52 protein-coding genes (1 of these 52 only partly in view) are annotated in these 55,877 nt (G+C 65.0%); 26 read left to right on the forward strand and 26 right to left on the reverse strand.

The genetic code is table 11. The features are described from left to right. Positions 1 to 561 carry the 5' portion of a molybdopterin-dependent oxidoreductase gene (locus KW832_RS09385; RefSeq protein WP_094290564.1) on the reverse strand. Its footprint begins 36 nt before the window's first position, so only the first 561 of its 597 coding nucleotides appear in the window; it begins with the start codon at positions 559 to 561; its stop codon lies off the left edge, out of view. Positions 562 to 795: 234 nt separating this feature from the next. On the opposite strand from KW832_RS09385, the gene KW832_RS09390 reads away from it, so the two are divergent. Further along, complete coding sequence (locus tag KW832_RS09390; RefSeq protein ID WP_255577593.1) at positions 796 to 1,992, forward strand: MFS transporter; 1,197 nt, start codon at positions 796 to 798, stop codon at positions 1,990 to 1,992. 18 nt (positions 1,993 to 2,010) lie between these two features. Here KW832_RS09390 and arsB read toward each other — a convergent pair whose 3' ends face one another. The 4 genes from arsB to KW832_RS09410 all read right to left on the reverse strand — a co-directional run bounded on the left by arsB (position 2,011) and on the right by KW832_RS09410 (position 4,717). Beyond that, positions 2,011 to 3,033 carry an ACR3 family arsenite efflux transporter gene (arsB, locus tag KW832_RS09395; RefSeq protein ID WP_218299785.1) on the reverse strand — a complete coding sequence of 341 codons (1,023 nt, stop codon included), beginning with the start codon at positions 3,031 to 3,033 and terminating at the stop codon, positions 2,011 to 2,013. 273 nt (positions 3,034 to 3,306) lie between these two features. Next, a complete protein-coding gene (locus KW832_RS09400; protein WP_218299661.1) occupies positions 3,307 to 3,819 on the reverse strand; it encodes an arsenate reductase ArsC in 513 nt (170 codons plus the stop codon). A 13-nt stretch (positions 3,820 to 3,832) separates the two neighbouring features. Continuing rightward, positions 3,833 to 4,339, reverse strand: coding sequence for an ArsI/CadI family heavy metal resistance metalloenzyme (locus KW832_RS09405; protein WP_218299662.1), 507 nt, complete (start codon positions 4,337 to 4,339; stop codon positions 3,833 to 3,835). A gap of 51 nt (positions 4,340 to 4,390) precedes the next feature. Further along, on the reverse strand, positions 4,391 to 4,717 hold the full coding sequence (locus tag KW832_RS09410) for a helix-turn-helix transcriptional regulator (RefSeq protein WP_218299663.1): 327 nt from the start codon (positions 4,715 to 4,717) through the stop codon (positions 4,391 to 4,393). Positions 4,718 to 5,012: 295 nt separating this feature from the next. Between KW832_RS09410 and KW832_RS09415 the strand changes: the two genes are divergently transcribed. Further along, positions 5,013 to 6,068, forward strand: coding sequence for a methionine ABC transporter ATP-binding protein (locus KW832_RS09415; protein ID WP_218299664.1), 1,056 nt, complete (start codon positions 5,013 to 5,015; stop codon positions 6,066 to 6,068). A gap of 14 nt (positions 6,069 to 6,082) precedes the next feature. Continuing rightward, complete coding sequence (locus KW832_RS09420) at positions 6,083 to 6,748, forward strand: methionine ABC transporter permease (protein WP_055397552.1); 666 nt, start codon at positions 6,083 to 6,085, stop codon at positions 6,746 to 6,748. A gap of 159 nt (positions 6,749 to 6,907) precedes the next feature. Here KW832_RS09420 and KW832_RS09425 read toward each other — a convergent pair whose 3' ends face one another. The 3 genes from KW832_RS09425 to KW832_RS09435 all read right to left on the reverse strand — a co-directional run bounded on the left by KW832_RS09425 (position 6,908) and on the right by KW832_RS09435 (position 9,957). Further along, a complete protein-coding gene (locus tag KW832_RS09425) occupies positions 6,908 to 7,681 on the reverse strand; it encodes an N-acetyltransferase (protein WP_218299665.1) in 774 nt (257 codons plus the stop codon). A gap of 55 nt (positions 7,682 to 7,736) precedes the next feature. Beyond that, entirely contained in the window at positions 7,737 to 8,696 is a 960-nt protein-coding gene (locus KW832_RS09430) for a tripartite tricarboxylate transporter substrate binding protein (RefSeq protein WP_218299786.1), read from the reverse strand. Positions 8,697 to 8,865: 169 nt separating this feature from the next. Further along, positions 8,866 to 9,957 carry a tartrate dehydrogenase gene (locus KW832_RS09435; RefSeq protein WP_218299666.1) on the reverse strand — a complete coding sequence of 364 codons (1,092 nt, stop codon included), beginning with the start codon at positions 9,955 to 9,957 and terminating at the stop codon, positions 8,866 to 8,868. A 165-nt stretch (positions 9,958 to 10,122) separates the two neighbouring features. Here KW832_RS09435 and KW832_RS09440 point away from each other — a divergent pair, with 165 nt between their 5' ends. Together KW832_RS09440 and KW832_RS09445 are read left to right on the forward strand one after the other, a co-directional pair. Then, positions 10,123 to 11,106: a LysR substrate-binding domain-containing protein gene (locus tag KW832_RS09440; RefSeq protein WP_255577594.1), complete on the forward strand. Its 984-nt coding sequence runs from the start codon at positions 10,123 to 10,125 to the stop codon at positions 11,104 to 11,106. A 102-nt stretch (positions 11,107 to 11,208) separates the two neighbouring features. Beyond that, positions 11,209 to 11,796 carry a DUF1566 domain-containing protein gene (locus KW832_RS09445; protein ID WP_218299667.1) on the forward strand — a complete coding sequence of 196 codons (588 nt, stop codon included), beginning with the start codon at positions 11,209 to 11,211 and terminating at the stop codon, positions 11,794 to 11,796. A 39-nt stretch (positions 11,797 to 11,835) separates the two neighbouring features. Here the strand turns inward: KW832_RS09445 and KW832_RS09450 are convergent, their stop codons facing one another. From KW832_RS09450 to KW832_RS09460, 3 genes are all read right to left on the reverse strand, one after another. Then, on the reverse strand, positions 11,836 to 12,237 hold the full coding sequence (locus tag KW832_RS09450) for a carboxymuconolactone decarboxylase family protein (protein ID WP_121506623.1): 402 nt from the start codon (positions 12,235 to 12,237) through the stop codon (positions 11,836 to 11,838). Further along, on the reverse strand, positions 12,164 to 12,643 hold the full coding sequence (locus KW832_RS09455; RefSeq protein ID WP_218299668.1) for a MerR family transcriptional regulator: 480 nt from the start codon (positions 12,641 to 12,643) through the stop codon (positions 12,164 to 12,166). Before KW832_RS09455 ends, KW832_RS09450 begins: the two co-directional genes overlap by 74 nt. Before the next feature lie 149 nt (positions 12,644 to 12,792). Continuing rightward, complete coding sequence (locus KW832_RS09460; protein ID WP_218299669.1) at positions 12,793 to 13,683, reverse strand: LysR family transcriptional regulator; 891 nt, start codon at positions 13,681 to 13,683, stop codon at positions 12,793 to 12,795. Positions 13,684 to 13,779: 96 nt separating this feature from the next. On the opposite strand from KW832_RS09460, the gene KW832_RS09465 reads away from it, so the two are divergent. From KW832_RS09465 to KW832_RS09480, 4 genes are all read left to right on the forward strand, one after another. Further along, positions 13,780 to 14,250, forward strand: a complete 471-nt coding sequence (locus KW832_RS09465) for a cyclophilin-like fold protein (protein WP_255577595.1) — start codon at positions 13,780 to 13,782, stop codon at positions 14,248 to 14,250. A 254-nt stretch (positions 14,251 to 14,504) separates the two neighbouring features. After that, positions 14,505 to 15,500: an alpha/beta hydrolase gene (locus tag KW832_RS09470; RefSeq protein WP_255577645.1), complete on the forward strand. Its 996-nt coding sequence runs from the start codon at positions 14,505 to 14,507 to the stop codon at positions 15,498 to 15,500. A gap of 3 nt (positions 15,501 to 15,503) precedes the next feature. Further along, positions 15,504 to 16,745: an MFS transporter gene (locus KW832_RS09475; protein WP_370628661.1), complete on the forward strand. Its 1,242-nt coding sequence runs from the start codon at positions 15,504 to 15,506 to the stop codon at positions 16,743 to 16,745. Between the two features lie 214 nt (positions 16,746 to 16,959). Beyond that, positions 16,960 to 18,099 (forward strand): zinc-binding dehydrogenase, encoded by a 1,140-nt coding sequence (locus KW832_RS09480; RefSeq protein WP_121506619.1) that lies wholly within the window; start codon positions 16,960 to 16,962, stop codon positions 18,097 to 18,099. Between the two features lie 259 nt (positions 18,100 to 18,358). On the opposite strand, the gene KW832_RS09485 is transcribed toward KW832_RS09480, so the two are convergent. Then, the gene (locus KW832_RS09485; RefSeq protein WP_055397528.1) at positions 18,359 to 18,652 is read right to left on the reverse strand and encodes a hypothetical protein; all 294 of its coding nucleotides are present in this window, start codon (positions 18,650 to 18,652) and stop codon (positions 18,359 to 18,361) included. Between the two features lie 280 nt (positions 18,653 to 18,932). On the opposite strand from KW832_RS09485, the gene KW832_RS09490 reads away from it, so the two are divergent. The 4 genes from KW832_RS09490 (at position 18,933) to KW832_RS09505 (ending at position 24,332) form a co-directional block, all read left to right on the forward strand. Next, on the forward strand, positions 18,933 to 19,241 hold the full coding sequence (locus KW832_RS09490; protein ID WP_055397526.1) for a hypothetical protein: 309 nt from the start codon (positions 18,933 to 18,935) through the stop codon (positions 19,239 to 19,241). A 323-nt stretch (positions 19,242 to 19,564) separates the two neighbouring features. Continuing rightward, entirely contained in the window at positions 19,565 to 20,653 is a 1,089-nt protein-coding gene (locus tag KW832_RS09495; RefSeq protein ID WP_218299671.1) for a DUF6817 domain-containing protein, read from the forward strand. A gap of 231 nt (positions 20,654 to 20,884) precedes the next feature. Continuing rightward, positions 20,885 to 21,721, forward strand: coding sequence for a MetQ/NlpA family ABC transporter substrate-binding protein (locus KW832_RS09500; protein WP_121943104.1), 837 nt, complete (start codon positions 20,885 to 20,887; stop codon positions 21,719 to 21,721). Between the two features lie 301 nt (positions 21,722 to 22,022). Then, positions 22,023 to 24,332 carry a bifunctional diguanylate cyclase/phosphodiesterase gene (locus KW832_RS09505; RefSeq protein WP_218299672.1) on the forward strand — a complete coding sequence of 770 codons (2,310 nt, stop codon included), beginning with the start codon at positions 22,023 to 22,025 and terminating at the stop codon, positions 24,330 to 24,332. A gap of 302 nt (positions 24,333 to 24,634) precedes the next feature. Here KW832_RS09505 and KW832_RS09510 read toward each other — a convergent pair whose 3' ends face one another. After that, positions 24,635 to 25,282, reverse strand: coding sequence for an FMN-dependent NADH-azoreductase (locus tag KW832_RS09510; RefSeq protein WP_121419901.1), 648 nt, complete (start codon positions 25,280 to 25,282; stop codon positions 24,635 to 24,637). A 154-nt stretch (positions 25,283 to 25,436) separates the two neighbouring features. On the opposite strand from KW832_RS09510, the gene KW832_RS09515 reads away from it, so the two are divergent. Together KW832_RS09515 and KW832_RS09520 are read left to right on the forward strand one after the other, a co-directional pair. Continuing rightward, on the forward strand, positions 25,437 to 26,384 hold the full coding sequence (locus KW832_RS09515; RefSeq protein ID WP_055397516.1) for a LysR family transcriptional regulator: 948 nt from the start codon (positions 25,437 to 25,439) through the stop codon (positions 26,382 to 26,384). Between the two features lie 138 nt (positions 26,385 to 26,522). Then, entirely contained in the window at positions 26,523 to 27,392 is an 870-nt protein-coding gene (locus KW832_RS09520; protein WP_218299673.1) for an HDOD domain-containing protein, read from the forward strand. A 59-nt stretch (positions 27,393 to 27,451) separates the two neighbouring features. Here KW832_RS09520 and KW832_RS09525 read toward each other — a convergent pair whose 3' ends face one another. From KW832_RS09525 to KW832_RS25810, 5 genes are all read right to left on the reverse strand, one after another. Next, complete coding sequence (locus KW832_RS09525; RefSeq protein ID WP_218299674.1) at positions 27,452 to 28,618, reverse strand: ankyrin repeat domain-containing protein; 1,167 nt, start codon at positions 28,616 to 28,618, stop codon at positions 27,452 to 27,454. Next, positions 28,615 to 29,178 (reverse strand): sigma-70 family RNA polymerase sigma factor, encoded by a 564-nt coding sequence (locus KW832_RS09530; protein WP_218299675.1) that lies wholly within the window; start codon positions 29,176 to 29,178, stop codon positions 28,615 to 28,617. Before KW832_RS09530 ends, KW832_RS09525 begins: the two co-directional genes overlap by 4 nt. 89 nt (positions 29,179 to 29,267) lie before the next feature. Further along, positions 29,268 to 30,035, reverse strand: a complete 768-nt coding sequence (locus KW832_RS09535) for a hypothetical protein (protein WP_218299676.1) — start codon at positions 30,033 to 30,035, stop codon at positions 29,268 to 29,270. 152 nt (positions 30,036 to 30,187) lie between these two features. After that, positions 30,188 to 31,069 carry a hypothetical protein gene (locus tag KW832_RS09540; RefSeq protein ID WP_218299677.1) on the reverse strand — a complete coding sequence of 294 codons (882 nt, stop codon included), beginning with the start codon at positions 31,067 to 31,069 and terminating at the stop codon, positions 30,188 to 30,190. A gap of 145 nt (positions 31,070 to 31,214) precedes the next feature. Next, positions 31,215 to 32,867, reverse strand: coding sequence for a methyl-accepting chemotaxis protein (locus KW832_RS25810; protein WP_304505074.1), 1,653 nt, complete (start codon positions 32,865 to 32,867; stop codon positions 31,215 to 31,217). A 271-nt stretch (positions 32,868 to 33,138) separates the two neighbouring features. Here KW832_RS25810 and KW832_RS09550 point away from each other — a divergent pair, with 271 nt between their 5' ends. From KW832_RS09550 to KW832_RS09575, 6 genes are all read left to right on the forward strand, one after another. After that, the gene (locus tag KW832_RS09550) at positions 33,139 to 33,723 is read left to right on the forward strand and encodes an alpha/beta hydrolase (RefSeq protein WP_218299678.1); all 585 of its coding nucleotides are present in this window, start codon (positions 33,139 to 33,141) and stop codon (positions 33,721 to 33,723) included. Between the two features lie 231 nt (positions 33,724 to 33,954). After that, positions 33,955 to 34,959, forward strand: coding sequence for a sulfate ABC transporter substrate-binding protein (locus KW832_RS09555; RefSeq protein WP_029413810.1), 1,005 nt, complete (start codon positions 33,955 to 33,957; stop codon positions 34,957 to 34,959). A gap of 31 nt (positions 34,960 to 34,990) precedes the next feature. Continuing rightward, positions 34,991 to 35,860: a sulfate ABC transporter permease subunit CysT gene (gene cysT, locus KW832_RS09560; RefSeq protein ID WP_029413812.1), complete on the forward strand. Its 870-nt coding sequence runs from the start codon at positions 34,991 to 34,993 to the stop codon at positions 35,858 to 35,860. After that, positions 35,857 to 36,765: a sulfate ABC transporter permease subunit CysW gene (gene cysW / locus KW832_RS09565; protein WP_218299679.1), complete on the forward strand. Its 909-nt coding sequence runs from the start codon at positions 35,857 to 35,859 to the stop codon at positions 36,763 to 36,765. The genes cysT and cysW overlap by 4 nt, the downstream gene beginning before the upstream one ends. Before the next feature lie 12 nt (positions 36,766 to 36,777). After that, entirely contained in the window at positions 36,778 to 37,902 is a 1,125-nt protein-coding gene (locus KW832_RS09570; RefSeq protein WP_121419910.1) for a sulfate/molybdate ABC transporter ATP-binding protein, read from the forward strand. Between the two features lie 146 nt (positions 37,903 to 38,048). Further along, entirely contained in the window at positions 38,049 to 38,585 is a 537-nt protein-coding gene (locus KW832_RS09575) for a disulfide bond formation protein B (protein ID WP_199731376.1), read from the forward strand. A 135-nt stretch (positions 38,586 to 38,720) separates the two neighbouring features. On the opposite strand, the gene KW832_RS09580 is transcribed toward KW832_RS09575, so the two are convergent. From KW832_RS09580 to KW832_RS09590, 3 genes are read right to left on the reverse strand one after another with little or no spacing between them, the layout of a single operon-like run. Beyond that, positions 38,721 to 39,929 (reverse strand): GGDEF domain-containing protein, encoded by a 1,209-nt coding sequence (locus KW832_RS09580; RefSeq protein WP_218299680.1) that lies wholly within the window; start codon positions 39,927 to 39,929, stop codon positions 38,721 to 38,723. Position 39,930: 1 nt separating this feature from the next. After that, positions 39,931 to 40,593: a glutathione S-transferase gene (locus KW832_RS09585; protein WP_255577646.1), complete on the reverse strand. Its 663-nt coding sequence runs from the start codon at positions 40,591 to 40,593 to the stop codon at positions 39,931 to 39,933. A 47-nt stretch (positions 40,594 to 40,640) separates the two neighbouring features. After that, positions 40,641 to 41,642, reverse strand: a complete 1,002-nt coding sequence (locus KW832_RS09590; protein ID WP_055397492.1) for a rhodanese-related sulfurtransferase — start codon at positions 41,640 to 41,642, stop codon at positions 40,641 to 40,643. A gap of 92 nt (positions 41,643 to 41,734) precedes the next feature. On the opposite strand from KW832_RS09590, the gene KW832_RS09595 reads away from it, so the two are divergent. Beyond that, the gene (locus tag KW832_RS09595) at positions 41,735 to 43,339 is read left to right on the forward strand and encodes an HD family phosphohydrolase (RefSeq protein WP_218299682.1); all 1,605 of its coding nucleotides are present in this window, start codon (positions 41,735 to 41,737) and stop codon (positions 43,337 to 43,339) included. Positions 43,340 to 43,353: 14 nt separating this feature from the next. On the opposite strand, the gene KW832_RS09600 is transcribed toward KW832_RS09595, so the two are convergent. Then, a complete protein-coding gene (locus tag KW832_RS09600) occupies positions 43,354 to 44,055 on the reverse strand; it encodes a TetR/AcrR family transcriptional regulator (RefSeq protein WP_218299683.1) in 702 nt (233 codons plus the stop codon). Between the two features lie 165 nt (positions 44,056 to 44,220). Here KW832_RS09600 and KW832_RS09605 point away from each other — a divergent pair, with 165 nt between their 5' ends. Genes KW832_RS09605 through adeC form a run of 3 tightly spaced genes read left to right on the forward strand, consistent with a single transcriptional unit; the run spans position 44,221 to position 50,055 of the window. Continuing rightward, positions 44,221 to 45,465, forward strand: coding sequence for an efflux RND transporter periplasmic adaptor subunit (locus KW832_RS09605; RefSeq protein ID WP_218299684.1), 1,245 nt, complete (start codon positions 44,221 to 44,223; stop codon positions 45,463 to 45,465). Positions 45,466 to 45,485: 20 nt separating this feature from the next. Beyond that, positions 45,486 to 48,647, forward strand: a complete 3,162-nt coding sequence (locus KW832_RS09610; protein ID WP_218299685.1) for an efflux RND transporter permease subunit — start codon at positions 45,486 to 45,488, stop codon at positions 48,645 to 48,647. Between the two features lies 1 nt (position 48,648). After that, positions 48,649 to 50,055 (forward strand): AdeC/AdeK/OprM family multidrug efflux complex outer membrane factor, encoded by a 1,407-nt coding sequence (gene adeC / locus KW832_RS09615; protein ID WP_218299686.1) that lies wholly within the window; start codon positions 48,649 to 48,651, stop codon positions 50,053 to 50,055. A gap of 82 nt (positions 50,056 to 50,137) precedes the next feature. On the opposite strand, the gene KW832_RS09620 is transcribed toward adeC, so the two are convergent. Continuing rightward, positions 50,138 to 51,052, reverse strand: a complete 915-nt coding sequence (locus KW832_RS09620; protein ID WP_218299687.1) for a LysR family transcriptional regulator — start codon at positions 51,050 to 51,052, stop codon at positions 50,138 to 50,140. Between the two features lie 96 nt (positions 51,053 to 51,148). Here KW832_RS09620 and bla point away from each other — a divergent pair, with 96 nt between their 5' ends. Then, entirely contained in the window at positions 51,149 to 52,063 is a 915-nt protein-coding gene (bla, locus tag KW832_RS09625) for a class A beta-lactamase (protein ID WP_218299688.1), read from the forward strand. On the opposite strand, the gene argA is transcribed toward bla, so the two are convergent. From argA to KW832_RS09640, 3 genes are all read right to left on the reverse strand, one after another. Further along, on the reverse strand, positions 52,050 to 53,396 hold the full coding sequence (argA, locus tag KW832_RS09630) for an amino-acid N-acetyltransferase (RefSeq protein ID WP_055397476.1): 1,347 nt from the start codon (positions 53,394 to 53,396) through the stop codon (positions 52,050 to 52,052). The two genes, bla and argA, sit on opposite strands and share 14 nt — an antisense overlap. Before the next feature lie 83 nt (positions 53,397 to 53,479). Next, the gene (locus KW832_RS09635) at positions 53,480 to 55,510 is read right to left on the reverse strand and encodes an AAA family ATPase (RefSeq protein WP_255577598.1); all 2,031 of its coding nucleotides are present in this window, start codon (positions 55,508 to 55,510) and stop codon (positions 53,480 to 53,482) included. 19 nt (positions 55,511 to 55,529) lie between these two features. Then, positions 55,530 to 55,781: a hypothetical protein gene (locus KW832_RS09640; RefSeq protein WP_218299689.1), complete on the reverse strand. Its 252-nt coding sequence runs from the start codon at positions 55,779 to 55,781 to the stop codon at positions 55,530 to 55,532. Positions 55,782 to 55,877 lie beyond the last annotated feature (96 nt).

Consider the following 55,877-nt stretch of genomic DNA (forward strand, 5'->3'; position numbering starts at 1 on the left):
GGGGCACAGGCCAAAGCGTTCCTTCACTGGCTTGTCCTTGAAGGCGGGCAGCACGTCCGCGTCGTACACCGCCCACTGCGGGCCCAGGCCGCCCAGGGCCATGGGCTGGCCGTCGATGTGGGTGGCGACGATCATGCGGTAGGCCTGCACGTCGGCCATGCTGATGGTCACGTTGTAGCCGTCCACCGCGCGCAGCACCAGCTGCACGGGGCTACCTGCGGCCACACCGGCAGCGGCCAGCACGGTGGTGAGCAGGGGGCCTTTGAGCGTGTGGGGCTTGCTGTCGTATTCGAGCGTGGGCTTGATGGTGATGGCGGGCATGCGCTGCAGGGCGGCGGCGTCGAGCGCGTGGGCTTTGTCGAACTGGATGCCGTGTTTGCCCATCATCTGGTCGATGGTGGCATCGAGCGCGCCCCGGTTGGGCTGGGTGATGGCGCCGCTGATGGTGAGCAGGGCGGGGCTGGTGGATGCTTTGGCGGGTGGGGCGGCGTGGCTGCTGGTGGTGGCGGTCCACAGGCCTGCCAGGCCGACGCTGGCAGCCACAAAGTTTCTTTTGTTCATGCTCGGTTTCTCCTCGTGTGTTGTTTGCCTGGTTGATTGATCGATGGATGGGGCGCATCAATCCGGGGCGCATGGTAAGCGCAGGACTGGCGCTTGCCACCCAAAAAAGTGTCAGTACCTGTTTGCGTATGCCGCGTGTGCCGTGTGGCATGCGTGTCCTGTGGCCTTCAACCCCCAGGGTGCATGGCGCACCCTGCCAGCGCGCAGACGCGAGCCGCACCACAATCGGCGCCCATGACTTCTTCTTCGACGATGCTGCGGCTGATCAGCCTGGCGGCCTTTTGCAGCATGGCCTCCATGCGTGTGTGCGACCCGATGCTGGTGGCACTGTCCCTTGAGTACAAGATCACCACGGGCGATGCATCGGCCGTGATTGCGGCGTTTGCCGTTGCTTACGGCGTGCTGCAGCTGGTGTATGGCCCGCTGGGCGACCGGGTGGGCAAGGTGCGCGTGATCATCGGCGCCACAGCGGCCTGTGCGGTGTTCAGTGCCATGACGGCCCTGGCGCCCAGCTTCAGCCTGCTGGTGGTTGCGCGTGCAGCCATGGGGGCTGCGGCGGCCGGGATCATTCCGCTGTCGATGGCGTGGATTGGCGATGAGGTGGCCTACGAGCAGCGGCAAGAGACCCTGGCGCGGCTGATGGTGGCCACGGTGACCGGAATGATGGCGGGCCAGTGGTTTGGCGGCTTTGCCACCGAAACGCTGGGCTGGCGTGCGGCGCTGGGTGTGCTGGCCGTGCTGTTCTTCACGGCAGCCACGCTGCTGTTGCGCCATGCGCGCGCCAGCGGGGCGCTGCGCCCTGTGGTGGTGCCGGGCGCACCGGCGTTCTCGCTGGCCAACTACCTGGCGGGCACCCTGGCGCTGCTGCGCATCCCGCGTGTGCGCTGGGTGCTCACGGTGGTCACGATTGAGGGCGCACTCGCGTTTGGCACGCTGGCTTTTGTGCCTGCGCGCATGGTCGATGGGTTTGGCCTGTCGGCCTCTGCGGCGGGCGGCGTGATGGTGCTGTATGGCGTGGGCGGGCTGATCTACAGCGTGTTTGCGCGGCGCTGGCTGGCGGCGCTGGGCGAGCGGGGGCTCGCCGTGCTGGGCGCCAGTTTCATTGCCATCGGCCTGCTGTCGCTGGCCTGGGCGCCCGCCGTGGGTTGGGCCATGCTGGGCTGCTTCTTGGCGGGTATCGGCTTTTACATGCTGCACAACACGCTGCAGGTGCAGGCCACGCAGATGGCGCCCGAGGCGCGGGGCACGGCAGTGACGCTGTTTGCGTGCCTGCTGTTTCTGGGGCAGTCCACGGGTGTGCTGCTGGTGGCATTCAGTGTGGACCGGGGCTGGTTGCCGCCAGTGTTCACGGTGGCGGCGGTGGGGGTGTTTGTGCTGGGGATGCTGATCTCGCGCCGGGTGCAGGCGCGTGGGGTGGTGGCAGGCGCGTGATCACCCCGTCAGTGGTTGTCAGCCCCGCGCCTCGTACCAACCCTTGCTGCGGTTGACCACGGCCACCACCGCCAGCATCACGGGCACCTCGATCAGCACGCCCACCACCGTGGCCAGTGCTGCGCCGGAGTGAAAGCCAAACAGGCTGATCGCCGTGGCCACGGCCAGCTCGAAGAAGTTGGACGCGCCGATCAGGGCCGAGGGGCAGGCAATGTTGTGCTTTTCGCCCACGGCGCGGTTCAGGCCATAGGCCAGGGCGGAGTTGAACAGCACCTGGATCAGGATGGGCACGGCCAGCAGGGCGATGACCAGCGGCTGCTGCAGGATGGCTTCGCCCTGAAAGGCGAACAGCAGCACCAGCGTGGCCAGCAGCGCGGCGATGGACCAGGGGCCGGTGCGCGCCACGGCGGCGTCGAAGGCGGCCTGACCCTTGCGCAGCAGCCGCTTGCGCAGCCATTGCGCGATCACCACGGGGATCAGGATGTACAGCACCACCGAGGTGAGCAGCGTGTCCCACGGCACGGTGATGGCCGAAAGACCCAGCAAAAAGGCCACCAGCGGCGCAAACGCCACGATCATGATGCTGTCGTTCAGCGCCACCTGCGACAGCGTGAACAGCGGGTCGCCCCCGGTGAGGCGGCTCCATACAAACACCATGGCCGTGCAGGGCGCGGCGGCCAGCAAAATGAGCCCGGCGATGTAGCTGTCGATCTGGTCGGCAGGCAGGTACGGCGCAAACCAGTGGCGGATGAACAGCCAGCCCAGCAGCGCCATCGAAAACGGCTTGACCAGCCAGTTGACGAACAGCGTCACGCCAATGCCGCGCACATGCTGGCGCACCTCGGCCAGCGCGCCAAAGTCCACCTTCAGCAGCATGGGGATGATCATCACCCAGATGAGCAGGCCCACCGGCAGGTTGACGCGTGCCACCTCCAGCGCGCCCACGGCGCGCGCCGCGCCGGGCAGCCACTGGCCCAGCGCAATGCCCACCACGATGCACAGCAGCACCCAGATGGTGAGGTAGCGCTCGAACACCGCCATGCCGGCGGCCGGGGAGGGGGGCAGCGCACTGACAGCAGCACGTTGTAAAGGGCTTGGTGGCAGGGTCATTTCAGTGGTCCATTCAGTTATCCATTGCGCTGCGCGCCACCCGCGATGCATGCAACTGGCGCGCTCTAAACCAGCGCCCCCGCGCAAGGGCCGCCAAGCCGCACGTGCGGCGCATTGCTTGCGTGCGCTGGGGGCGTCCCCCTCCCGGCTCGCGCAGCGAGGCGAGAGAGGGGGAAGGCGCGAAGCGACTCAGGGGGTGTTTCATCATTGCTTGGGCAGGTTGCGGGCCGTGGCTTGCAGCGCGGTGGCGGCGAGCTTGTCGTCGGGCAGGTTCACCAGCAGTTCCAGGCGCTGCTTGATGGCGTGCAGGGTTTTGCGGAAGGCCTCAGCCTTGTCGGCGTCCGAGCCATCGCCCGCTGACGGGTCGGCATAGCCCCAGTGCGCCGTGGCCGGGTGGCCGGGCCAGAAGGGGCAGACCTCGCCCGCTGCGTTGTCGCACACGGTGATGATCAGGTCCATGTGCGGTGCGCCAGGGGCGGCGAATTCGTCCCAGCTTTTGCTGCGCAGCCCTTCGGTGGGGATGCCCGCGTGGGCCAGCGCCTGCAGGCCCAGCGGGTGGGGCTGCTGGTTGTCGCGCGGGCTGCTGCCGGCTGAATAGGCCTTGAAGCGGCCTTGGCCCATGGCGTTGAGCAAGGCCTCGGCCAGGATGCTGCGGGCGGAGTTGTGCGTGCACAAAAAGAGCACGTTCAAAGGAGGACGTTGTGGGGTGGCGTTCATCGTGGCTCCAGGCTCAGCAGCACTTGTTGGGGTTGTTGGCGGTGGGCCCGCAGCAGGCAGCCTGGCCGGGCGCGGGGGCGGGGGCGGACGGTGCGCCCGTGGGGCAGCAGGCGGCCTGGGCTGCCTGGGGTTGCTGCGCAGCGGCTTCGTTGAACACGGGGATGTTGCTCAGCGTGTGGAAGTGTTCCCAGGCCACGCCCTGCGGGTCGGTGATCCAGTGCTTGTCGCTGCGGGCATAGCAGCAGGTGGTGGCGCCTTCGTCCAGCAGGGCCATGTCGGCACCCTGGGCGCGGGCCTTGAGCTCGGCCAGTTCGTCGGCCTCGTCCACCTGGAAGCCCAGGTGGTCCACGCCGGGCTTGTCGCCCCGGGTGGAGATGGCGAAGTTCACGCGCGGGTCTTCGAGCATCCATTTGGCGTAGTCGGTCTCGACACGTGCAGGCTCGGCCGCGAACAGCCTGGAATAGAACGCGATGCTCTTGGCAAGGTCATCGACATGCATGTGGACGTGGAATCGCTTCATGGTGGTTTCCTTTCGGCTGTGGGTCGTGGGGTGGAAGTTGTTGGGGGGCGATCAGCACTGGCAGGCGGCGGTGGCCTCGTCGGTCAGGCAGGCAGCGCCCTGGCAGCAGTTCTCGGTCAGGTAGGCCAGCAGGTCGGTCATGGTGGCAAACGAGGCTCGGTAGATCAGGTTGCGGCCCTGGCGCTCCTGGCTCACCAGGCCCGCGTGGGTCAGCTCCTTGAGGTGGAACGACAGCGTGTTGGGCGCAATGCCCAGCTGCTCGGACAGCCCGCCGGGCGTGAGCCCTTCCTGGCCCGCCACCACCAGGGCGCGGAACACCCGCAGGCGCACCTCCTGGGCCAGGGCGGCGAGGGATCGGATGACATCGGTTTCTTGCATGGTTCGATAATACAACAAAAGTGGAAATATAGAAATGTGGCCTGGAGAAGTTTCTGGAGTCGTCAGGAAAATTCAAGGAAAAATGACAGTCTGCGCTCTATGGTATTGCTCTGATAGCTATGAAATTCATAGTTATTGAAGTCTGTGTACCACAGTCTTCATAACTCGGCGATCTAATCACCCGATTTTTTAATCGTTTGTGAACTTACGATTCACCGATACAGTCGCCCATCCTTTTCCAGACCCGCGCCGCAGCGGCCACTCACCGTGAGGCCGCTGCCGCGCACTGCTTTCCATGATCGATTTACGGGGTATCACCCAAACCTACCAGGGCCCACAAGGCCCCGTCGAAGCCCTGCGTGGCATCGACCTCAGCATCCAGCCGGGCGAAGTGTTCGGCGTCATCGGCAAGAGCGGCGCGGGCAAAAGCTCGCTGGTGCGCGTCATCAACCTGCTCAACCGGCCCACCACGGGCCAGGTCATCGTGGGCGGCCGTGACCTGACCCAGCTGAACGACGCGCAACTGCGCGAGGCCCGGCGCGAGATCGGCATGGTCTTCCAGCACTTCAACCTGCTGTCGTCGCGCACCGTGTTCGACAACGCCGCATTACCGCTGGAACTGGCGGGCATGGACAAGGCAGCGATTCGCGAGCGCGTGAACCCGCTGCTGGAGCTGGTGGGCCTGGCCCACTTGGCCGACCGCTACCCCGCGCAGATCAGCGGCGGGCAAAAGCAGCGCGTGGGCATTGCGCGCGCGCTGGCGAGCCGCCCCAAGGTATTGCTGAGCGACGAAGCCACCTCGGCGCTGGACCCGGAGACGACCCGCTCCATCCTCGACCTGCTGCGCCAGGTCAACCGCGAGCTGGGCCTCACCGTGGTGCTCATCACCCACCAGATGCAGGTCATCAAGCAGGTGGCCGACCGCGTGGCCGTGATCGAGGCGGGCCGTATCGTGGAGCAGGGCCGCGTGCTCGATGTCTTCACGCGCCCGCAGCAGGCCATCACCAAGAGCCTGATCGACGAAATCCTGCCGCAAGAGCTGCCTGCGAGCGTGCTTGACCATGTGCGCAAGCTCACCCGCCAGCTGGCCACCACGGCGCCCGGCCACGCGGGGCGGCTGCTGCGGCTGTCGTACTCGGGCGACAGCGCCTACCAGCCCATTCTGTCGCAGCTGATCCGCGAGTTTGGTGTGGACATGAGCATCCTGCATGGCCAGGTGGACGATATCCAGGACGAGACCTTCGGCTCGCTGGCCGTGTACGCCAGCGGCGAGCCCATGCAGGTGCGCGGTGCGGTGGAGCACCTGCGCGCGGGCGGCGTGGCGGTGCAAGAAGTCACGATTGAAATCTGAGGGAGCCATAAGCCATGTTCGACCATTTCACTCCGGCTATGCTGGACCTCTTTGCCTCTTCGCTGTGGGAGACGCTCATCATGGTGGGCATCTCCGGCATCGTGGGTGGCCTCATCGGCGTGCCGCTGGGCGTGTTCCTGCGCCTCACGGACCACGGCGGCGTGCTGCAGAACGGGCCCGTCAACAAGCTCGTGGGCTGGCTGGTGAACGCCGTGCGCTCCACGCCTTTCATCATCCTGCTGGTGGCCATCATCCCCTTCACGCGCTTCATCACGGGATCGTCGATTGGCACGGCTGCTGCGGTGGTCCCCTTGACGATTGCTGCCGCACCGTTTGTGGCCCGCCTGGTCGAAGCCGCCTTGCGCGAGGTGGACCACGGCCTGGTCGAAGCCGCCCAGGCCATGGGCGCCACCACCAGCCAGATCGTGTGGAAGGTGCTGCTGCCCGAGGCGCTGCCCGGCATCGTGGCGGGCCTGACCATCACGTTTGTGAGCCTGACCGGCTACTCGGCCATGGCCGGCGCGATTGGCGGCGGTGGTTTGGGTGACCTGGGCATCCGCTACGGCTACCAGCGCTTTCTGCCCGAGATCATGCTGGCCGTGGTGCTGGTGCTGATCTTCTTTGTGCAGGCCGTGCAGAGCCTGGGGGACTGGGCGGTGCGCAGGTTGAGCCACCGTTGATTTGCATTTTTTTGCTATTGATTAGATAGCTGCCGGTGCTTGATATTTAAGCGTCAAGGGCCAATTTAATACATATTTTTGCCCCTTTGCTTTGAGCCAACAGCGGCGCTGGTCTTTACTCCCTCCCCCCTTGTGGGAGAGGGAGCCTGAAAAACCCCTTTAACCCGGCACCCGGTAGTGGTAGCCATACGCCGTCTTGAACCCCATCGACTGGTACAGCCCCAGCGCTGGCGTGTTCTGCGCGCGCACTTGCAGGTAGGCGCTGGCTGCCCCGGCCTCGGCGGCCCAGTGCAGCAGGGCTGTGACCAGCGCGCGCCCGCGCCCGCCGCCCCGGTGCTCAGGCGCCACGGCCAGGTCGTACAGGCCCACGGCGCCGCGCTCCAGCACTGCCAGCCCAAAGCCCACGGGCTGGCCTTGTGCGTCGTGCTGCAGTGCAAATGCGGCAGGGTGGGCGATGTGGTCCAGCATGCTGTTGTGCAGCGCGCGGTGGTGCGTTGGCACGCTGTTGGCGGCGGCAAAGCCCTCCGGCCAGGCGGCAGTGGGCGTGGTGCTGATATGGGTGCTGCCATCGGGCTTGCCGACCGAACCCAGGGCCAGCGGCCGGTGCAACACCAGTGACGGATCGAAATGCTGATAGCCCGCCTCGGCCAGCTCCCGGTCGGCCTCGGCCGGGGCCAGGGGCGAGATGCGGAACACGGCGGGCAGCCCGTGCCGTGCGTACAGCACTGCAGCCGCTTCGCGCACCCCGTCAAACGGCGCGCCGGGCAGCAGCGCGTTGACCGAATTGGCACGCTTGGTGTAACCGCCCGACAGCCGGAACACCCAGCCCCGGTGGAACACCGTCTGGCGCGCGGGCCAGGCGTTGAAGGCGCGTTCTTCGAGGGCGCGGATCAGGGCTGCGGGGACGGTGGGCTCGATGGTGGTGGGCGTCATGTCTGGGGTTATACCAACCCGCCCCTCGGGCACACAGTCAGTCGTTTCGGTCGGTTCAGTCGGTGGTGATCTTGTGGTCGGCCACCAGCTTGGCAAAGCGTGTGGTGTCGCTGGCTATCTGCTCGGCCATCTGCGCGGGCGTGTTGCCGATGGGCTCGGCGCCAATGTCCTGCATGCGCTTCTTGAAGTCGGGCGACTGGATCACCTTGACCATCTCGGCGTTCAGCCGGGCCACTACATCGGCGGGTGTGCGTGCTGGGGCCAGCACGCCAAACCAGGTGCCAATGTCAAAGCTCGCAAAACCGCTCTCCTGCAGCGTAGGCACATCCGGCAGCGACGAGGACCGCTTGGCCGTGGTCACCGCCAGCGCGCGCAGTTTGCCTGCCTTGATGTGGGGCAGCACGGGCGTGATGGTGTCGAACGACATCGACACCTGGCCGCCCAGCAGGTCGGTGGTGAGCGGGCCGCTGCCCTTGTAGGGCACATGCAGCACAGGCTGACCGATGGCGGTCGAGAACTGCGTGCCTATCAGGTGCTGCGCCGTGCCCGCGCCGTTGGAGCCATACGAAAACTTGTCGGGCGCGGCCTTGATGAGGGCCACGAGCTCCTTAACATCCTTGGCGGGCGTGGTGGCGCTCACGGTCAGTACGTTGGGCACCAGGGCCACGGTGGTGATGGGTGAAAAGCTCTTTTGAAAGTCGTAGCTGAGCTTTTTGTAGACGCTGGTGGCAATGGTGTGGTGCACCGCGCCCATCAGCAGCGTGTAGCCGTCGGGTGCGGCCTTGGCGACGTAGTCGGCGCCGATGGTGGCGCCCGCGCCGCCGCGGTTTTCCACGATCACGGGCTGGCCCAGCGCGGTGCTGAGCTTTTCGCCCAGCGCACGCGCCAGCACGTCGGTGGTGCCGCCCGCTGCAAACGGCACGACGAGGGTGACGGGCTTGGTCGGCCAGGCCTGCGCGTGGACAGTTTTGCCAGGCAGCAGGCAGGCGGCTGCGGCCAGCGCCGCCAGTGCCATCAGGTGTTGACGGCGCAGCGGGTGGGCGATGGCGGTGGGGCTGGGGGTAGGGCGATGCATGGTTTGTCTCCTAAAGGATGGGGCGGCGGCTGTGTGGCCTTTGCGGCCTTGTGGTGGTGCCCGCCTTGTGGCGTCCAGGCCCGTTCTTGCGGGCCTTGAACGATTGCTTTCAGGCGGCTTTGCGCTCGGTCTCTTTGCCGCTGATCAGCGCGCACACCGCATCGGTCACCTGCGCCGTGGTGGCCGTGCCGCCCAGGTCGCGGGTGTGCAGGGCGGGGTTGGCGGTGACTTGTTCGATGGCCTGCATCACGGCGCGGGCCGCATCTACCTCGCCCAGGTGCTCCAGCAGCATCACCACCGACCAGAAGGTGCCGATGGGGTTGGCCAGGCCCTTGCCCATGATGTCAAACGCCGAGCCGTGGATGGGCTCGAACATGCTGGGGTAGCGGCGCTCGGGGTCGATGTTGCCGGTGGGCGCAATGCCCAGGCTGCCCGCCAACGCGGCGGCCAGGTCGCTGAGGATGTCGGCATGCAGGTTGGTGGCGACAATGGTGTCGAGCGTGGCGGGGCGGTTGACCATGCGGGCCGTGGCGGCGTCCACCAGCTCCTTGTCCCATTTCACATCGGGGAACTCGGCCGCCACCTGCGCGGCAATCTCGTCCCACATCACCATGGCGTGGCGCTGCGCGTTGCTCTTGGTGATGACGGTGAGTTGCTTGCGGGGGCGCGATTGCGCCAGGCGGAAGGCAAAGCGCAGGATGCGCTCCACGCCCACGCGGGTCATGATGGAGACATCAGTGGCCGCCTCGATGGGGTGGCCCTGGTGCACGCGGCCGCCCACGCCCGAGTATTCGCCCTCCGAGTTTTCGCGCACGATGACCCAGTCCAGGTCCTTGGGCGTGCAGCGCTTCAGGGGCGCGTCGATGCCCGGCAGGATGCGCGTGGGTCGTACGTTGGCGTACTGGTCGAAGCCCTGGCAGATTTTGAGGCGCAGGCCCCACAGCGTGATGTGGTCGGGGATGTCCGGGTCGCCGGCGGAACCGAACAGGATGGCGTCCTTGCCGCGCAGCGCATCGAGCCCATCGGCCGGCATCATCAGGCCGTGGGCGCGGTACCAGTCGCCGCCCCAGCCATAGTTTTCGAACTGGAACTGCAGGCCGGGGTGGCGGGCGGCCAGGGCTTCGAGCACACGCTGGCCAGCGGGAATTACTTCCTTGCCGATGCCGTCTCCGGGGATGGTGGCGATTTGATAGGTTGTCATGCAGAGGCCTGGGTAAAAAAGGTCTGGAAATGCCCGTGCAGCAAGGCACAGGCGTGAAAGAGAGACACAGGAGAAACCAAACGGTTGAGGGACTGTAGGCTTGGACGCCTTTGCAGAACGCCGCTAAAGTGAATCCATCGTTAACCTGAAGTTAAGGTCGCGCCGATGAGTTCCACCATCCAGCCCGCAGAACTGGGCTTTTTCTCCGCGCTGGCCGCCAGCCCCAGCCTGAGCGCCGCAGGGCGCGAAATGGGGGTCTCCACGGCGGCGGTCAGCAAGCACCTCACGCAGATGGAAAAGCGCCTGGGCGTGGTGCTGGTCAACCGCACCACGCGCCGCATGAGCCTCACGCCCGAGGGCGAGCTGCTGCTGGAGCACGCGCGCCGCATCCTGCGCGAGATCGATGCGCTCGATGAACTCATCGTGCAGTCCAAGGCCAGCCCCAAGGGCCTGCTGCGCGTGAACGCCACGCTGGGCTTTGGCCGTATGCACATCGCGCCCGTGATTTCGGACTTTGTGCGCCAGTACCCCGATGTGGATGTGCAACTGCAGCTGTCGGTGCACCCGCCGCCGATCACCGACGACGCCTACGATGTGTGCGTGCGTTTTGGCGAACCGCCCGACGGCCGCGTGATTGCCCGCCGCATCGCACCCAACCGGCGCGTGCTCTGCGCTGCGCCCGCCTACCTGGACCGCCACGGCAGGCCCCGGGTGCCGCGCGACCTGATGGAGCACCAGTGCATCGGCATCCGCCAGGGCGACGAGGCCTATGGCCTGTGGCGCCTGACCACCGGGCGCGGCAGCAAGGCGCACACCGAGTCGATCAAGATCACCGGCAACTTGACCACCAACGACGGCGAGATCGCCGTGCTGTGGGCTCTGCAGGGCCACGGCATCGTGATGCGCGCCGAGTGGGACGTGAACCGCCACCTGGCCCAGGGTCTGCTGGAGCCCGTGCTGCCGCACTACCAGACCCCGGCGGCTGACATCTATGCGGTGTACCCGCAGCGGCACCAGTTCTCCACCCGCGTGCAGGCGTTTGTGGGGTTTCTGGCCGAGGCGCTGGCAGCGTCGGGGGCACCGGTCGCTGTGCCCGCCAAGCCGACCAAGCCGGGCAAGTTGGGTAAAAGCGCAATGCAGGTTTCCTGATCTGCGGGGTGGCGCTGGTGTCGCTGTGCGGGTAGGGTGTCGCCATCCCAGTCCGTTTTGCCCGCCTTCTTCCGCTACCCTGCCAAGACCAGGCTTTTGCCCATGAAACCACTTTCGCAGCTTTTTGCCGCGCTGGCCTGCGCCCTCACAGCCCTGCGGGTGCTGGCTACCGACTCCACCGCAGCCCAAGACTGGTCTCTGTCGGCCGATGGCGCCTATGTACTTGATGCGCGCGCAGGCCTGGCCTGGCCGCGTTGTGTGGAAGGCATGCAGTGGACGGGCAAGACCTGCACCGGCAAGCCGTTGCTGCTGGACCGTGCCGAAGCCACCACCCTTGCCACCGACCGCTGGAAGGCCGAGGGCGTGGGTTGGCGCCTTCCCCGCGCGGCGGAACTGCAGCGGCTGGTGGACAAGTCGCTGTCTCCCCCGGGCCTCAACCCCATCCTGTTCCCGGCCGCGCCGGGCCAGTGGCACTGGTCATCCACCAGCAACGTGAGTGCGCCCAGCGTCAACCCATACACCTACGGCAACATCGCGCAAGGCCGCGCGGGCGATGGCGTACGGCAGGCTGCCATGATCAACGGCTGGGCCGTGAACCTGTCCACCGGCGAGGCACGGGGCGATGCGGCGCGGGCCAGCAAGCTGCCCGTGCGGCTGGTACGGCCGCAGCCTGTGGGGCCGGGGAAGTAGCCGCAGACGTCGCGCGGAGCAGGTAGCGGCTCAGGCACCTCATGCTGCTACCGTTTCCGCATCGCCCGCCGCAAACACTTCGCGGGCAGCGGCCAGTCCGTTCAGCGCGGCGGGAAAGCCTGCGTAAACAGCCATCTGCATGAGGACTTCCACTATTTCTTCACGGGTGACGCCCACGTTCAGCGCCGCCTGCAAGTGCACCTTGAGCTGTGGTGTGGCGTTGCCCAGCGCAGTCAAAGCAGCGATCACTGCAATTTCGCGGCTGCGCAGGTCCAGTCCGGGTCGGGAATAGATATCGCCAAACGGAAACTCGATCAGGTAGCGGGCGAAATCGGGGGCAATGTCGGCCAGGCTGGCGACGACGTGCTCACCGGCGTGGCCGTCGATTTCGCGCAGCTTGGCGAGGCCCTGGAGATAACGGGGATTGGTTTCGGGGGACATGGGTGCTTCCTTTGCGGGGTGACGAGGGTGTGTGGCGAAGGGAAGCCTCCAGATCCCGGTAGTGCGCGATCTTGGCTTGCAGCGCCTGTGCGGCTTGCTGCATGGCGGTGATGGTTGCAAGCACCTGAGCAAGGTGATGCTCCAGCAGCTCGCGCCGTTCGGGGGCGGTGGTGTTCCCTTCGCTGCGCAGCCGCGCGAAGGCCTGCATCTGCCCGATGGGCATCTGGGTCTCGCGCAGGCGCAGCAGGAATCCGATCCATTCCATGTCCGAAGCCGCATAGCGGCGCTGGCCACCCGGCGCGCGCGCCACGGGCGCAATCAGCCCGGCGCGCTCGTAGTAGCGCAGCGTGTGCGCGGTCAGGCCCGTGCGTTCGGCGACTTCGGCAATGGTGAGGAGGGATGCCATGGGAACGATTCTGAAAGTTGGAGTGCACTCTAAGTCAAGCACTGAATCGCTCCAACGTGACAAGGGGTCGCAACAGGCCGCTGTCTAACCCTTGTTCGTATTCGCAGCCTCGTGATCTCTAGCCACCCGCGTGCTTGCAAGCAGTCTCTTCACCGCAGCTGCAACGCCTGCAGCACCAGCGAAAACGCAGGCGATGGCTGGCGCCGACTGGGGTAGTACAGGTGGTAGCCCGCGAACGGTGGGCACCAGTCTTCCAGCACTCGGACCAGGCGTCCGTCTTTGATGTGGGGGGCCAGTTCGTCCTCAGGCAGCAGCGCAATGCCCAGCCCGGCCAACGCTGCATCGACCTGGGGCGAGGCTGTGTTGAAGATCAGCGGGCCATCTACCCGCACGTTGACCTGTTTGCCCTTGCGCGCAAAGTCCCACACGTACAGGCCGCCCGAGGTAGGCATGCGCTGGTTGATGCAGCGGTGCGCCGTCAGGTCGTGCGGGGTTTTGGGAATGGGATGGGCGGCAAAGTAGCTGGGCGATGCGACCACGGCCATGCGAAGCGGCGGGCCGATGGGCATGGCAATCATGTCCTTGTCAATGGTGTTGCCCAGGCGCACCCCGGCGTCAAAACGGTCGGCCACGATGTCGCGAAAGCCGTAGTTCATGTCGAACTCCAGCGTGATGTCGGGGTTGTCGTGCAATAGCGGCATGAGCTTGGGCAGCAGCGTAGTGTGCATGACGTGGTCGCCGCAGGTGATGCGCACAGTGCCTGCGGGTTTGTCGCGCAGTGCGGTCAGCGCATCCAGCTCGGCCTCAATCTCGTCAAAGCGGTGACCGATGGCTTGCATCAGGCGTTCGCCCGCTGGTGTGGGCGAGACGCTGCGCGTGGTGCGTGTGAGCAGCCGGATCTGCAGGCGCTCTTCAAGGCCACGGATGGTCTGGCTCAGCGCGGACTGCGTGACGCCCAGAGTGGCTGCGGCCCGGGTGAAGCTGCCCTCGCGCGCCACGGTGACAAAGGCCAGCAGATCGTTCAGGTTGCGTCTCGCCATGTCTGATCCTTTGGGTTGATTAGTTAGCCAGCCTTATAAACCCATTCGCCATTCATTATCTAGTCGGCGCAAGCAATGCTGGGCAAACTTCTTGCCATGGCACAACGCATCAGCACCCACCCCTTCCAACGCCGCGCCCTGGTGGGTGTCGCCTTGGCATTCACCCTGGCAGCCGGGGTGATGCCCACCACCACCTTTGCACAGCAGGGCCTCATGAAAATTCATCTGCAAATTGATGGCGCCATTGCCACCGCCACCCTGGACAACAACGCCGCAGCGCGCGATTTTGTGGCCCAACTGCCGCTGTCGCTGACGTTGCAGAACTACGCGGAGATCGAACGCATCGCCACCCTGCCGCGCAAGCTGTCGGTGGATGGGGCACCGGCGGGCATCACCCCCAAAACCGGTGACATCAACTACTACGCGCCCTGGGGCAATCTGGCGATTTTTGTGGGCGATGACGCCTATGCACGCGGCCTGGTGCGGCTCGGCAGAGTGGACACGGGCCTGCCCGCGTTCCAGCGCCAGGGGCCTTTGAAGGTGCGTATCGAACGCGCCAGCGATTGACGCGCGGACAAAGCATTGGAGCGTCCAACGAAGGCGCGCCCTCGACCCCCGCCTTCATTTCTCGATTTCTCGTCCTTCCCCAATTTCCTTCCTCCCCAGGAGCATCGAACATGCACAACACACTCTCCATCATCCACGCACAGCACCCAATACTCGGCACAGCCCCCCTCACCTCGGACCGGCGCGACTTCCTCATCCGGGCGGGCTTCGGTGCGGCGGTATGGGGCGGGCTGTCTGCCGCGGGTGGTAGTGCGATGGCAGCGGGGCCGCAGCCAGCGCCCGGCAAGCTCAGCGGCGCCGACAATTTCTACCAAAGCGACAAGGTGGCCGTGCGCAAGGTGACCTTCAAGAACCAGTACCGCATGGCAGTGGCTGGCAACCTGTTTGTGCCCAAGAACCTAGACCGCAGCAAAAAAAATCCGGCCATTCTGGTGGGCCACCCCATGGGCGCAGTCAAAGAACAAAGCGCCAACCTGTATGCCACCAAGATGGCGGAGCAGGGTTTTGTCGCGCTGTCGCTGGACCTGCCTTTCTGGGGCGAGAGCGACGGCCAGCCGCGCAACGCCGTGGCGCCAGACATCTATGCCGAGGCTTTCAGCGCAGCGGTGGATTTTCTGGGCACGCAGGCGATGGTGGACCGCGAGCGCATTGGGGCCATTGGCGTGTGCGGCAGCGGCAGCTTTGTCATCAGCGCCGCCAAGATCGACCCGCGCATGAAGGCCATCGCCACCGTCAGCATGTACGACATGGGTGCTGCCAACCGTGATGCGCTGAACCACTCGCAGACTTTGGAGCAGCGCAAGCAGATCATTGCCGCCGCTGCCGAGCAGCGCTACGTGGAATTCACCGGCGGAGCCATCCAGTACACCGGTGGCACGGTGCACGAGCTGACGGCAGACACACACCCCATTCAGCGGGAGTTCTATGACTTCTACCGCACCCCGCGTGGCGAGGTCACGCCCAAGGGCGGCTCAGCCAAAACCACCACCCACCCCACGCTGACCAGCAACGTCAAGTTCATGAACTTCTACCCGTTCAATGACATCGAGACGATTTCTCCGCGCCCCATGCTCTTCATCACGGGTGACCAGGCGCATTCCAAGGAGTTCAGCGAAGACGCCTTCAAGCGCGCTGCCGAGCCGAAGGAGCTGCACATCGTCCCCGGTGCGGGCCATGTGGATCTGTATGACCGTGTGAACCTGATCCCATGGGGCAAGTTGACGGCGTTCTTTGGCAAACACCTGGCTTAAGCAATGACCACCCAGGTTTGCGACGCCCCGCCGCACCACACAGGCGGTGAAGACGGGGCGGCGGCGCAGCCCGCGCGCTGGGGCGGCGTTTTTGCGATGACGCTCTGCGTGTTTGCGCTGATCGCGTCGGAGTTCATGCCAGTCAGCCTGCTCACACCCATGGCCGCAGACCTGGGTGTCAGTGAGGGTTGGGCCGGGCAGGGCATTGCGATATCGGGCGCCTTCGCCGTGCTCACCAGCCTGAGCATTGCAGCGCTGGCAGGCAGGATGGACCGCAAGACCCTGCTTCTGGGCCTTACGGCGCTGATGTGCTTATCTGGCGCGGTCATTGCACTGGCACCGAACTACGCGGTGTACATGGTGGGGCGCGCGCTCATTGGGGTGGTGGTGGGAGGCTTTTGGTCGATGTCGGCCGCCACGGCCATGCGGCTGGTGCCCGCGCAGCAGGTGCCACGGGCCCTGGCCATCTTCAATGGTGGCAACGCGCTGGCCACGGTGGTGGCGGCGCCGCTCGGCAGCTATCTGGGGGCCGTGATTGGCTGGCGCGGGGCTTTCTTCTGCCTGGTGCCGGTGGCGGTACTGGCCTTCATCTGGCAGTGGGTGAGCCTGCCGCCGATGCCTGCCGGGCCCCGGCGCTCTGGGGCCTCTGGCCTTGTTTTCAGACTGCTCCGGCGCCGGATGATTGCCGTGGGCATGCTGGCAGTGGGCTGCTTTTTCATGGGACAGTTTGTGCTGTTTACCTACCTGCGTCCATTTCTGGAGACCGTCACGCATGTGGGTGGGTTCACCTTGTCGTTCATCCTGCTGGTGATCGGGGTGGCGGGCTTTGTGGGCACCACGCTCGTCGGCGCGGCGCTGGCCAGAGGCTTTTACCCAACGCTGTTCATGGCACCCGTCTTGATGGCGCTCATCGCCATCGCGCTGATCTGTTTGGGTGACCAGCTCACCGCTGTCACGGCCTTGCTGGGTGTGTGGGGCCTGGTGGCTACGGCCGCGCCGGTGGGCTGGTGGACATGGGTCGCCCGGTCGATGCCGAAAGACGCTGAAGCCGGAGGCGGTCTCATGGTGGCGGTGGTCCAACTGGCTATCGGCCTGGGCTCCACGGTGGGGGGCCTGCTGTTTGACCGCAGCGGATACCAGAGCACCTTTGTCGTCAGCGCTGTTTTGTTGGTGGTGGCCGCGTTGCTGGTCTTGCTGACCTGGCGCTCTGGCAGGTCCGAGGGCCGTGCTTTTGTCGGTAGTTGAAGGTTGAAGGAGATGGGGTGCACGCGTGCATTGCGCGCCAGCAAACTGACGGCGATGTGGGGTGCAAAACCGAGGGGACAGCAAAACCCGGCGTCCTGGTGAAAAATGGCGCGGCAGGTGGAGAGGCTGTGACCTGCTGGCACCCCAGCCTCCCCCCACGTCGCGCCGCTTCATGTGCGCGGCTCCATTTCCATCATCCCACTGCGAGTCTTCCATGAACCCATCCATCCCTACCACCGCGCTGCAGCTGCGCTCGCTTGTACAAGCCAATGGCACCTTGCAGATCAGCCTGGAGCCGACACCCGTGCCCACGCCAGGGCCTGACGAAGTGTTGATTCAGGTACAGGCCACGCCCATCAACCCATCGGACATTGGTCTGCTGCTGGGCCCGGCTGATCTGTCCACCGTGCAGGTCGCAGGCACGGCCGAGCGGCCGGTGGCCACGGCTCGCATCCCCGAGCGCGCCATGCCCGGCATGGCGGCACGCCTGGGCCAGAGCATGCCCGTGGGCAACGAGGGCGCCGGTCTGGTGGTGGCTGCGGGTGCATCGCCCGCTGCGCAGGCGCTGCTGGGCCGCACGGTGGCAGTGATTGGTGGCGCCATGTATTCGCAGTACCGCGCCATGCCTGCAGCGCAGTGTCTGCCGCTGCCGCCCGGCACCACGGCGGCTGAGGGCGCGTCGTGTTTTGTCAACCCGCTGACTGCGCTGAGCATGGTCGAAACCATGAAGCGCGAAGGCCACACCGCGCTGGTGCACACCGCTGCGGCCAGCAACCTGGGCCAGATGCTGCTCAAGATTTGCCAGAAGGATGGTGTCGGCCTGGTCAACATCGTGCGCAAGCCCGAGCAAGCGGAACTGTTGCGCGAACTGGGTGCCCAGTACGTGTGCGACAGCAGTGCGCCCGATTTCATGGCCGAGCTGACCGACGCGCTGGCCGCCACTGGCGCCACCATTGCGTTTGATGCCACGGGCGGCGGCACGCTGGCGGGGCAGATCCTGCAGTGCATGGAGGCGGCCATCAACCGCAAGGCCAAGGAATACAGCCGCTACGGCTCGGCCGTGCACAAGCAGGTTTATCTGTACGGCCACCTGGACACGCGCCCGACCGAAGTGCACCGCACCTTTGGCATGGCCTGGGGCATGGGGGGATGGCTGCTGTTCCCGTTTCTGCAGAAGATTGGCGAAGAGGCCACCCAGGCGCTGCGCCAGCGCGTGGCGGCCGAGCTGAAGACCACGTTTGCCAGCCACTACGCGCGCACCGTGTCGCTGGCAGGCGCGCTGAGTGCCGAGTCCATTGCGTTCTACGGCCCGCGCAATACTGGGGCCAAGGTATTGATCGACCCGTCGCTGTAAGCGACGTTGCAGGGGCTCTTGCGGCGCCTTGAGGGACGGTCCATTACGGCAGGCGCCAGGCAAGCTCGGTAAGTGCCATGTAGCCAGCCGGCGCCGCGTGCGCCAACAAAAAGGGCTCCCAAAGGGAGCCCGATCTGCCTGCCCGCCCCTGCGGTTCAGTTAACACTCCCCATGGCAGCGCCACCCGCAAATGCAAAGTGCCACCACCATGGGAAGTCCCGCAACTGCTTCAACCAATCTCAAGCAGTTGGTCTACCAATTACATGGCGCTGAATTCGCCGTGGGGGATCTGGCCGGTGCGCAGGGCTTCAGCAGCCTGGGCACGCACAGCAGCGCGGTCAGCGGTGGATGTGTAGGTCACCACACGCGAACCAGCAGGTTCCTGGCTGCGCGTCTGGGCGACGGTAGCGGCTTCAGCGGCCACTTCAGCGCGGGTGCGGTTCGTTTCGAACTTCAGGGCGAATTGCGAGCTGTCGGCTTCGTCAGCCTGGGCGCCAAAAGAAGCGAAAGCGGCAACGGCAGCGACGGAGAGGAAACGGGCGGTCTTGTTCATGATGAAAATCCTTGAAGGTTAAAAAGCGTCTCAAAAAAGCCGGGTCAAAAACCATTCCTGAACCGGGTTCGGTGAGTCGCCTTGCGGGTTCGGCTCATCGATGGGATGAACTGTACGCCGATCGTGTTCACGGAAAAACTACCTGGTCGCGAACTAACTGTTCCAGTATTGAGAACAATCCTTCTATCATCCCGCGCTCCCGGGTGATCTTTCAGGGCTCGAATTCTGCTGGAAAAAACTGTATATTTATACAGTATCAAACCACAGGAGTAGCAGTGCCATGCAAGTCATCGAATCCACTTTCGTCGTCAACCTCCGCGACTATCCCGAGGAGCTTCCGCCCAAAGAGCGCATTGCCGCAGAAACCCGGTATGCCAGGGCCCTGGAAAAGCAGCTTGGCGGCCCTGAACAGGTAGCAGCTGCGCTGGACACCATGCAGAGCCTGGAGGAGTCGCCCCCCGAGGTGGTGTCCCCTGGCGATCTCACTTTGCTCAAGGCCTGGGGCAAGGCCAGCGTGGCAGCCCGGCAGGCCGGGTTCCGGGATTTGGGGGAAGGCGAGGGCGCGTACTTTGAGGTGCGGCTGGTCTGAGAGGCTGAGAGTCCTTCATCCATGCCCGCCTTGCACGCCAATACGCCCCGGCTCGTCGTTACAAATGCTCGCCATAGCCTGAGCTATGGCTGTGCTTTGCGCCTAGATCCGAGGCGTATTGGCGCGCCTTTCGGGCCCGGCTTAAAAACTCTCAGCCTCTGAGCCTGAAAGCCCGCAGCACGCAATAGGGCTGACCGAGCCGCTGTGCAGGCGCGTGCTGGGTGTGAGGGCCGGGTCGCCCCGGTGCTTGCGCACCCGCCGTGTGGGCAGATACTGTGTGTACATTGCATTACCTGCACCATCAACGCCGGAGACACAACACCATGACCCTGCCGCTTCACCCCCTGGACCCTGACATGTTTGCCCGCGCATTGCCGCTGCTGGACGAAGAGTGGCTGACCCGCGACCCCGAACTGGCGCCCGTGTTGCCCACGGTGCTCGCGCGCAATGTGGGGCAGGACTGGCACAAGGCGGGTACGTTTCGCCACCACTTGGTGGGCGTGACGCGCACGCTGACGGTGTGGCAGCAGCCGCGTGACGTGCGCCTGCTGGGCCTGCTGCACAGCGTGTATGGCAATGCGTTTGTGGACCTGGTGAAGTTCGACCCCGCCAAGGAGCGCGCCCGGGTGCGCGAGATTGCGGGCGAGTCGGCCGAGCACCTGGTCTACCTGTTCTGCACCCAGTCGCGCACGCAGTTTGTGCAAAAGGTGCTGGCCCATGCGCTGGAGGCGGACGGCAGCCTGGTGCTGCAAAAGGATGGGCAGGACCATGTGCTCACGCCCTACGAGGTGGCGGCCTTCATCATCGTGAGCATGGCCGACACCATCGAGCAGTGGTTCAGCTGGCAGGACGACATCTTTTCGCGCTTTCCGGACGTGCAACACCGTCACCAGAAGGCGCACTGGGCTGCATCGCTCTGGCCCGGACCCATGCGGCCGTCGGGACGCATGGTGCACCAGATCAACGGGCTGGCGAAGGCACTGCAGCACCCGGGCCTGAAGGATGTGCTGCCCATGCCGCCCGTGTTTGCGCACTGCTCGCAGTACCTGTCTGCGGCCAACGAGGCGGCGGCCACGTCGCTGTACTGGTCGGTCATCCAGCAAGACCAGCCGCTGGTGGACCTGGACGTGGCCACCGGTGTGCTGGAAAGCGCCGTGCGCCACAACCCCTGGGTGGGCGAACCGCAGATGGTGCTGGCCCAGCTGTATCTGTCGGCCGGCCGCAAGGACGACGCCAAGGCCGCCGCCGAGAGCGCGCTGCACCTGTTCAGCGCCTGGGGCAATGCGTGGGACAAGCGCGTGCAGTGGGACGCCTGGGTGGCCTGGACGCGCATCCTGCTGCAGGGCGCGACGGTGGAGGGCACGTGGCCCGAGCGGCTGGACAAGCTGAACAACGTGGCGCTGCGCGGTTGACTGGGAACATTCCCCTGAGTGGCTGCGCCACTTCCCCCTTCTCTCGAATCGATGCGCGATTCGGGAAGGGGGACGCAGCCCTCGCTGCGGGGCGGCCCTTGCTCGGCTGCCCTCGCCGGTCGCGCGCCAGTCTCATGAGGTGGGGGGGGGCTCGGGTCTTGTCTTCTTATTCGATTGAGTTGTAATGAAATGAAAACTTAGTTGTTCCGGTTTTAACGGGAAAACCCTAGGATGCGAGCCATCTCTTTACGAAAGGTTTTTCCTGTGAACAACAACAAGCGCCTCCTCCTGCAATCTGCCCTGGCTTTGGCTGCTGCCGCCGCTTTCTCTACCGGCGCGATCGCCCAGGACAAGCCCCTCAAGATCGGCGTGACGGGCGGCCCCCACGCGCAGATTTTTGAGCAGGTGAAGAAGGTCGCCGAGAAGGACGGCCTGAAGATCCAGATCATCGAGTTCAGCGACTACGTGCAGCCCAACGCCGCGCTGTCGGCGGGCGACCTGGACGCCAACAGCTACCAGCACAAGCCTTACCTGGACGCCCAGATTGCCGACCGGGGCTACAAGTTTGCGGCGGTGGGCTACACCGTCAACTTCCCCATCGGCCTGTATTCCAAGAAGGTCAAGAAGCTGGAAGACCTGAAGGAAGGCGCCAAGTTCGGCATCCCCAACGACCCCACCAACGGCGGCCGCGTGCTGCTGGTGCTGCAGGACAAGGGCCTGATCAAGCTGCGTGACGGCGCGGGCCTGAAGGCCACGCCGCTGGACGTGGTGAGCAACCCCAAGAAGCTCAAGTTCGTCGAACTTGACGCGGCCCAGCTGCCGCGCTCGCTGGACGACCTGGACGCCTCGGCCATCAACACCAACTTTGCGCTGTCGGCTGGCCTGAACCCTGGCAAGGACGCGATTGCACAAGAAAACGCCAAGAGCCCCTACGTCAACCTGATCGCCGTGCGCGAAGCCGACAAGGACAAGCCCTGGGTGGCCAAGCTGGTGAAGGCCTACCACTCGGAAGAAGTGAAGAAGTTCATCCAGACCGAGTTCAAGGGCTCGGTGCTGCCAGGGTTTTAAGGCTTCACGCTGAGCGCACCCTGTAATGGGTGGGCGCTGCGGTGCCCTGGTTTGACTTTCTCCCGCGAGGGGAGCGGGAGCCCAAAAGCGCTGTCGAAGAACGGCAAATATTCAGATTCCATTGGCATCCAGCGCTTGTCCAGCAGGCGCTGGATGCTATTTTTTTGGTAGCTATTGGCCGGCCCAGTGCCCCGGCTGCTTTGAGGGGAAACAGGCGGGCCACGCTTGCGTCCACAATGGGAGGGTTCACGTTCTGTAGCAATTACGCCCAGCACACCCCTTCCACCACGGCCCCCCACCCATGTCCTTCGCGGAACGAATCCTCTCAGCGGTCTGGTTGAGCGCAGCCACGCTGTTGTTCGCCGCGTCGCTGTGGGTGCCGGACGTCAGCGTGCGGGTGTTTCTGGACAACGCCTCGTGGACGCTGGCGTTTGGGCTGTCGGCCTTCTGGGCCTGGCGCGGCTGGGTGCAGGCGCCGCCTACTGACCGCGCGCTGCACGCCGGTCTGCTGGCCTTTGCCCTGCTGGTGGCTGTGGGGCAGATGGTGTGGAACGTGCAGGTGGCGCTGGACTGGAACCCGTTCCCTGCGCCTGCCGACCTGTTCTTTCTGGCCGGGGGCCCGCTGTGGGCGGCCACCGTCATCCGCGCCACGTTTGCCCGCCTCTCGCGTGACCGCGCCTACCCGGCGGCGCTGGACTTTGGCGGTGCTGTGCTGGCGCTGCTGGCCTTCACCCTGGTGATCTATCTGCCCTCGGGCGGGGTGGGGTCGGCGGCGGTGGGTACGGTACTGGTGCTGTACCCGGCAGGGTTCCTCACGGCGGCGGGAGTCACGGCGCTGGCCATTCCTACCGTGGGGGTGCGGGTGGCGCGCTCGCACCTGCTGGTCTTGATGGGCCTGCTGGGCTATGGCCTGAGCTGGATGCAGTGGAACCTGATGGTGATCAGCAGCACGGTGGAGCCGGGTGTCTGGTTCAACGCCAGCTTCAGCCTCTCGGCGCTCGCCCTGGGTTGGGGCGCGCGCTGGCTGCGCTTTGAGATGTCGGTGGATGCCGACTACCGCCGCCAGTGTGACCGGGCCATGAACTATGTGCCGCTGGTGTCGATGACGCTGGCGGCCATCACCCTGGTGCTGCTGTTTGTCGCGCCCGACGGGCGTGCCGGTGTGCAGGCGCTCATCTTGGTGTGCTGCCTGCTGGTGCTGCTGCTGGCCGCACTGCGCCAGACCATTGTGGTCAGCCTGCTCAACCGCCTTCGCACGGCCGAGGCCGCCGTGCTGCGCAACGAAGAGCAGCTGTACCGGGTGGCGCACTTTGACGCGCTCACCGGCCTGCCCAACCGCCGCTACTTTGAAGACGCGCTGGAGCGCGCCGTGGCCGAGGCCGCGCGCGACACGCAGGGCACCAACCGCCGTGTGGCGCTGCTGCTGATTGACCTGGACCACTTCAAGAGCGTGAACGAAACCTACGGCCACCGCGTGGGCGATGCGCTGCTGAGTGAGGTGGCCCAGCGCATCACCCAGCTGCTGGCAGGGCAGGGCCTGGTGTCGCGGCTGGCCAATGACCAGTTCACCGTGATGCTGCTGCGCCCCGCCTCGCGCACCGAGCTGGCGCAACTGGCCGCATCGCTGGTTGAAGGGCTGGGGAGACCCTGGGAGCTGTCGGAGGTGGGGGCGCAGTACATGGGTGCCAGCCTGGGCATCAGCCTGTACCCGGACGACTCGGCCAACAGTGTGGAGCTGGTGCGCCACGCGCATTCGGCGCTGCACGCCACCAAAAGCGCAGGGCGCGGCTCGTACCGTTTCTACATCGAGGAGTTCACGCAGATCACGCGCAGTCGGCTGGAGCTGCGCCGCCGCCTGCACAGCGCGCTGCAGGGTGGCGAGTTCACGCTGGTGTACCAGCCCCAGCTCAACCAGCAGCGCCATACGGTGGGCGCCGAGGCGCTGCTGCGCTGGTCAGTAGACGGCAAGGCGGTGCCGCCGGACGAGTTCATTCCGCTGGCCGAGGAGAGTGGGCTCATCGTGCCGATGGGCCTGTGGGTGTTCGACACCGCCTGCCGCCAGGTGGCGCAGTGGCGCGCCGAGGGCTGGCAGGTGCCGGTGGTGTCGGTCAATGTCTCCACCATCCAGCTGCGCGAACCAGGGTTCACCAAGACCTTGCTGGGCGTCACCGAGCGCGCGGGGGTGGAGCCTGCGGACCTGGTGCTGGAGATCACCGAGTCGCAGTTGCTCGACGAATCGCTCTACGCCATTGCGCTCGACCTGAAAAACGCGGGTTTTGCGCTGTCGATCGACGACTTTGGCACCGGGCACTCGTCGCTCATCAAGCTCAAGCGCCTGCCAGTGGGTGAGCTGAAGATCGACAAGGTGTTTGTGCGCGACATCGTGGTGGATGTGAACGACCGCGAGATCTGCGCCACCATCAATGCGCTGGCCCGCACGCTGGGCCTTTCGGTGGTGGCAGAAGGGGTGGAGACCGAGGAGCAGCTGCAGCTTTTGATCAAGATGGGCTGCGAGCGTTTTCAGGGCTGGCTGTTTGCCCCGGCGCTGCCGCCGGAGCAACTGGCCCGGCAGTGGCTGCAGCGGCAGTTGACAAGCCACACAATCGTTTGAACGCGGATTTGCTATTTAATTTATAGCTGTTAGCGCTTATCTAATAAGCGCTGGAGTCACTTTTCAGCATAAAAACAAAACCCGGCAGGGAGCCGGGTTTGTCAATGTTGGCGAGGCCTGGTGTCCTCTGCACGAATCGAGCGGTAAGTGTGCGCTGCGGATCGGGAGGGGCTGCCAGGCGCAAAACGCAGCAATAGCTGTAGCTATTGCGCGTATTTGCAACACCGCAGACCACCCGAGTCCGCAGATGCACACGGTGCGGTGATTCGTGCAGAGGGTCCCCAGAGCCCTGCAGTTGCCGTTCAGGCCGCTTGCGCTACGCTGGCCTGGTTGGCTGCGGCGCCGGTATGGTTGGTGATTTCCACTTCGGCGGAAGCCAGGGCTGCGGCCTTGGCATCAGGGCCCATGGCCACGCCTTCAGCGCGCACAAACCGCACGTCGGTGATGCCGAAGAAGCCGAACACCACCTTCAGGTAGCTTTCCTGGTGCTCCATGGCCTGGCCGCCTTCGCTGGTGGAATACACGCCACCCCGGGTGGAGGCCACGATCACAGTCTTGCCTTTGGCCAGGCCTTCGGGCCCGTTGGCGGTGTACTGGAACGTGCGGCCGGGTTGGGCAAGCCGGTCGATCCAGGCCTTGAGCTGGGTGGGAATGCTGAAGTTGTACAGCGGTGCGCCAATCACCACCACGTCGGCTGCCAGAAACTGGCTGACCAGTTGCTCGGACACCGCGTTCTCGCGCTTTTGCGCTTCGCTCAAGCCTTCGGTCTGGCCAGTGCGCGGAGTCATTGCGTCCATGGTGAAGTGTGCGGGGGTGTTGGCTACCAGGTCGAGGTAGGTCACCTCGGTGGCTGGATGGCTGGCTTTGTAGGCGGCCACGATCTGTGCCGTGAGCTGTCGCGAAACGGAGTTGGCACCGGTGATAGCGGAATCGACGTGAAGCAGTTGCATGAAAAACTCCTTGGGGTTCTGTGGATGGAGCCACAGCGTGTGGCCATGGGATGAATTGTGGTTGTTCATCCGTTTGTTGATAAGGTGGTTAATTTGAGATAGATTGTTCCATCCATCGAATGAATCGCGCGTGGCTACAACCCGCACTTCCACCATGCAAGACCTCAATGACATGCTGTATTTCGCCGAAGTGGTGGAGCGCGGTGGCTTTGCCGCTGCGGGCCGCGCCCTCGGCATCCCCAAGTCGCGCCTGTCGCGGCGCGTGTCCGACCTGGAGGCGCAGCTGGGTGTGCGTCTGCTGCAACGCACCACCCGCAAGCTGTCGCTGACCGAAGTGGGCGAGGCCTACTTGCGCCATTGCCAGGCCATGCGCGAGTCGGCCCAGGCTGCGGCCGACACTGTGGCCCAGGTGCAGACCACACCGCGCGGCACCATCCGCGTGAGTTGCCCGGTGACGCTGGCGCAGACCGTGGTGGCCGAGCTGATGCCCCGGTTTCTCGCCCAGTACCCCGAGGTGCGTATCGACATGCTGGTGAGCAACCGTGCGGTGAACCTGGTGGAGGAGGGCATCGACGTGGCGCTGCGCGTGCGCCCCTCGGTGGACGACAGCGGCAGCATGGTCGTCAAGCGGCTGGACCACACCACGCAGATCCTGGTGGCCAGCCCCGAGCTGCTGATCCGCCAGGGCACGCCAAAGACGCTGGACGATCTGGCCAAGCTTGACAGCATTGCCATGTCGGCACCCGAGGGCCGGTCCATCTGGAATCTCATCGGCCCTGGCGGCGTGCACCAGATGGTGCAGCACACGCCGCGCTATGTGGCCGATGACCTGCTCACACTCAAATACGCCGCCGTGGCGGGCACCGGCGTGTGCTGGATGCCCGACTACATGTGCCAGGAAGAAATGCGCGAGCGCAAGCTGGTGCGGGTGCTGCCTGACTGGGCGCCCGCGCCCGCCATCGTGCATGCGGTGTTCCCCTCGCGCCGTGGGCTGTCGCCCGCCGTGCGGCGGTTTCTGGACTACCTGGGCGAGGCCATGCCCGGGCGCAGCAGCCTGAGCACGCGGCAGGCCCTGCAGGGGCTCGACGGCGCGAATATCTGAGTTGCTGAGCGCAAAGACTGCGCTTGTACACGGGTTCAATGGGCGGCACGCTTTTTGGCCCCACAATGCAACGAATTGCAACTGTGCGGGCCGCCCCCGTCCCTGTGTTCAGCACACGCGGCGGCCCGGGGATTTTTTGTGACTGCTCCACACCCCATCGACCAAGACATCCGGCAGGCCCGTGTGCACCCCGCCGTGCGGGCCATCGTGGTTCCGCCGTGCCCCGAATCGTTGCTGCGCCTGCAGCAGATCATGGCCGAGCCCGAGCTGGATTCGGCGGCCCTGGAACAATTAGCGTCCTCCGACGTGGCCCTGGCCGCTGCCGTCATGCGGCTGGCCAACAGCCCGCTGTATGGCCTGGCCCAGCCGGTGCAGACCGTGGGCATGGCGCTCACGGTGTTGGGGCTGCAGCCAGCGGTGGAGTTGCTATCGGCCTTCATCACGCGCAACGCGCTGCAGGTGCGGTCGCCGCTGCTGGAGCATTTCTGGGAAAGCTCGCAGCGCCGCGCCATCGCCTGCGAACACATCGGCCACCAGCTCTACAGCTTTGACCCGGGCCTGGGCTACAGCTTCGGTCTGTTCTGCCATGTGGGCATGCCGGTGTTGGTGAAGGCGGTGCGCGGCTATGCTGGCACCGTGACCGAGGCCCTGGCGCGCAAGGACCGCACCTTCACCCAGACCGAAAACGCCAGCCACCGCACCGACCACGCCGTGATGGGCGCCATCGTCGCGCGCACCTGGCACCTGCCAGGCGACGTAGCGCAAGCCATCTGGCTGCACCACGACTTTGCCTGCCTCGATGACGAGCGGTTTGACCCTACCGTACGCCACTTGGTGGCCCTGGGCCTGCTGGCCGAGTTTCTGGTCAACCAGCATGACAACCTGCCGCCCACGCGCGAATGGCAGCAGCATGGGCAGGCCTGCATGGACCACCTGCACGTAACGCAGGACGAACTGGACCACTGGATCGACGCGCTGCACCCGGCGTTTGAGGCGGTGCGGTTCTGATGCCGATGCGCGGCTGATCAATCAGAAGACCGTTCAGGCTGAGTCCATCTCCGCCGCCCTCAGCGCACCGCCTCCAGCAACTCGGCCAGGCGCGTATGCCCCCGCTGCGCAGCCCACTGCGCCGCATTCAGGCCCTCGCGGTCCACCAGCCGGGGGTTGGCGCCCAGGGCCAGGAGCTTCTGGGCGGTGGTGGTGTGGCCGTTCATCGCTGCCAGCATCAAGGCGGTTCTGCCCTCGTTGTCGCGGGCGTCCACAGGCGTGCCCTGGCGGACGAGGCTTTCTATCTGCTGGGGGTTGCCCGCACGGGCAGCGTCCCACACGTTGCCTGGCAACGATGCCCCGAGGCGTTTTTGCATGGAGGCAGTGGCTGCTCCGTTGCTGTCGCGGGCCACAGAGTCGGCCAGCGGGCTGCGGGCGGCCGGGGCTGCAGCAGCGGCCGCTGCCTGGGGCTCGGGCGCGGCTGGTGGTGGGGGCTGTTTTGTGGGAGCTGTTGCCGCGTGCTCGCGCCTCTCGGCGTTGGGGGCGGCGACCGGGGAGGGCGATGCGGGGAACCCAGACATGGCTCCGGCTGCGCGGGGGGCGTGCAGGGTTTCAGTTTCTGCGGCTGCTGTGGAGGCAGACGCGGGGGCGGGGGCCACAGCCGTGGCAGGTGCTGGAGTTGGTGCCGGGGTTGGTGCTGGCGCGGTCTTGGCTAAGGGCTGCGCGGGGGGCGGTGCGTGCGCAGGCGAAGGTGCCGTGGTGGACTTGGGGGCCACGGCCCCGGTGGCCAGGCTGGTGGTGTTGTGGGCGCGCTCCTGCTCCTGTGCGCTGTCGGGGGGGGCTGGCAATGTGGCCGACGGAGGCGGGGAGAGGGCCTCTGGCAGGGGCTTGGGTGCGGGGGCGGCCGAGAGCGCGGGGGCTGGGGCGGTTTGGGCTGCAGGTGCGGGCGCCTCGGCCCGGCGGTGGCTGAATGCGGTGTCCCGCTCCTCGGGCGTGCCGCGTTCGAACTGCAGCATCAGCAAACCGGTCAGGCCCACCACGGCCACGGTGGCCAGGGCCGAGATCTTCCAGCGTGCCTGGTTGGCGGCGGGGGCTTCAGGCGTTGGAGCGGGGCCTGCAGTGTGGGCGGCCGCCACCATCTGTGCATGCGCGCGCACGGCCTCGCGCACATGCGCGCCGGGGCGGGCGCCTTCCTGCGCGCTGGCTTCGTGGTAGCGCCGGACCAGCTCGTCGTCCTGCAGGTTCATACAAACTCCTTGAGGTGCTGGCGCAGGCTGGCCCGCGCGTAGCGCAGGCGGCTCTTGGCGGTTTCGAAATTCACGCCGGTGGCCTCGGCAATCTCCTGCACGCCCAGGTCGCCTTCGGCCTGCAGCAGGAAGGCCTCGCGCTGCTCCAGCGGCAACTGTTCCACCGCCGCAATCAGCGCGGCCGCCTGTTCGCGCGACTGTAGTTGCCGCACGGGCCCAAAGCCCGAGTCGGCCACCAGTGTGTCGGCCAGCCTGCGCGCATCGTCGTCGCTCGCATCCAGGCTGGTGTGGTGCCTGGCGGTGCGCAGGTGGTCCACCAGCCGGTGGTGCGCCAGGGTGAACAGCCAGGTGCGGAACTTGGCTTTCACCTCGTAGCGGGCAGCATTGCGCGCCACGGCAAACCACACGTCCTGCAGCAGGTCATCGGCCACGGCCTGCACCTTGACGCTGCGAAACACAAACCGCCACACCGCCAGTTCGTGCCGCCCATACAGTACATCGAACGCGCCCAGTTCTCCTGCGGCGTAGCGCAACATCAGCGCTTCGTCGGAGTCCTCCATGGTGGCGGGGAATGGGGTGGATGGCACCCGCGCATTATGGGAGGGACTCATGCGCTCGCGGGCAGATCCGCTGGGGTTGCATTCAGGGCCTACCTCGGATCTGGTACGTAAGACACGTTGTCCGATTGAGGCACGGTTTGCGGTACCGGCGGGTGCGCACGCCGCTTTCGGATCACGCCTTTTGCAATCAAATTTTTGCGGCTGTCGTAACGGATGCTGATGACCTCTTCGAGGAGGTGCGACACAACCGGGGTCTGGCGCCGCCCGTGCGGGGCTTCCTCGCTCAGACGGTCTTCGTTGCTAACTTTGTTGCGGCGTTGGCCGGACGGTTCAGGCCTCACCTGTGCAACGGGGTCGATGATCCGCTGGCGGAACAATGCAATCTGGATCAGGCCCACCTTGGTTGAGCGCGCAGTGAGGTCAGCGTGGGAGTTTGCAACGTTTGCGAACTCGAAGTGAGGCAACGTGCCGCTGGATTTGTACCAGCCGGCAATTCGATAGCGCGCATGGGGCAAGAACACATAGCCGCTCCGTCTCCACCCGTCGTTCTGACCGGTGAACTCATCGGTCTGACCCGTGAGTACGTCGACGCCATCCACCATTAGCACGACATTCACCCTATCGCCGCTGCGATTGTGCAATGTGACCGCATACTGGGCCCCAGGTCGGCCAGCGACCCAGTATTGGCCCTTGCCGTAGTACATCGGCAGCCTGGCGCCTGTATTGGGGTTGACGATAGTGACTTGGGCCAGGCGGCCGATGGCCTGGGCGTGCAAGCTGGTCAGCGCGAGCAGTACGGCCAGCGCGGTGACGGTGGTAGGGATGAGGGCAGGGAGTGTGGGGGAACCGGTTTTCATAGCGGCCCTTTGACGATGTTATTGGTGCTGAGTGAAACGAGCGGAATGACTGGGTCGGATCAGGGGCAGTCGGCCGCCGCGCACTGTGCGAGGCGCCCGTTCACCTGCGCGCGGGACGGCTGCGCATGGCCGGTCCGCTATCCCGGGCCCAGTCAATTCGGGTCCGGCACATAGGACAGGTTGTCCGATTGCGGGAATGCCCGGGGCACCGGCATGCGCGCCGGCCGTTCGCGGATGATGCCGCTGGCCACCAGGTTCTCGCGGCTGTCGTAGCGGATGCTGATGATTTCATTGGGCTGCTCCTGCAGGCGCGTGAAGCTGGTGTGGGTGACGACCGAGGTCTCGCGCTGGCCGTGCGCCGTGCCCAGCTTGGCCGACGGCATGGGGGCGGCCTTGGCCACACTGTCGGCAGATTGCGAGCGGGCAGAGGATTCGGCCGATGGGTCAGGGGCCGCCGGTGCAGCGGCAGCGGGTGACGCGGGTTCCTCCCGCAGGCGCCCGAGGCCGTGGCCGTTGTCACGGCGCTGGCTGTAGGGCTCGGGGGTGATGGCGGGGGCAGGCTGGGGCACCGGCGGCTGTTCGCGGAACAGTGCCACGCCAATCACGCCCACATGCGCCGGGCGGCCCGTGCGGGCGGCATACGAGTTGGCAATGTGGGAAAACTCGAAGGCCGCTACCTGGCTGTCGCTCTTGCGCCAGCCGGTGATCTGGTAACGCTCATAAGGAGAGAACACATAGCCGCGCTGGTCCCAGGCCGCAGTCTCGCCGCTGAGTACATTCACGCCGTCCACCGAAGGCACGGCCAGCACCCGCTCTCCCAGCCGGTTGCGCACCGTGATGGCATACCGTGCCCCGGGCCGCCCTGCCACCCAGTATTCGCCCCGGGCGTAGTGCACCGGCAGCGTGGCGCCGGTGTCACGGTCCACGATGGTGACATCAGCCAGGCGGCCAATGGCCTGGGCAGGAAGGTGGGCCAGGCCCAGCAATGCCGTCAGGGCGGCGAGGGCGGGCAGGATGAGCGAACGGGGTTTCATAGCAGCTCCATCAAAAAAATGTGGTGGTGCTGTATGAAACGAACGGGGTGGGTCAATGGGGTTGAGAGGTGCCGAAAAAAATCAAAAATAGTTTTCAGCACCGCATCGCACCCAAGCTTGCGGGCCTACCGTTCGCACTGCGGTCTCAGTGAGCGAGGCGTCGCACGCTGGTGGTGGGCAGGGCATTGCCCCGGTGACTCGCTGTGGCGGGCGTGCCCATGCCTGCTGCAGCGCTGCCGCTGACCTGGAACACGGCCACCAGCTCTGCCAGGCGCTGGGCCTGCTGGCGCAGGTTCTCTGCGGCAGCGGTGCTTTCACCCACCAGCGCGCCGTTTTGCTGCGTCATCTGGTCCAGCTGGGTCACGGCCACGTTGACCTGCGAGATGCCGTCGCTCTGCTCGGCAGCGGCGGTGCTGATCTCGCCGATGATGCCGTTCACGCGCTGCACGCCTTGCACGATCTCGTTCATGGTGTCACCGGCATTGGCCACAAGCTGGGTGCCCGAGTCCACTTTTTCGACGCTGGACTGGATCAGCGCCTTGATCTCCTTGGCGGCCTCGGCGCTGCGCTGCGCCAGGCTGCGCACCTCGGTGGCCACCACCGCAAAGCCGCGCCCCTGTTCACCCGCGCGCGCTGCTTCCACGGCAGCGTTCAGCGCCAGGATGTTGGTCTGGAACGCAATGCCGTCGATCACGCCGATGATGTCGGCGATCTTCTGGCTGCTGTGGTGGATGTCCTGCATGGTGCTCACCACCTGCTGCATCACCTCGCCGCCCTTGGTGGCGGTGCTGGCGGCGGTGGTGGCCAGTTGGTTGGCCTGGCGGGCCGAGTCGGCGCTCTGGCGCACGGTGGCGGTCAGCTCTTCCATGCTGGCGGCGGTTTGCTCCAGGCTGCTGGCGGCTTGTTCGGTGCGGTGGCCCAGGTTCTGGTTGCCACTGCTGATGTCGTCGCTGGTGGTGCGCAGCTGCGCAATGTTGTCGCGCACGGCCGAGACCAGTTCATGAAAGCGCTGTTGCATGTCGCGCACGGCCACCATCACGCTGCCGGTGTCGCCCGCCTTGACCTGCACTTGCGCCGTCAGGTTGCCTTGCTGGATGGCCTGCACCACGGCGCGCACTTCGCTCGGCTCTGCCCCCAGCTCGCGGCCAATGCTGCGCGATACCAGCACTGTCACCGCCACGCTGATCAGCACGGCCAGCAGGGTGATGGTCAGCATCACGCCGGTGAACTGGCTGGCGTCCTGGTTGGCCGTCTGGCTGTTCTTGATGATGCGGCCTTCCTCGTAGTCGATGAGCCTGTTGGCTGCGGCCAGCCATTGCTCGTACTGCGGTTTGGCCTCGGCCCAGAGCAGGGCTTCGGCGCCCGCGCGGTCGCCAGCCTGCATCAGTGCAACCACCTTGCTGGTGGTGGCCACCGTGCGTGCTTCGATGTCCTTGAGCGCTTGCACCATGGGGCCCACTTCGGGTGGGACCTCTTTTGCGGTTTTGAGCACGTTGTCGAGTTGCGTGGCGGACTGGGCATAAAAGTCGGCCAGCCGCGCGATGGATTCAATCTCTTTTTTGCGCGCCTCGTCGTTGGGCGCCAGCACCACATCCCGCACCGCGATGGAGCGGTCGTGGGCCGAACCCCGGAAGTTGATGGCAGCGCGCTGGATGACAGCGTTTTGCGTGGCATTGGCGCTCAATGCGCCATCGATGCCCCGTGCAATGAGCACGCTGTAGACCGACATTCCGAGCAAAGCCACGATGACCAGGCCGAAGCCCGCCATCAGGCGCTGGCTGATTTTCCATGTGTGCATTGAAGGTGCCTCTTGAAGATGTCTTGGGGCGACGTTGCCCATACAAACCGCCAGGCGTCCCCGTTGGAGGGGCAGACCACGACAAGGTGTTTGCATTTGGTTACATTGTACTGACTGGTTGTAAATTAAACCGTTTGGTTTAATTTATCTACTCGATAGTCAATGCTTGTTCGTCTGGGCAGGAACTGAGGCTTTTTTAGATGTTTTGGCGATTAAATAACAAAAATTAAGTCGTTTGGGTTTTAAAGCGCGGCTCGCAGAATGCCAGCCTGTGACCCCTACCATCTCCATCATCATCGTCCCCGGCTGGCGCGACTCTGGCCCCGGACACTGGCAAAGCCTGTGGGCCGAGCGCCTGCCCAATGCGCGCCGCGTGGTGCAGGACGACTGGATCACGCCCACCCGGACGGCCTGGGTGGGGCAACTGGAAAAGACTGTGTTGGCCGCGCCGAACCCCGTGGTGATCGTGGCGCACAGCCTGGGCTGCATCGCTACCTCTCATATGGGCTCCGAGGCCGCGTCCCGGGTGTGTGGCGCGCTGCTCGTGGCCCCGGCAGACCCGGAGCGCCGGGCCATCCTCAGCGACTTTGCGCCCGTGCCCTACGCCGCGCTGCCCTACCGCAGCATCGTGGCGGCCAGCAGCAACGACCCGTTTTGTCCCATCCGCCTGGCGGGCGCCTATGCGCGGGCCTGGGGCAGCGAGTTTGTGCGCATGCAGAACGCCGGGCATATCAATATCGACTCCGGCCATGGCGAATGGCCCCTGGGCTGGGCATTGCTGCAATCGCTGGAAGGCGACCACGCCGTGCCGCAGCAGCCTGCCGCCCCAACACACGTATCGTCTGCAGCGGCCTGATTGCTATAATTTTAATAGCTATTAGCGCTTGATATTAAAGCGCTAGCGGCTTATTTGGATTGAAGCGCCGCGTACGGGGTGGCTACCCGGGCAGGCATGCAATCGACCTGCGGCGGTCTATGAAAAATCCATATGCCAATATACGATTAATTAACAAGAATATATTCTTTTGAGTTTTAAGGGCGCCTCCGCACAATGCGTCATCTCCAGTATTTTTAGGGCGACACCACCATGACTTCTTTGAAACTCAAGACCCTTCTTGCCTCCCTGGCCCTGGCCGCCAGCGGCATGGCTGCCGCACAGAATTCCCTGTTGAACGTGTCGTATGACGTGGCCCGCGAGTTCTACAAGGACTACAACGCCGCCTTTGCCGCGCACTACAAGAAGACCACTGGCCAGGACGTGAAGATCGACCAGTCGCACGCCGGCTCCAGCGCCCAGGCGCGTGCCGTGAACGACGGCCTGGCCGCCGACGTGGTGACCATGAACACCACCACCGACGTGCAGTTCCTGGCCGACAGCGGCGTGGTGGCCAAGGACTGGGCCAAGAAGTTTCCGCACGATGCATCGCCCACCACCTCGACCATGCTGTTCCTGGTGCGCAACGGCAACCCCAAAGGCATCAAGGACTGGGAAGACCTCATCAAGCCCGGCGTGCAGGTGATCGTGGTGAACCCCAAGACCGGCGGCAACGGCCGTTATGCCTATCTGGCTGCCTGGGGCGCCGTGCGTGAAAAGGGTGGCACCGAGGCGCAGGCCGCCGAGTTTGTGGGCAAGCTCTACAAGAACGTGCCCATCCTGGCCAAGGGTGGACGTGACGCCACGGCCACCTTCCTGCAACGCAACCAGGGCGATGTGCTGATCACGTTCGAATCCGAGGTGGTCTCCATCGACCGCGAATTCGGCGCCGGCAAGGTCGATGCGATCTACCCGTCGGTGAGCGTGGTGGCCGAGAACCCCGTGGCCGTGGTGGAGCGCACCGTGGCCAAGAAAGGCACCGCCCAGCTGGCCAAGGCCTACCTGGACTACCTGTACTCTGACGAAGCGCAGGAGATCGCGGCCAAGCATGCGATTCGTCCCCGCTCGGAAACCGTGCTCAAGAAGTACGCCGACACGTTCAAGCCGCTCAAGCAGTTCACGGTGGCCAAGTATTTCGGCTCGCTGACCGAAGCGCAGAAGGTGCACTTCAATGATGGCGGCCAGTTCGACAAGCTCTACACGCCCGGCGCCAAGTAAGCCAGCGCGTTTCGTTTCTACCTCTTCACTTATGACCACCGCGACTGCAGTGGCCGCAGCCCCGGCCGGACGGCGCGCGCCCAAACGCGTGCTGCCCGGCTTCGGACTGACTCTGGGCTACACGCTTTTCTATCTGAGCATCATCGTGCTGATCCCGTTGTCGGCACTGATCTTCAAGACCTTCACGCTGACCTGGGAGCAGTTCTGGGCGGCCATCAGTGCGCCCCGCGTGATGGCTTCGTACCGGCTCACCTTCGGGGCTTCATTCCTTGCGGCGCTGGTCAACCTGGTGTTCGGCCTGCTGATCGCCTGGGTGCTGGTGCGCTACAAGTTTCCGGGTAAGAAGATTGTGGACGCGCTGGTAGACCTGCCGTTTGCGCTGCCCACCGCTGTGGCCGGCATCTCGCTGACCGCCTTGCTGGCGGGCAATGGCTGGGTCGGGCAGATTCTGGAGCCCATGGGCATTCAGCTCGCGTTCAAGCCTGCGGGTATCGTGATTGCGCTGATTTTCATCGGCCTGCCGTTTGTGGTGCGCACCGTGCAGCCCGTGCTCGAAGATGCCGAGAAGGAGCTGGAAGAAGCCGCCACCTGCCTGGGTGCCACGCGCCTGCAAACCTTCACCAAGGTCATCCTGCCCTCCATCACCCCTGCACTGCTCACTGGCTTTGCCATGGCATTTGCGCGGGCGGTGGGGGAGTACGGTTCGGTCATCTTCATCGCGGGCAACATGCCCATGGTGTCGGAGATCACGCCGCTGATCATCATCGGCAAGCTGGAGCAGTACGACTACGCAGGCGCCACGGCCGTGGCCGTGGTGATGCTCGTGATCTCGTTCATCCTGCTCTTGGTCATCAACGCACTACAGGCATGGCAGCGTCGCCATGCGGGGGCTCCAGCATGAGCGGCAACAACTCCCGAACCATACGCCGCGCCCAAGCGAGCACGACCGAATCGCCGTGGGTGCGCTACACCCTGATTGCTGTCGCGCTCGCCTTCATGCTGCTGTTCCTGGTGTTGCCGCTGGCCGCCGTGTTCGCCGAGGCGCTGCGCAAAGGCTTTGGCGCGTACCTCGACGGCCTGCGTGAACCCGACGCCTGGTCAGCCATCAAGCTCACACTCATCACCGCGCTGATTGCGGTGCCGCTGAACCTGGTGTTTGGCGTGGCAGCGGCCTGGTGTATTGCCAAGTACGAGTTCAAGGGCAAGGCGTTCTTGACCACGTTGGTGGACCTGCCGTTCTCGGTGTCGCCCGTGGTGGCGGGCCTGATCTATGTGCTGATGTTCGGCGCACAGGGCTGGTTTGGCCCCTGGCTGCAGGCACACGACATCAAGATCATCTTTGCCGTGCCGGGCATCGTGCTGGCCACCGTATTTGTGACCTTCCCGTTCATCGCGCGTGAGCTGATCCCGCTGATGCAGGCGCAGGGCAACGACGAGGAGCAGGCCGCCATCGTGCTGGGCGCCACCGGCTGGCAGACCTTCTGGTACGTGACCCTGCCCAACATCAAGTGGGGCCTGCTGTACGGCGTGATCCTATGCAATGCGCGGGCCATGGGCGAGTTTGGCGCGGTATCCGTGGTGTCGGGCCACATCCGTGGGCAGACCAACACCATCCCGCTGCACGTCGAGATTCTCTACAACGAATACCAGTCGGTGGCTGCGTTTGCGGCGGCCTCGCTGCTGGCGCTGCTGGCGCTCGTCACCCTGGTGATCAAGACCATTGCAGAGCACCGCAACGAGCAGGCGCTGAAGGCGGCTGCCGAATTGCCCCCCGAGCGGCCCGCGCCTTTGCCAACCGCCCGCTGAAGGAAGAAGACCATGAGCATTGAAATCCGTAACGTCAGCAAGCAATTCGGCGACTTCCAGGCGCTGCGCGATGTGAGCCTCGATATCGCGTCGGGCGAACTCATCGCGCTGCTGGGCCCCTCGGGCTGCGGCAAGACCACGCTGCTGCGCATCATCGCAGGGCTGGAGACGGCCGATGTGGGCACCATCCACTTCAGCGGCGAAGACACGACCGACGTGCATGTGCGTGAGCGCAACGTGGGCTTTGTGTTCCAGCACTACGCACTGTTCCGCCACATGACGGTGTTCGAGAACGTGGCCTTCGGCCTGCGCGTGAAGCCCCGCAAAGAGCGACCGAGCGAGGCGCAGATCAAGCAAAAGGTGACTGACCTGCTCAAGCTCGTGCAGCTCGACTGGCTGGCCGAGCGCTACCCCTCGCAGCTGTCCGGCGGCCAGCGCCAGCGCATTGCGCTGGCCCGCGCCCTGGCGGTGGAGCCCAAGGTGCTGCTGCTCGACGAGCCCTTCGGCGCCCTGGACGCCAAGGTGCGCAAGGAACTGCGCCGCTGGCTGCGCCGCCTGCACGACGAACTGCATGTCACCTCGATCTTCGTGACCCATGACCAGGAAGAAGCGCTGGAAGTGGCCGACCGGGTGGTGGTCATCAACCAGGGCCGCATCGAGCAAAGTGGCTCGCCCCAGCAGGTGTGGGACCAGCCCGCCAGCCCGTTCGTCTACGGCTTTCTGGGCGATGTGAACCTGTTCCATGGCCGCGCGCATGAGGGGCTGGTGCACCTCGACGGCATGCAGATCGACTCGCCCGAACACAGCCAGGCGCAAAACGCCAAGGCCTTTGCCTATGTGCGGCCGCACGACCTGGATGTGGAGCGCTATTCGCCCGGCGCCGGGCTCGACGCCCAAGGTCGCCCGCGCGGCATCGTGGCCCAACTGAGCCGCGCCATTGTGGTGGGCCCGATTGCGCGGCTGGAACTTATTCCCTCCGACGACCACAAACCAGCGGACAATGCGTCCCCAGACCACTTGATCGAAGCGCAGATCCCTGCGCAGCAGTTCAAGGAAATGGGTTTCAAGGAGGGTGAAACGCTGGTGGTGACACCGCGCCGCGCCCGCGTGTTCTTGGATCACGCCGCTGGAATCTGACTCCCCCTGAGCCGCTGCGCGTCTTCCCCCTGAGGGGGCGCACCCGGTGGACTGGCGGAGCCAGATCCACGGGTGCACTGGCATGGGCCGCGCCCGTTTCGGAGGCGGCACCGTTTGCAATGGCTATTGGATGAGGGATAAGAATGATGGTGTTGAACTGGATCGATCAGGCCCCGCGCCGCGTGCTGGCACTGATCAGCGTGGCCTGCGTGGCCATGCTGGCGTTTGGCATGTACCTGCAGCATGTGGTGGGCCTGGAGCCATGCCCCATGTGCATCGTGCAGCGCTATGCTCTCATTGGTGTAGCAATCTTCACAGGTCTGGCAAGCGCTAGGGGCTCAAAAGGCTGGTGGATGGGCTGGGGCGCGCTGGCCCTGATCGCATCCGGCTTCGGCGCCTTCGTGGCGGCCCGCCAGAGCTGGCTGCAGTGGTACCCACCCGAAGTCGCCACCTGCGGCCGCGACTTCTACGGCATGATCGAAAACTATCCCATCAGCCGCGCCATCCCCATGATCTTCCGGGGCTCCGGTGACTGCGCTGCGATTGACTGGACCTTCCTGGGCGGCTCGATAGCCAACTGGTCGTTTGTGTGTTTTGTGGGGTTTGCGGTGGTGCTGCTGGCGCTGTTGGTGCGCGGGTTCACCAGCGGCAATCGTCGGGGTTCCGGTTACTCGATGGCTTGATGCGCCGGGGTCGGCTCGCTTGTCGTAGCCCGTAACTTGCATCAGAAAAAAAGGCGCTCCTTGTGAGCGCCATTTTTTTTTTGCGTTGGCATGGCAGGTCTTCACGCTGAGAATCCAGGTTTGGGGAGCATTCGATCAGGTGGTCGCAGAGGCGCCAGCGCCTGGCAATGGTGCGATATCAGCGAATGCATGGGCCTTCTCGATCCGGTTGCGCCCAGCTGCCTTGCCCTGGTAAAGCGCGACATCGGCAGCCCGCAGGGCCTTCTCCAAGGCGTGGCCGTTGGCGAACCGGGGTGACACACCAATGGTGACGGTGCAGTGCAGCGGTTTGTCGTGGCCGCTCACGTGAATGGCCTGTTCTTCGACCGCTGCGCGCAGTCGTTCTGCCAACTGCACGACGCCGACATCATCACTGTCGAGGCAGACAGCCACAAACTCTTCTCCTCCTATGCGGCCCGTCAGGTCGCCTCGGCGCACGGTGGTGCGCAGCACATCTGCAACATGGCGCAGCACGGTGTCGCCAGCCTGGTGTCCGTAGGTGTCGTTGATACGTTTGAAGTGGTCCACGTCCAGCAGCAGCAAGTAAGCGGGCGCGACGTTGTGGAGGTTGAAGTGTTGCTCCAGCGCTTCTGAAAGCCCCCGGCGATTGAGCAGTTGCGTCATGGGATCGCGCGCCGCCATCTGGCTCAGATCATCGGTCAGGCGCCGGAACACCAGCCAAATCATGAAGGGTGGCACCACCGTCGCCAGGGACGACATATAGATGTAGAACACCATCTGAAAGCTGCTGTCCATGTGCAGCACTTCCAGTCCGCCCTGGAGTAGCCTTATGAACTTGATTGCGTTCAGAATGCAGATGCCACTGATCAGGAGCGCGAAAAATGCCATTTCGCGGTACAGGTGCTTGGCGAATGTGCGAACACCATAGAGTGCCGCGAGCGTCATGACCAGGAACAGCAGCGCAGACATCCCGGACAGCATGGCGTAGCGGGCGACCGGCCCCAAGCTCCACTGAATCAGTGCCTGTGCGGTGGAGTAGGCGAGTACAAATGCCGCCAGCGGCCGCCACAGCGGCGCGGGAAATCCAAAGAACCGCATGACCCCGAGGCCATAGGTGATCGGGGCCGCCAGGGTGAGGGTGTGGTTAACCACGCTCATCATGCTCCAGGCCGGGCCGCCTTCCACCAACTGCAGTACATAGGCAAGCCCTAGCAGCAAGTTGCCCATGGCAAAAAAATCCATGCCCATCTTCTTGCCCTGCAAGCGCTTGCTGATGAGCAAAAACATCACCGCGAAGCACAGCAGGTGAGCACACAGCATGCCGACGAGAACAGACCCCACCATGTCAGCGTCCTTCGGAGTCTGGCAGTGCGGTGTCGGCCCCAGGCGCGAGCCTCTTTGCCGGACGCGCAAACAGCACGCCCTCTGTCCCATCCACCCATGCGGGTAGCTTGTGCATCACGCTGGCCAAAAGATCGCTGGCCTGCCACTGCGCCAGCCAGGCTTGCAGGCGGGGCCAGGGCTGTGCGGCCCACCAATCGGCATCAATGCCTGCAAACTGCCGTACAAAAGGCGCAATCGCCATATCGGCCAGGGCCGCATGGGTGCCGAACAGATAGGGCTGGTCCGGCCAGAGACGCGCCTCCAGCCCCCCCAGCCAGGCCACGGCGCGGGCGCGTTCTGCATTCGTGTCGGCATCGGGGTAGCGGCTGGGATATTTGCACCGGTCCAGCGCCTGCTTGAACGGGCCATCGCATTCGGCAATCAGCGCCAGCATGGCCTGCAGATTGCCGTGGCTGGGGATGAGCCAGCCCTCGGGGTCGTGCTGCGCCAGCGCCCACAGCATGATCTCCAGGCTCTGCTCCAGCACCTGGCCAGTCGGCAGCACCAGCACGGGCACAGTGCCCTTGGGGGAGGCGTGCAGCAGGCCCTGTGGCTTGTTGCGCAACACCACCTCGCGCAGTTCGCAGGCCTGGCCACTGACAGCCAGCGCCAGCCGGGCGCGCATGGCGTAGGGGCAGCGACGAAAGGAATAGAGGACGGGCAGGGCAGCGCTCACGCGGAGTCGTCCTCGCGATCATTTTTTTCGTCGCTGGAGCTGAATCGCGCTCGGTTGCCCGGTTGCCGCGCGCCGATATGCGCTTGCCCGCGCTGATCCGCCAGGTCCATCTGGCGTTGCCGCTCTGCCAGCGCGCGTTCCTGCTCGGGTGTGCGCGTGCCGTGGCAATACGGGCAGCTCACGCCGCGCACGTAATGCGGCGACTGCAGCTCGACCTCGCCCAGGGGCATGCGGCAAGAGCGGCACAGTTGGTGGTGCCCCGGAGCCAGGCCGTGGCCCACCGACACACGTTCGTCAAACACGAAGCAGTCGCCATGCCACAGGCTGTCTTCTTCGGGCACGGTTTCCAAGTATTTGAGGATGCCGCCTTCCAAGTGGTACACCTCGTCAAAGCCCTGCGATTTGAGGTAGGCGGTGGATTTCTCGCACCGTATGCCGCCCGTGCAGAACATGGCCACGCGCGGGTTACCCGCCAGCACGCCGCCGGGCTGCGACTGCTGCGCCACCCAGGCCGGGAACTCGGCAAAGCTCTTGGTGTGGGGGTTGATGGCGCGTTCAAACGTGCCGATACCAACTTCGTAGTCGTTGCGCGTGTCCACCACCACCACGCTGGGGTCGTCGATGAGTGCGTTCCATTTCTCGGGCTTCACATAGGTGCCCGCATTGCGAGCCGGGTTCAGGCCGGGCACGCCCAGGGTCACGATCTCGCGCTTGAGACGCACGCGCATGCGGTAGAACGGTTGGCGGTCGGTGGGGGCTTCTTTGTGCTGCAGGTTCGCAAAGCGGGCATCGCTGCGCAGCCAGGTGAGCACCGCCAGCACATCGGCGGGTGCGCCCGCAATGGTGCCGTTGATGCCCTCGGGCGCCAGCAGCAGCATGCCGCGCACGCCGCGCTCGTCGCACAGGGTCTGCAGGGGCGCGCGCAGTGTGGCGCAGTCGGGCAGATCGACAAACTGGTAAAGCGCAACAGTGAGAAAGCGGGGTGTGACCGAGTCCACGAAATGGGGGAGAGAGCGGAAAAGAAGGGGTGATGATAGCGGTCACTTTTCGTTACGATGCAGGCGTCTCCAACATGCGCCCAAGGTGTTTTATGGCCCAGGAACCCTCCCTCAACCTGTTTCGCCGCCTGGAGCAGCTCAACGGTATTGGGGCTGCGCTCTCCCGCGAGCGCAACATCGACCGCCTGCTGGAGAACATTCTGGAGGCTGCCAAGGCCATCACGGGCGCGGACGGCGGAACGCTCTACAGCGTGACGGAGGACGGGAAGTCGCTCAAGTTCGAGATACTGCGCACCGACTCGCTGGACATTCGCCTCGGTGGCACCACGGGCAAGCCCATTGATTTTCCGCACCTGCCGCTGCGCAACGCAGATGGCAGCCCCAACGATTCGCTGGTGGCCGCGTATGCCGCCATCCACGACCGCACGGTGAACATTGCCGATGCGTACAGCGCCGAGGGCTTTGATTTTTCAGGCACCCGCAGTTTCGATGCGCGCACGGGGTACCGCTCGCAGTCGTTTCTGACCGTGCCGATGAAGAACCACGACCATGAACTGATCGGCGTGCTGCAGCTCATCAACGCGCGGCACTGGGAGACCGGCGAGGTCACCACATTCTCCGAGGCCGACCAGGGCCTGGCCGAGTCGCTGGCCTCGCAGGCTGCCATTGCCCTCACCAACCGCTTGCTCATCACGCAGCTGGAGCGCCTGTTCGAGTCGTTCGTGAACCTGATCAACCTGGCCATTGACGAAAAGTCGCCCTACACCGGTGGCCATTGCCAGCGGGTGCCCGCCCTTACCATGATGCTGGCCGAGGCGGTGAATGCCACCAATCAGGGGCCACTGGCGGGCTTTCGCATGAGTGACCGGGACCGCTACGAACTCAAGATGGCCGGCCTGCTGCACGACTGCGGCAAGATCACCACGCCCGTGCACGTGGTGGACAAGGCCACCAAGCTGCAGACCCTGTACGACCGCATTGGGCTGGTGGACACGCGGTTTGAAGTCTTGAAGCGCGATGCCGAGCTGGCCGCACTGCGCCGCCAGCTGGCGCTGCGCCCGGTGGTGGATGCGCGTGCCGAGGGGCAGGAGCTGCAAGCCCTGCTGCACGAAATCCACACACTGGAAGAAGACCGCGAGTTTCTGCGCCGCTGCAATACCGGCACCGAGGCCATGCGCCCCGAGGACCAGCAGCGCGTGCGTGACATCGCCGCCATGCGGCACTGGCGCAACCCACAGGGGGTGCAGACAAGCTTCCTTACGGCCGAGGAGGTGGAGAACCTCACCATCCGATCCGGCACCCTGAACCAGGCCGAGCGCGACACCATCAATTACCACATCGTTGCCACCATCAAGATGCTGGAGACGCTGCCCTGGCCACGACACCTCAAGAACGTGCCGGAGTATGCGGGCGGCCACCACGAACGCATGGACGGCAAGGGCTACCCCCGCGGCCTTACTCGTGACCAGATGTCGCTGCAGGCCCGCATGATGGGCATTGCCGACATCTTCGAGGCGCTGACAGCGGCTGATCGGCCCTACAAGAGTGGTATGACCTTGTCAGAGGCGATTGCCATCATGTGCAGGATGCGCGACAACGGGCACATCGACCCGGACCTGTTCGAGGTGTTTGTGCGCGAAGGCGTCCATTTGCGCTACGGGCAGGAGTTTCTGGACCCCGCCCAGCTCGATCTTTGAGCCGACTGGCTGCATCAGCCAAGCGCAGGCTGCGATTCGGCGTTTGGGGTAGCGCCGCTCGGCGCGGTGGATGGTGATGGGCTGCTTGTGCCGGATGGGGGGGCGGGCTGCAATTCGTAAGCCCGCGAAAACGTGGCGACAGCCCGTTGCGCGATGCCCGTGATCTGCGTGTCAGAAAGGGGCGGCGGGTCTCTGTAGTACCAGCGCAACTGGATTTCTGCTTCCAGCAAGGCAAAAAACTGCAGGGCCGCCACGGTGGGATCTTCTTTGCGCATGCGGCCTTTTTCCATGGCGCGGCCCAAAAATGCCCCCAGGTCAGAGACCCCTTGTTTGGGGCCTGCCTCATAAAAGAGCTCGCCCACATTCGAGTGTCCCGCTTCGGCCAGCACCATGCGATGGGTCGCCATCAGGTCCGGACGGCACAAGAACTGCGCCAGCTCCTGCCCAAACTTCGAGAGAACTGCGTCGATGCGGTCAATCGCATCCGGTGAGGCTAGTTCATCAAAAGCCGTCTGGATCTGTTTTTCGCCAGCCGCACGCGTCACGGCCTGAAAAAGCGCCTCCTTGGAGGGGTAGTAGCCGTAGATGGTGGATTTGGAGCCTCCCAGGCGGCGCACGATTTCGATCATGGACGCGCGCTTGAACCCGAATTCCACAAAAACCTGCGAAGCAACTTCCAGGATGGCCTCGCGGCGGGCTTCTGTACGAACTTTCACACGGTCTCCTTAAGTGTACCTACGAGTCCATTTTTGCTTGACAAAGGGAAAGTGTCAATTTGATAATCGCCAATACCGAACCGTTCGGTACATTTATCAATCAAATCTTTCCTTTCCCAATCTCGCCAGGGGGCATGTGAAGCACCCCGGCCCAGGAGTGTTGTCATGCGTCTGCCAATTGTTTCTTCCCGACGTGGGGCCGTATTGGCCGTTGTCTCCGCGCTAGCCCTGGCCGCCTGCGGCGAGGCGCCCCAGCCTCCGACCACTGGCGCGCAGGGCACTCCCCAGGTCAGCGTGGTCACCGTGCAGCCCCAGCGCCTGGCACTCACCACCGAGCTGCCCGGCCGGGTTGCCCCCGCACTGATTGCCGAGGTGCGCCCGCAGATCACCGGGCTGGTGCTGCAGCGCCGCTTCAAAGAGGGCAGTGACGTGAAGGCGGGTGACTTGCTCTACCAGATCGACCCCGCCATCTACCGCGCCAGCGTGGACAGCGCCCAGGCCACGCTGGCCAAGGCCGAGGCCAACCTGGTCACCGTGCGGCTCAAGGCCGGGCGGTTCAAGGAGCTGGCCGCCATCAAGGCCGTGAGCCAGCAGGACGCGGACGACGCTTCTGCGGCGCTGCAGCAGGCCGAGGCCGAGGTCAGCTCCGCCAAGGCCGCGCTGCAGACACAGCGCATCAACCTGGACTACACCCGCATCACCTCACCCATCGCGGGCCGTATTGGCCGCTCCAGCGTCACGCCGGGTGCGCTGGTCACGGCCAACCAGGCCAACGCTCTGGCAACGGTGCAGCAACTCGATCCCATCTATGTGGACGTGACGCAGTCCACCAGTACGCTGCTGGCGCTCAAGCGGGCCGTCAGCGCGGGCACCGTCAAGGGCGGCGCGGCGCAGGTGCGGCTGGTGCTGGAGGACGGTACGGTGTACGCGCAGCCCGGCAAGCTGCAGTTCTCTGACGTGACGGTGGACCAGACCACGGGCGCCGTCACCCTGCGCGCCGAGTTTCCCAACCCCCGCGCCGAACTGCTGCCTGGCATGTATGCCCGGGCCGTGCTGGAAGAGGGCGTGCTGGAGCAGGCCCTGCTGGTGCCCCAGCCCGCCGTGGGCCGTGACACCACCGGCAAGCCCTACGCCTTTGTGGTGGACGCTGAGGGCAAGCTGCAGCAGCGCACGGTGACCACCGACCGCGCTGTGGGCGACCAGTGGCTGGTGAGCGAAGGCCTCAAGCCCGGTGACGTGGTGGTGGTGGAAGGCCAGCAGAAGGCGCGCCCCGGCCAGCCGGTGCAGGCACAGCCCTTTGCGCCTGCCGCAGCCGATGCATCCAAGTCCCCTGCCGTGCGCAAGACAGCAACCGCGAGCGAGGCCAAGCCTTCGGGCCCGGCCGTCGCCGTCGCCACATCCTCCCACTGAGCACCCAGCGAGACATTCCCATGGCCCGTTTTTTCATCGACCGCCCCATCTTCGCGTGGGTGCTTGCCATCATCACGATGCTGGCCGGCGTGATGGCAGTGCTGACGCTGCCCATCGCCCAATACCCCACCATTGCGCCCCCCGCCATCGCCATCTCGGCCACCTATCCGGGGGCATCTTCCAAAACGCTGGAAGACTCTGTCACCCAGGTCATCGAGCAAAAGATGAAGGGGCTGGACAAGCTGTCCTACATCGCCTCCACCAGCGAATCCTCGGGCAGCGTGACCATCACGCTGACGTTTGAGAACGGCACCGACCCCGACACCGCGCAGGTGCAGGTGCAAAACAAGCTGGCCCTGGCCACGCCGCTGCTGCCGCAAGAGGTGCAGCAGCAGGGCGTGCGCGTGACCAAGTCGGCCAACAACTTCCTGAACGTGCTGGCCTTTGTGTCGGAAGACGGCAAGCTCAACGGCTCGGACCTGTCCGACTACGTGGCGGCCAACGTGCAAGACCCCATCAGCCGCGTGGAAGGCGTGGGCGACACCATGCTGTTTGGCTCGCAATACGCCATGCGCATCTGGCTCGACCCCAGCAAACTCAACAGCTTCAACCTCACTCCGCTGGATGTGAAAAACGCCATCCAGGCGCAAAACGCGCAGGTCTCCGCCGGGCAACTGGGCGGGCTGCCGTCCACCGCCAGCCAGCAGCTCAACGCCACCATCACCGCGCAAACGCGCATGAAGACGGCTGACGAGTTTGCGGGCATCTTGCTGCGCACCCAGGCCAGCGGCGCCGCAGTGCGCTTGAGCGATGTGGCGCGCATCGAGCTGGGGGGTGAGAGTTATGACACCGTGGCGCGCTTCAATGGCAAACCCGCGGCGGGTCTGGCCATCAAGCTGGCCACGGGCGCCAATGCGCTTAACACCGTCAAGGCCGTCGATGCCAAGCTGGCCGAACTCAGCAAGTTCTTCCCCCAGGGCATGAAGGTCATCAAGCCGTATGACACCACGCCTTTCGTGCGCATCTCCATCGAAGAAGTGGTCAAGACATTGATCGAGGCCGTGGTGCTGGTGTTTGTGGTGATGTACCTGTTCTTGCAGAACTTCCGCGCCACGCTCATCTCCACCATTGCGGTGCCGGTGGTGCTGCTGGGCACGTTTGGTGTGCTGGCGGTGTTTGGGTATTCGCTCAACACGCTGACCATGCTGGCCATGGTGCTGGCCATTGGCCTGCTGGTGGACGACGCCATTGTGGTGGTCGAAAACGTGGAGCGTGTGATGAGCGAAGAGGGGCTCTCGCCGCTGGAGGCCACGCGCAAATCCATGGGCCAGATCACTGGCGCGCTGGTGGGCGTGGCCCTGGTGCTGGCGGCGGTGTTTGTACCCATGGCGTTCTTTGGGGGCTCCACCGGCGTCATCTACCGCCAGTTCACCGTCACCATCGTGTCGGCCATGACGCTGTCGGTGCTGGTGGCCATGGTCCTCACGCCCGCGCTGTGCGCCACGCTGCTCAAGCCGGTGCCAAAGGGCCACGGCCTGGCGACCAAGGGCTTCTTTGGCGCCTTCAACCGTGCGTTTGACCGCAGCAACCGGGACTACCAGAGCGTGGTGCAGCGCATGCTGAAGCGCAGCGGGCGCTGGATGGTGGGCTACGCCATCGTGGTGGTGGCCGTGGGCTTTGTGTTCACCAAGATCCCTGCGGGCTTCTTGCCGGATGAAGACCAGGGCACGCTGTTTGCCATCGTGCAATTGCCGCCCGGCGCCACGCAGAGCAACACCGTGAAGGTGCTGGACCAGGTGCAGCACCACTTTCTGGAAGAGCAAAAGGACGCGGTGGACGCCATCTTCACCGTGGCGGGCTTCAGCTTTGCGGGCAGCGGGCAGAACACCGGCTTTGCGTTCGTCAAGCTCAAGCCCTGGGGGGACCGCACGGCCCCGGGTCTCAAGGCCCAGGCCGTGGCCAACAAGGCGATGGGCGCGCTGTCGCAGATCCGCAATGCCTCGGTGTTTGCGTTTGCGCCGCCTGCGGTGTCCGAGCTGGGCAACGCCAGCGGGTTTGATTTGATGCTGCAAGACCGCGCCAACCTGGGCCACGATGCCCTCATGGCCGCGCGCAACCAGTTGCTGGGCGCGCTGATGAAAGAACCCGGCCTGGTGGCGGTGCGCCCCAACGGCATGGAAGACGCGCCCGAGTTCCGGCTGGAGATTGACGAGCACAAGGCGGGTTCGCTCGGCTTGTCGATGGCCGACATTAACAACACCTTCTCGGTGGCATGGGGCAGCAGCTACGTCAACGACTTTCTGGACAAGGGCCGGGTGAAGAAGGTGTTCTTGCAGGCCGACGCGCCGCACCGCATGGTGCCTGAAGACATCAACAAATGGTTTGTGCGCAACAGCAGCGGCACCATGGTTCCGTTCAGCGCGTTCTCTACCTCGCGCTGGACCACGGGCTCGCCCCGCCTGGAGCGCTACAACGGCGTGCCTTCGGTCGAAATCCTGGGCATGGCCTTGCCGGGCGCCTTGTCCAGCGGCCAGGCGCTGGATCTGGTCGAGCGCCATGCGGCCGAGTTGCCCGCAGGCATCGGCTTTGAATGGACCGGCGTCTCGCGCCAGGAGCGCGAGGCGGGCGGCCAGGCCATGCTGCTGTATGCCGTGTCGATCCTGGTGGTTTTCCTGTGCCTTGCGGCGTTGTATGAGAGCTGGTCGATTCCGTTCTCGGTGCTGCTGGTGGTGCCGCTCGGTGTGCTGGGCACGCTGGCTGCGGCCGTGCTGACCTGGAAGATGAACGACGTCTATTTTCAGGTGGGGCTGCTCACCACGGTGGGGCTGGCGTCCAAGAACGCCATCTTGATCGTCGAGTTTGCGAAGGAGCTTTACGCCAAAGGCGTACCGCTGGTGGAGGCGGCCATCACGGCGGCGCGCATGCGACTGCGGCCTATCTTGATGACCTCGCTCGCGTTCATCCTGGGCGTGTTGCCCCTGATGCTGAGCAAGGGTGCGGGCGCTGGCGCACAAAACGCGCTGGGCACGGCCGTGGTGGGCGGCATGGTGTCCGGCACGGTGCTGGCCATCTTCTTCGTGCCGCTGTTTTTTGTGGTGGTGCATAAGCTGTTCGGGCGCCAAAAGCGGGCCACGGACAGTGCCGCACCCATGACTTCGCCTGTTTTGCTGGAGGGCCATTGAGATGCCTCGTTCCCTGACTTTGTCCCTGGTGGCCGCTGCCTTGGTGCTGGGGGGCTGTGCCAACCTGGCGCCCACCTACGAGCGGCCTGCCGCCCCTGTGCCAGCGGCATATCCTGATGCGGCGCCTGAAAGCAGCTCTGCTGCCGACATCGACTGGCGCACGTTCTTTGCCGACACCAAGCTGCGCGGCCTGATCGAGCTGGCCCTGGCCAACAATCGCGACCTGCGCGTGGCCGTCCTCAACATCGAGCAAGCCCGCGCGCAATACCGCGTGCAAGACGCGCAAACCCTGCCCACTGTGAACGCCACGGGCAGCGGCACGGCAGCGCGCACGCCAGCCAGCGTGTCCGGCACGGGCACCGTCGTCACCAGCCACCAGTACAGCGCCAACCTGGGCGTGAGTGCGTATGAGCTGGACCTGTTTGGCCGTGTGCGCAACCTCAGCAACCAGGCGCTGGAGCAGTTTCTGGCCACCGAGCAGGCCCGCCGCACCACGCAGATCAGCCTGGTGGCCGAGGTGACCACGGCCTATCTGAACTGGGCCGCCGACCTGGAACGGCTGGCGTTGGCACAAGAAACCCTGCGCAGCCAGAGCGAGTCGTACCGGCTCACCCAGACACGGTATGCGTTGGGCGTCGCTTCGGCCCTCACGCTGCGCCAGCTGCAAACCAGCGTGGAAAGCGCGCGTGTGGATGTCGCCCGCTATACCGGCCAGGTGGCGCAAGACCGCAACGCCCTGGCCCTGTTGCTGGGCACGCCGGTTCCCGAGGCTCTGGCGCCCGATGCGTTGGGCGATACGTTGAATGCTTTGCCCGATCTGCCTGCCGGTGTGCCGTCCGACCTGCTGCTGCGCAGGCCCGATCTGCTGCAGTCCGAACACCTGCTCAAGGCCGCCACGGCCAACATCGGCGTGGCGCGGGCGGCGTTTTATCCGCGCATCAGCCTCACCGCCGCAGCGGGCAGCAGCAGTGCAGATTTGTCCAGCCTGTTCAAGGCCGGCTCGGGCGCCTGGAGCTTCATGCCGCAGATCAGCCTGCCCATCTTTGATGGCGGGGCCAACCAGGCGAACTTCGACAGCGCCAACGCCGCACAAGGCATTGCCGTGGCGCAGTACGAAAAATCCATCCAGACCGCCTTCCGCGAAGTGGCCGATGCGTTGGCCCAGCGCAGCGCCGTGGGTGACCAGCTGCAGGCGCAGAACGCCTTGGTGCAAGCCAGTGGCGAGGTGCTGCAGATGTCGCAGGCCCGGTTTGACCGGGGCGTGGACAGTTACCTCGATGTGCTGGACGCCCAGCGCTCGTGGTACGGCGCGCGCCAGACGCTCATAGGCACCCGGCTGGCACGCCTGACCAACGGTGTGACGCTGTACAAGGCGCTGGGCGGGGGATGGTCGGCTGCGCAGTCTTGAATGTGAAGCCCTTCCTGGCGCATGCTTTGTAGGTTGCTATATATTTTATAGCTATGAAGGCTTCATCTATAAGCGCTAGGCCCTAGTTTGATTTAATTTTCTGGACTGAAGCCTCAGCCACAGCGTCCGCCGCAAGGGGGATGCTGGCCTGGGCCTGCAGCCATTGCCGGAACGCCTGCATGGCCGTCGTTTCGCTGCGCGACTGCAAGTGCGTCAACCAGTAGGCACCGCGATGCAACTCCAGCGCAAAGGGCTGCACCAGCCGCCCTTGCTGTAGCTCGCGTGTGAACATCTTCACAGGCAGCAGCGCCATGCCGGCGCCTTGCGCCGCCGCCTCGGCCAGCGTGAGGGACGAGTCGAACACGGCGCCGCGCACCACGGGGCAGGGCGCCCCTGCGGCCTCGAACCAGGCGGCCCATTCGTCCGCCCTGTAGCTGCGCAGCAGCGGTTGCCGTGCCAGGTCGGCGGCGGAGCGCAGGCCGTGGGCCAGGGCCGGGGTGCACATCACCGACATGGGCGCGTCCATGATGCGTTCGGCGTGGGTGCCGTGCCAGGCGCCGTCACCAAAGCGGATCGCATAGTCCAGCCCTTCGCCCGCCATGTCCACCCGGTTGTTGTGGGTGAGCAGGCGCAGGTCCACAAACGGGCAGGCCTGCTGAAAGTCGCGCAGCCGGGGCAGCAGCCAGCCCACGGCAAAGGTGCCCACGGCGCCCACGGTCAGTACCTCGCGCGGGCGGGTGTCGCCCAGTTTTTCCAGGGCACGCGCCAGGTTGGAGAACGATTCCGTCACCACTGGCAGCAGCGCCTGCCCTTCGTCCGTCAACGCCAGGCCACGCGGCAGGCGGCGAAACAGTGGCTTGCCCAGGCGGTCTTCGAGCTTGCGGATGTGCTGGCTGACCGCTGTCTGCGTGACGTGCAACTCCTGGGCCGCCCGCGTCAGGTTGAGGTGGCGCGCCGAGGCTTCGAACGCGCGCAGGGCATTGAGCGGGAGATGCATAAGTTTTTCTAGGGGCTGGCGGCAATTATTGTCGATGGTGCTTTGGGCTCAAGCTCTTTATCGTTCAGGCCTTGTCTTCACTCACCTCCAATTTTTATGCAAAGACGACAGTTTTCCTTGGGTTTGACGGCGGCTGCCACCATGCCTCTTTGGGGTTGCGCGGCCACCAGCAACGCAGCGAACCGCGACAAGACCACCCGCGAATGGAACGAGACCCTCGCCAACATCGAACGCACTGCCCAGGGCCGCTTGGGCGTGGCCATGCTGGACACGGGCTCGGGCCTGCAGTTGGGCTGGCGCCAGGACGAGCGCTTTGCCATGGCCAGCACTTTCAAGGCGGTGCTGGCGGGCTGGATGCTGGCGCTGGTGGACCAGGGCAAGGAGCGACTGGATGCCCGCGTGCACTACGCTGCGGGCGATGTGGTGGCGTATTCACCCGTCAGCGGCCCCCGTGCGGGCGATGGGGGCGGGTTGACGGTCGGCGAGCTGTGCTCCGCCACCGTGAGCCTGAGCGATAACACCGCCGCCAACGTGCTGCTGGCGCGCCACGGCGGCCCGGCGGGGTTCACGGCCTTTGTGCGGTCACTGGGCGACAGCATCACACGGCTGGACCGCACCGAGCCCACGTTGAACGAAGCCAAGGTGGGCGACCCGCGCGACACGACCACGCCGCAGGCCATGCTGCAGACCCTGCAAATGCTGGTGCTGGGCGATGTACTCACGCCCCCGTCGCGCGCCTGGCTGCAGCGCTGGCTGGTAGAGACGAGCACGGGCGACAAGCGCCTGCGCGCGGGTGTGCCGGGCTGGAAGGTGGGGGACAAGACGGGCACTGCCAGTGACAGCGGCACGGCCAATGATGTGGCGGTGATGTGGCCTCCGGCTGGAGGCGCTCCGGTGCTGGTGACGTGTTATCTCACGCGGTCTACCGCCAAGCCCGAGCAGCGAGATGCGGCGATTGCGCAGGTAGCGCGGGCCGTGGCGGCGGCGCGCGAGACGTTCAGAGCTTCTTGACCAGCACCTGGCTGCGCCGGTCCCAGTTGTACTTGCGCTTGCGCGCATCGGGCAGCCAGTCCGGGTCCACGGGCTGGAATCCGCGCTTGATGAACCAGTGCATGGTGCGGGTGGTGAGCACAAAGATACTGTCCAGCCCTTGCAGCCGCGCGCGTTGCTCGATGCGCTTGAGCAGCTTTTCTCCATCGCCCGTGCCCTGGCTTTGCGGTGACACCGTCACGGCAGCCATCTCGGCCGTCTTGGCCTCGGGGTAGGGGTAGAGCGCTGCGCAGCCAAAGATCACACCGTCGTGTTCGATGATGGTGTAGGTGGCAATGTCGCGTTCGATCTCGGTGCGGTCGCGCTTGACCAGCGTGCCGTCTTTCTCAAACGGCTCGATGAGCTGAAGGATGCCGCCCACGTCGTCAATCGTGGCCTCGCGCAGCTCTTCCAGCTTTTCGTCAATGACCATGGTGCCGATGCCATCGTGCACATACACCTCCAGCAACAGTGATCCATCCACCGCAAACGGCAGGATGTGGCTGCGCTCCACGCCAGCCTTGCAGGCCTTCACACAGTGCTGCAGGTAAAAGCCCGTGTCCGTGGGCTGCTGTGCGGGCGGTAGCTGCGCCAGCAAGGCTTGCGCGGCGGCCAGCGGCAGCTCGGTGTCGATGGGGTTGTCGTCGCTCTCGGGCTCGGTGGGCGACATGCGGATGCCTTGCACCTCGGTCAAGAAGATCAGCTTGTCGGCCCGCAGCTCAATGGCCACGCTGGTGGCCACTTCCTCCATGCTCAGGTTGAAAGCCTCGCCCGTGGGCGAGAAGCCAAACGGCGACAGCAGCACCAGCGCACCCATGTCCAGCGTGCGCTGGATGCCCGCCACGTCCACCTTGCGCACCAGGCCCGAGTGCTGAAAATCCACCCCATCCACGATGCCCACGGGCCGCGCGGTCAGGAAGTTGCCCGAGATCACCCGCACGGTGGCACCCGCCATGGGCGTGTTGGGCAGCCCCTGGCTGAAGGCGGCCTCGATTTCATAACGCAACTGGCCCGCAGCCTCCTGCGCGCAATCGAGCGCCACCGAGTCGGTGATGCGGATGCCATGCGAATACTTGGCTGCATGGCCCTTGGCGGCCAGCTGTTCGTTCACCTGTGGGCGAAAACCGTGTACCAGAACAATCTTTACGCCCATGGCCTGGATCAGTGCCAGGTCTTGCGCAATGCTGTGCAGCTTGCCGGCCGCAATGGCCTCCCCCGTGAGCCCGATCACAAACGTCTGGTTGCGGAACTTGTGGATGTAAGGCGCCACCGAGCGGAACCAGGGGACGAAGGTGAAGTTGAAAACGGCAGACATGGCAGTGGAGAGCGGTGGGTGGCCTTGGAGCTACGGAAAAACTGGCAATGAAAGGCAGCTGAGCAGGGCCGCCAAGTCGCGCATCATAAGCATGCAGGGCTTTCGCTGTCTGGGGCAGTTGCAGCCTGGCCCCCGGTTTGTTGCCGAAACGCCGCCAGCCGGGCCGCAAAGGGCTCCAGGATCAAAGCTTCGTCAGGCCCCGTCTGGGCTGCCACCGCAATGGCCACGCCACTTTGAGCCATCAGCGCCTGCATCTCGGGCTGGGCGATCATGCCGTGGTCCAGCAGGGCCTCTACCAGGCGGGTGAGGGCACCCCGGTACTGGCCCAGCAGGGCGCTGGCGCGCTGGTATTGGGACTGCAGCAGTTCCTCGATGGCGGCGTTGCTGGGTTCCACGTCGGTGTTGAGGTGGTTGTCCAGCTCCACCGTGACGTCGGTGCGGGACAGTCGCGTGCCAAATCCATGGTGGCGGATGAAGCGCGCAGCCTCGGCCGTGACCTGCTTGTAGTCCTGCTCCGCGCCGGTCGTGCAGGCCATTTCACCAAACACCAGCTCCTCGGCCACGCGGCCCGCCAGACCCACGCACATCATGTCGAGCGCGTTCTGCCGCGTTGTGACCTTCAGGCCCGCAAAGCTGTTGTAGCCGCCCTCGAACGAGGCGATGTTGATCTTCACCTCCTGCGGGGCCTGGCCGAACAGCAGACAGTAGACCAGCCCGTGGCCTGCTTCGTGCACGGCCAGCAGTGCGCGGAAGTCGGCATTGGCGCGCTGCTTGAGGCGGTTGAGCTCCAGCGTCACCGCAAATTGCGCCTGCTGCTCAATGTCTTGGGCGCTAGCGCCCAGGACCACCAGATGGCGCTTGTCGGTCGCCAGCGTGATGCCAAAGTCCTGCGCCAGGGGCAGCTGCTGTTCCAGCACCCAGAGCGCGGCGTTGACCAAATTGGCGCTCAGGATGGCGTGCACCGACGAGAACAGCGGCCGCGTGCCCTGGGCCGGAAACACCGCGTTGGCATACAGTTCATCGTGCACGTCCTGCCCGATGGCAAAGCGCACGCCGCACTGGGCGGCAATGTCGTCGCAATACCGCGCACACAGGTTGCGGATGAGCTGCTCGTAGGTGGCCTTGTTGAACGATGGGTAGATCACATGCTCGTTGCCCAGCCGCGCGATCTGCTCAGGCTTGAAGCGTTCGCTGAGCGCCTTCTTCACATCGATGAGGGAGAGCTTGCGCGTGAGGCGGTGGAAGATGTCGGCATCGGTGTCGCAGTCTTCCACGCGCTGCGCGGTCTCGTGGTACATCTCGTCGAGGTTGCCGCAGACGAACACCAGCAGCTTGCTGTAGTCGGTCTCCCAGGACGAAAGCGACTGCTGGAACCGTGTGAACAGGGCCTGCACCTGTGCGGGAGGCCACTGCATGATCTCGGCAAGTGGCTCTTGCAGCTTGAGCATGCGCTTGAGTTCCTGCGCGTCCCAGGCGTCGAGCTGAAAGCGGTAGGGTTTCTTGCCGGCGCGCTCCTCCTCGTTGTCGTCGGCGCGCTCGGCTTCGTAGTGCGCGTCGGCCAGCTTGCGCTCGATGTTGGTCAGCGCACTCAAAGCGGGCGGCAGGCGCCCGTCGGACAGCAGCGTCCACACATCCTGGTAGCGCTCTACCTTGACCTCCTCGCCCTTCGTGCTCACTGTGCGAAAGCGCTGGAACTCGTCCAGCACCAGCATGCCCGGTGCGCCCTCGTGGATGCCGGAGTCGCCCAGCATGCCCGAGATGGAAGAGCTGCGGTAGCTCGCGCCGTGGCTGAAGCCGTCCATCTGCACTTCGACAAAACGGTCGTAAAAGCCCAGCAGCTGCGCCAGGCGCCGCGTGAGCTGCGTCTTGCCCGTGCCCGTCAGGCCCCACAGGCAGACGATGACGGGGCGGGTGATGAGCTGGGGCAATACGTACCAGGCGCGGATGGCATCGATCACGCGGTCGATCACGTCGTCGATGCCAAAAAGCTCGGCCTTGAGCTGCGCTGCGGCCTGTGCCAGCACCTGCTGCCGCTCGGCCAGCAGCTCCCGGTGGGCAGCGCCCGGTGTGTGCCGCTCGCGCGGCGTGGTTTCTTGAAGGGTAGAAAGGTCCATGGTTTTCAATCGTTTTGTATCAGTCGCTTTCGGTGAAGCGGGATGTCTGGATCGCCTTGCGCAGGGCGACGTTGTCCGCACGGCGCTGGGCGCCACGGGTTCGGATGTGCTTGCCTGCCGCACTGGACAGGCTGCGTTGGGCCAGCGCGGCGGCCACAGGATTTCGGGGCGGGCCCGAGGCTTCGAGCTTCAACACCAGGGGCGCCTTCATGCGGCGCAGCTTTTTAAGCTCGCCCTGGGCGAAGGCCCGAGACAGTTTTTTGGCACTCATGTGCACTCCACAAACAAAAAACCCCGGCAATGGAGCCAGGGCTTGTGGTGCGCTGCAATGAATGGATGCAGGAACGCGCTTGCCGTGGCTGGACTT

This window comes from Acidovorax sp. sif0632, assembly GCF_019218805.1.
GTDB lineage: Bacteria > Pseudomonadota > Gammaproteobacteria > Burkholderiales > Burkholderiaceae_C > Acidovorax > Acidovorax facilis.

Bases quoted from the DNA above. Each gene is read 5' to 3' on its own strand.
- KW832_RS09585 (WP_255577646.1), bottom strand. From the start codon at position 40,593: ATGCGCGCCCGGCTGGCGCTGGCTGTCAGTGGCCAGGCCTGCGAACTG.
- KW832_RS25810 (WP_304505074.1), bottom strand. From the start codon at position 32,867: ATGCACACATGGAAAATCAGCCAGCGCCTGATGGCGGGCTTCGGCCTG.
- KW832_RS09570 (WP_121419910.1), top strand. From the start codon at position 36,778: ATGAGCATTGAAATCCGTAACGTCAGCAAGCAATTCGGCGACTTCCAG.
- KW832_RS09635 (WP_255577598.1), bottom strand. From the start codon at position 55,510: ATGGACCTTTCTACCCTTCAAGAAACCACGCCGCGCGAGCGGCACACA.
- KW832_RS09410 (WP_218299663.1), bottom strand. From the start codon at position 4,717: ATGCAAGAAACCGATGTCATCCGATCCCTCGCCGCCCTGGCCCAGGAG.
- KW832_RS09500 (WP_121943104.1), top strand. From the start codon at position 20,885: ATGCGAGCCATCTCTTTACGAAAGGTTTTTCCTGTGAACAACAACAAG.
- KW832_RS09470 (WP_255577645.1), top strand. From the start codon at position 14,505: ATGGCAGCGGGGCCGCAGCCAGCGCCCGGCAAGCTCAGCGGCGCCGAC.
- KW832_RS09405 (WP_218299662.1), bottom strand. From the start codon at position 4,339: ATGAAGCGATTCCACGTCCACATGCATGTCGATGACCTTGCCAAGAGC.
- KW832_RS09505 (WP_218299672.1), top strand. From the start codon at position 22,023: ATGTCCTTCGCGGAACGAATCCTCTCAGCGGTCTGGTTGAGCGCAGCC.
- KW832_RS09595 (WP_218299682.1), top strand. From the start codon at position 41,735: ATGGCCCAGGAACCCTCCCTCAACCTGTTTCGCCGCCTGGAGCAGCTC.
- KW832_RS09580 (WP_218299680.1), bottom strand. From the start codon at position 39,929: ATGGTGGGGTCTGTTCTCGTCGGCATGCTGTGTGCTCACCTGCTGTGC.
- KW832_RS09440 (WP_255577594.1), top strand. From the start codon at position 10,123: ATGAGTTCCACCATCCAGCCCGCAGAACTGGGCTTTTTCTCCGCGCTG.
- KW832_RS09420 (WP_055397552.1), top strand. From the start codon at position 6,083: ATGTTCGACCATTTCACTCCGGCTATGCTGGACCTCTTTGCCTCTTCG.
- KW832_RS09460 (WP_218299669.1), bottom strand. From the start codon at position 13,683: ATGGCGAGACGCAACCTGAACGATCTGCTGGCCTTTGTCACCGTGGCG.
- KW832_RS09555 (WP_029413810.1), top strand. From the start codon at position 33,955: ATGACTTCTTTGAAACTCAAGACCCTTCTTGCCTCCCTGGCCCTGGCC.
- KW832_RS09445 (WP_218299667.1), top strand. From the start codon at position 11,209: ATGAAACCACTTTCGCAGCTTTTTGCCGCGCTGGCCTGCGCCCTCACA.
- KW832_RS09605 (WP_218299684.1), top strand. From the start codon at position 44,221: ATGCGTCTGCCAATTGTTTCTTCCCGACGTGGGGCCGTATTGGCCGTT.
- KW832_RS09450 (WP_121506623.1), bottom strand. From the start codon at position 12,237: ATGTCCCCCGAAACCAATCCCCGTTATCTCCAGGGCCTCGCCAAGCTG.
- KW832_RS09480 (WP_121506619.1), top strand. From the start codon at position 16,960: ATGAACCCATCCATCCCTACCACCGCGCTGCAGCTGCGCTCGCTTGTA.
- adeC (WP_218299686.1), top strand. From the start codon at position 48,649: ATGCCTCGTTCCCTGACTTTGTCCCTGGTGGCCGCTGCCTTGGTGCTG.
- KW832_RS09490 (WP_055397526.1), top strand. From the start codon at position 18,933: ATGCAAGTCATCGAATCCACTTTCGTCGTCAACCTCCGCGACTATCCC.
- arsB (WP_218299785.1), bottom strand. From the start codon at position 3,033: ATGGCGGTGTTCGAGCGCTACCTCACCATCTGGGTGCTGCTGTGCATC.
- KW832_RS09610 (WP_218299685.1), top strand. From the start codon at position 45,486: ATGGCCCGTTTTTTCATCGACCGCCCCATCTTCGCGTGGGTGCTTGCC.
- KW832_RS09525 (WP_218299674.1), bottom strand. From the start codon at position 28,618: ATGAACCTGCAGGACGACGAGCTGGTCCGGCGCTACCACGAAGCCAGC.
- cysT (WP_029413812.1), top strand. From the start codon at position 34,991: ATGACCACCGCGACTGCAGTGGCCGCAGCCCCGGCCGGACGGCGCGCG.
- KW832_RS09475 (WP_370628661.1), top strand. From the start codon at position 15,504: ATGACCACCCAGGTTTGCGACGCCCCGCCGCACCACACAGGCGGTGAA.
- KW832_RS09620 (WP_218299687.1), bottom strand. From the start codon at position 51,052: ATGCATCTCCCGCTCAATGCCCTGCGCGCGTTCGAAGCCTCGGCGCGC.
- KW832_RS09435 (WP_218299666.1), bottom strand. From the start codon at position 9,957: ATGACAACCTATCAAATCGCCACCATCCCCGGAGACGGCATCGGCAAG.
- cysW (WP_218299679.1), top strand. From the start codon at position 35,857: ATGAGCGGCAACAACTCCCGAACCATACGCCGCGCCCAAGCGAGCACG.
- KW832_RS09510 (WP_121419901.1), bottom strand. From the start codon at position 25,282: ATGCAACTGCTTCACGTCGATTCCGCTATCACCGGTGCCAACTCCGTT.
- KW832_RS09640 (WP_218299689.1), bottom strand. From the start codon at position 55,781: ATGAGTGCCAAAAAACTGTCTCGGGCCTTCGCCCAGGGCGAGCTTAAA.
- KW832_RS09495 (WP_218299671.1), top strand. From the start codon at position 19,565: ATGACCCTGCCGCTTCACCCCCTGGACCCTGACATGTTTGCCCGCGCA.
- KW832_RS09535 (WP_218299676.1), bottom strand. From the start codon at position 30,035: ATGAAAACCGGTTCCCCCACACTCCCTGCCCTCATCCCTACCACCGTC.
- argA (WP_055397476.1), bottom strand. From the start codon at position 53,396: ATGTCTGCCGTTTTCAACTTCACCTTCGTCCCCTGGTTCCGCTCGGTG.
- bla (WP_218299688.1), top strand. From the start codon at position 51,149: ATGCAAAGACGACAGTTTTCCTTGGGTTTGACGGCGGCTGCCACCATG.
- KW832_RS09575 (WP_199731376.1), top strand. From the start codon at position 38,049: ATGGTGTTGAACTGGATCGATCAGGCCCCGCGCCGCGTGCTGGCACTG.
- KW832_RS09515 (WP_055397516.1), top strand. From the start codon at position 25,437: ATGCAAGACCTCAATGACATGCTGTATTTCGCCGAAGTGGTGGAGCGC.
- KW832_RS09400 (WP_218299661.1), bottom strand. From the start codon at position 3,819: ATGAACGCCACCCCACAACGTCCTCCTTTGAACGTGCTCTTTTTGTGC.
- KW832_RS09540 (WP_218299677.1), bottom strand. From the start codon at position 31,069: ATGAAACCCCGTTCGCTCATCCTGCCCGCCCTCGCCGCCCTGACGGCA.
- KW832_RS09425 (WP_218299665.1), bottom strand. From the start codon at position 7,681: ATGACGCCCACCACCATCGAGCCCACCGTCCCCGCAGCCCTGATCCGC.
- KW832_RS09465 (WP_255577595.1), top strand. From the start codon at position 13,780: ATGGCACAACGCATCAGCACCCACCCCTTCCAACGCCGCGCCCTGGTG.
- KW832_RS09485 (WP_055397528.1), bottom strand. From the start codon at position 18,652: ATGAACAAGACCGCCCGTTTCCTCTCCGTCGCTGCCGTTGCCGCTTTC.
- KW832_RS09415 (WP_218299664.1), top strand. From the start codon at position 5,013: ATGATCGATTTACGGGGTATCACCCAAACCTACCAGGGCCCACAAGGC.
- KW832_RS09455 (WP_218299668.1), bottom strand. From the start codon at position 12,643: ATGGCATCCCTCCTCACCATTGCCGAAGTCGCCGAACGCACGGGCCTG.
- KW832_RS09430 (WP_218299786.1), bottom strand. From the start codon at position 8,696: ATGGCACTGGCGGCGCTGGCCGCAGCCGCCTGCCTGCTGCCTGGCAAA.
- KW832_RS09530 (WP_218299675.1), bottom strand. From the start codon at position 29,178: ATGGAGGACTCCGACGAAGCGCTGATGTTGCGCTACGCCGCAGGAGAA.
- KW832_RS09390 (WP_255577593.1), top strand. From the start codon at position 796: ATGACTTCTTCTTCGACGATGCTGCGGCTGATCAGCCTGGCGGCCTTT.